The sequence below is a fragment of the Pseudarcicella hirudinis genome (assembly GCF_900115665.1).
Classification (GTDB): domain Bacteria; phylum Bacteroidota; class Bacteroidia; order Cytophagales; family Spirosomataceae; genus Pseudarcicella; species Pseudarcicella hirudinis.
Window position 1 is genome coordinate 1 of the sequence record NZ_FOXH01000010.1, and the last position, 57,671, is coordinate 57,671.

Annotated in this window: 50 protein-coding genes (1 of these 50 running past the window's edge); 35 read left to right on the forward strand and 15 right to left on the reverse strand. The window is 36.3% G+C overall.

Going from position 1 to position 57,671, the window contains the following annotated elements:
* Positions 1 to 259: 259 nt before the first annotated feature.
* Together BM179_RS16230 and BM179_RS16235 are read right to left on the reverse strand one after the other, a co-directional pair.
* Positions 260 to 745 (reverse strand): hypothetical protein, encoded by a 486-nt coding sequence (locus BM179_RS16230; RefSeq protein ID WP_092018214.1) that lies wholly within the window; start codon positions 743 to 745, stop codon positions 260 to 262.
* Between the two features lie 11 nt (positions 746 to 756).
* Positions 757 to 1,326, reverse strand: coding sequence for an RNA polymerase sigma factor (locus BM179_RS16235; protein ID WP_177219427.1), 570 nt, complete (start codon positions 1,324 to 1,326; stop codon positions 757 to 759).
* Between the two features lie 250 nt (positions 1,327 to 1,576).
* On the opposite strand from BM179_RS16235, the gene BM179_RS16240 reads away from it, so the two are divergent.
* The 6 genes from BM179_RS16240 (at position 1,577) to hemJ (ending at position 5,589) form a co-directional block, all read left to right on the forward strand.
* On the forward strand, positions 1,577 to 1,945 hold the full coding sequence (locus tag BM179_RS16240) for a DUF6249 domain-containing protein (protein ID WP_092018216.1): 369 nt from the start codon (positions 1,577 to 1,579) through the stop codon (positions 1,943 to 1,945).
* A gap of 174 nt (positions 1,946 to 2,119) precedes the next feature.
* The gene (locus tag BM179_RS16245) at positions 2,120 to 2,725 is read left to right on the forward strand and encodes a porin family protein (RefSeq protein ID WP_092018217.1); all 606 of its coding nucleotides are present in this window, start codon (positions 2,120 to 2,122) and stop codon (positions 2,723 to 2,725) included.
* A 180-nt stretch (positions 2,726 to 2,905) separates the two neighbouring features.
* Positions 2,906 to 3,361, forward strand: a complete 456-nt coding sequence (locus BM179_RS16250; RefSeq protein WP_092018383.1) for a MaoC family dehydratase — start codon at positions 2,906 to 2,908, stop codon at positions 3,359 to 3,361.
* Between the two features lie 153 nt (positions 3,362 to 3,514).
* Positions 3,515 to 4,120, forward strand: coding sequence for a DNA-3-methyladenine glycosylase I (locus BM179_RS16255; RefSeq protein ID WP_218159239.1), 606 nt, complete (start codon positions 3,515 to 3,517; stop codon positions 4,118 to 4,120).
* An 85-nt stretch (positions 4,121 to 4,205) separates the two neighbouring features.
* Entirely contained in the window at positions 4,206 to 5,006 is an 801-nt protein-coding gene (locus tag BM179_RS16260; protein ID WP_092018218.1) for a polyprenol monophosphomannose synthase, read from the forward strand.
* 40 nt (positions 5,007 to 5,046) lie between these two features.
* Positions 5,047 to 5,589, forward strand: a complete 543-nt coding sequence (gene hemJ / locus BM179_RS16265; protein ID WP_092018219.1) for a protoporphyrinogen oxidase HemJ — start codon at positions 5,047 to 5,049, stop codon at positions 5,587 to 5,589.
* A 54-nt stretch (positions 5,590 to 5,643) separates the two neighbouring features.
* Here the strand turns inward: hemJ and smpB are convergent, their stop codons facing one another.
* The 4 genes from smpB to BM179_RS16285 form a co-directional block, all read right to left on the reverse strand.
* Complete coding sequence (gene smpB, locus BM179_RS16270; RefSeq protein ID WP_092018220.1) at positions 5,644 to 6,105, reverse strand: SsrA-binding protein SmpB; 462 nt, start codon at positions 6,103 to 6,105, stop codon at positions 5,644 to 5,646.
* A gap of 162 nt (positions 6,106 to 6,267) precedes the next feature.
* Positions 6,268 to 6,864, reverse strand: a complete 597-nt coding sequence (locus BM179_RS16275; protein WP_143095250.1) for an OmpH/Skp family outer membrane protein — start codon at positions 6,862 to 6,864, stop codon at positions 6,268 to 6,270.
* A gap of 110 nt (positions 6,865 to 6,974) precedes the next feature.
* Positions 6,975 to 7,385, reverse strand: coding sequence for a hypothetical protein (locus tag BM179_RS16280; RefSeq protein ID WP_092018222.1), 411 nt, complete (start codon positions 7,383 to 7,385; stop codon positions 6,975 to 6,977).
* A gap of 74 nt (positions 7,386 to 7,459) precedes the next feature.
* Positions 7,460 to 9,904: a penicillin acylase family protein gene (locus BM179_RS16285; RefSeq protein ID WP_092018223.1), complete on the reverse strand. Its 2,445-nt coding sequence runs from the start codon at positions 9,902 to 9,904 to the stop codon at positions 7,460 to 7,462.
* A gap of 411 nt (positions 9,905 to 10,315) precedes the next feature.
* On the opposite strand from BM179_RS16285, the gene BM179_RS16295 reads away from it, so the two are divergent.
* Both BM179_RS16295 and BM179_RS16300 read left to right on the forward strand, forming a co-directional pair.
* Positions 10,316 to 11,269: a glycosylasparaginase gene (locus BM179_RS16295; protein WP_092018225.1), complete on the forward strand. Its 954-nt coding sequence runs from the start codon at positions 10,316 to 10,318 to the stop codon at positions 11,267 to 11,269.
* A gap of 181 nt (positions 11,270 to 11,450) precedes the next feature.
* A complete protein-coding gene (locus BM179_RS16300; protein ID WP_092018226.1) occupies positions 11,451 to 13,274 on the forward strand; it encodes a glycosyltransferase in 1,824 nt (607 codons plus the stop codon).
* Between the two features lie 71 nt (positions 13,275 to 13,345).
* On the opposite strand, the gene BM179_RS16305 is transcribed toward BM179_RS16300, so the two are convergent.
* Positions 13,346 to 14,008, reverse strand: a complete 663-nt coding sequence (locus BM179_RS16305; RefSeq protein WP_092018227.1) for a DNA alkylation repair protein — start codon at positions 14,006 to 14,008, stop codon at positions 13,346 to 13,348.
* A 154-nt stretch (positions 14,009 to 14,162) separates the two neighbouring features.
* On the opposite strand from BM179_RS16305, the gene BM179_RS16310 reads away from it, so the two are divergent.
* Positions 14,163 to 16,331, forward strand: coding sequence for a 3-hydroxyacyl-CoA dehydrogenase NAD-binding domain-containing protein (locus BM179_RS16310; RefSeq protein WP_092018228.1), 2,169 nt, complete (start codon positions 14,163 to 14,165; stop codon positions 16,329 to 16,331).
* 53 nt (positions 16,332 to 16,384) lie between these two features.
* On the opposite strand, the gene BM179_RS16315 is transcribed toward BM179_RS16310, so the two are convergent.
* The gene (locus BM179_RS16315) at positions 16,385 to 17,158 is read right to left on the reverse strand and encodes a copper homeostasis protein CutC (RefSeq protein ID WP_092018229.1); all 774 of its coding nucleotides are present in this window, start codon (positions 17,156 to 17,158) and stop codon (positions 16,385 to 16,387) included.
* 353 nt (positions 17,159 to 17,511) lie between these two features.
* Here BM179_RS16315 and BM179_RS16320 point away from each other — a divergent pair, with 353 nt between their 5' ends.
* Entirely contained in the window at positions 17,512 to 17,733 is a 222-nt protein-coding gene (locus tag BM179_RS16320; RefSeq protein WP_092018230.1) for a DUF2795 domain-containing protein, read from the forward strand.
* 82 nt (positions 17,734 to 17,815) lie between these two features.
* Here the strand turns inward: BM179_RS16320 and BM179_RS16325 are convergent, their stop codons facing one another.
* On the reverse strand, positions 17,816 to 19,399 hold the full coding sequence (locus tag BM179_RS16325; RefSeq protein WP_092018231.1) for a glycerol-3-phosphate dehydrogenase/oxidase: 1,584 nt from the start codon (positions 19,397 to 19,399) through the stop codon (positions 17,816 to 17,818).
* A gap of 426 nt (positions 19,400 to 19,825) precedes the next feature.
* Here BM179_RS16325 and BM179_RS16330 point away from each other — a divergent pair, with 426 nt between their 5' ends.
* The 18 genes from BM179_RS16330 to BM179_RS16415 all read left to right on the forward strand — a co-directional run bounded on the left by BM179_RS16330 (position 19,826) and on the right by BM179_RS16415 (position 41,775).
* Entirely contained in the window at positions 19,826 to 20,509 is a 684-nt protein-coding gene (locus BM179_RS16330) for a tetratricopeptide repeat protein (protein ID WP_092018232.1), read from the forward strand.
* 108 nt (positions 20,510 to 20,617) lie between these two features.
* Positions 20,618 to 21,097, forward strand: a complete 480-nt coding sequence (ribH, locus tag BM179_RS16335) for a 6,7-dimethyl-8-ribityllumazine synthase (protein WP_092018233.1) — start codon at positions 20,618 to 20,620, stop codon at positions 21,095 to 21,097.
* A 138-nt stretch (positions 21,098 to 21,235) separates the two neighbouring features.
* Positions 21,236 to 22,594: an aspartate kinase gene (locus BM179_RS16340; RefSeq protein WP_092018385.1), complete on the forward strand. Its 1,359-nt coding sequence runs from the start codon at positions 21,236 to 21,238 to the stop codon at positions 22,592 to 22,594.
* Between the two features lie 56 nt (positions 22,595 to 22,650).
* Complete coding sequence (serS, locus tag BM179_RS16345) at positions 22,651 to 23,919, forward strand: serine--tRNA ligase (protein ID WP_092018234.1); 1,269 nt, start codon at positions 22,651 to 22,653, stop codon at positions 23,917 to 23,919.
* 120 nt (positions 23,920 to 24,039) lie between these two features.
* Positions 24,040 to 25,317, forward strand: coding sequence for a sensor histidine kinase (locus BM179_RS16350; RefSeq protein ID WP_092018235.1), 1,278 nt, complete (start codon positions 24,040 to 24,042; stop codon positions 25,315 to 25,317).
* A 209-nt stretch (positions 25,318 to 25,526) separates the two neighbouring features.
* Complete coding sequence (gmd, locus tag BM179_RS16355) at positions 25,527 to 26,591, forward strand: GDP-mannose 4,6-dehydratase (protein ID WP_092018236.1); 1,065 nt, start codon at positions 25,527 to 25,529, stop codon at positions 26,589 to 26,591.
* Positions 26,581 to 27,882: a nucleotide sugar dehydrogenase gene (locus BM179_RS16360; RefSeq protein WP_229632963.1), complete on the forward strand. Its 1,302-nt coding sequence runs from the start codon at positions 26,581 to 26,583 to the stop codon at positions 27,880 to 27,882. The genes gmd and BM179_RS16360 overlap by 11 nt, the downstream gene beginning before the upstream one ends.
* 97 nt (positions 27,883 to 27,979) lie before the next feature.
* A complete protein-coding gene (locus BM179_RS16365) occupies positions 27,980 to 29,509 on the forward strand; it encodes a capsule assembly Wzi family protein (RefSeq protein ID WP_092018237.1) in 1,530 nt (509 codons plus the stop codon).
* 97 nt (positions 29,510 to 29,606) lie between these two features.
* Complete coding sequence (locus tag BM179_RS16370; RefSeq protein ID WP_092018238.1) at positions 29,607 to 30,863, forward strand: lipopolysaccharide biosynthesis protein; 1,257 nt, start codon at positions 29,607 to 29,609, stop codon at positions 30,861 to 30,863.
* 64 nt (positions 30,864 to 30,927) lie between these two features.
* Positions 30,928 to 32,163, forward strand: coding sequence for a hypothetical protein (locus BM179_RS16375; RefSeq protein ID WP_092018239.1), 1,236 nt, complete (start codon positions 30,928 to 30,930; stop codon positions 32,161 to 32,163).
* Complete coding sequence (locus tag BM179_RS16380; RefSeq protein WP_092018240.1) at positions 32,157 to 33,062, forward strand: glycosyltransferase family 2 protein; 906 nt, start codon at positions 32,157 to 32,159, stop codon at positions 33,060 to 33,062. The genes BM179_RS16375 and BM179_RS16380 overlap by 7 nt, the downstream gene beginning before the upstream one ends.
* A complete protein-coding gene (locus tag BM179_RS16385; protein WP_092018241.1) occupies positions 33,062 to 34,153 on the forward strand; it encodes a glycosyltransferase family 4 protein in 1,092 nt (363 codons plus the stop codon). The genes BM179_RS16380 and BM179_RS16385 overlap by 1 nt, the downstream gene beginning before the upstream one ends.
* Before the next feature lie 78 nt (positions 34,154 to 34,231).
* The gene (locus BM179_RS16390) at positions 34,232 to 35,410 is read left to right on the forward strand and encodes a glycosyltransferase family 4 protein (RefSeq protein ID WP_092018242.1); all 1,179 of its coding nucleotides are present in this window, start codon (positions 34,232 to 34,234) and stop codon (positions 35,408 to 35,410) included.
* Between the two features lie 17 nt (positions 35,411 to 35,427).
* Positions 35,428 to 36,042 carry a sugar transferase gene (locus BM179_RS16395; protein ID WP_092018243.1) on the forward strand — a complete coding sequence of 205 codons (615 nt, stop codon included), beginning with the start codon at positions 35,428 to 35,430 and terminating at the stop codon, positions 36,040 to 36,042.
* Entirely contained in the window at positions 36,039 to 36,650 is a 612-nt protein-coding gene (locus BM179_RS16400) for an acetyltransferase (RefSeq protein WP_092018244.1), read from the forward strand. The genes BM179_RS16395 and BM179_RS16400 overlap by 4 nt, the downstream gene beginning before the upstream one ends.
* Complete coding sequence (locus BM179_RS16405; RefSeq protein WP_092018245.1) at positions 36,640 to 37,758, forward strand: DegT/DnrJ/EryC1/StrS family aminotransferase; 1,119 nt, start codon at positions 36,640 to 36,642, stop codon at positions 37,756 to 37,758. The genes BM179_RS16400 and BM179_RS16405 overlap by 11 nt, the downstream gene beginning before the upstream one ends.
* A 577-nt stretch (positions 37,759 to 38,335) precedes the next feature.
* Complete coding sequence (locus tag BM179_RS16410) at positions 38,336 to 39,325, forward strand: class I SAM-dependent methyltransferase (protein WP_092018246.1); 990 nt, start codon at positions 38,336 to 38,338, stop codon at positions 39,323 to 39,325.
* A gap of 509 nt (positions 39,326 to 39,834) precedes the next feature.
* Complete coding sequence (locus tag BM179_RS16415) at positions 39,835 to 41,775, forward strand: polysaccharide biosynthesis protein (protein WP_092018247.1); 1,941 nt, start codon at positions 39,835 to 39,837, stop codon at positions 41,773 to 41,775.
* Between the two features lie 20 nt (positions 41,776 to 41,795).
* On the opposite strand, the gene BM179_RS16420 is transcribed toward BM179_RS16415, so the two are convergent.
* From BM179_RS16420 to aspS, 4 genes are all read right to left on the reverse strand, one after another.
* Positions 41,796 to 43,298 carry a sulfatase-like hydrolase/transferase gene (locus BM179_RS16420; protein WP_092018248.1) on the reverse strand — a complete coding sequence of 501 codons (1,503 nt, stop codon included), beginning with the start codon at positions 43,296 to 43,298 and terminating at the stop codon, positions 41,796 to 41,798.
* Positions 43,285 to 44,676: a class I SAM-dependent methyltransferase gene (locus tag BM179_RS16425; protein WP_092018249.1), complete on the reverse strand. Its 1,392-nt coding sequence runs from the start codon at positions 44,674 to 44,676 to the stop codon at positions 43,285 to 43,287. The genes BM179_RS16420 and BM179_RS16425 overlap by 14 nt, the downstream gene beginning before the upstream one ends.
* Positions 44,663 to 44,833 carry a hypothetical protein gene (locus BM179_RS25370; RefSeq protein WP_177219429.1) on the reverse strand — a complete coding sequence of 57 codons (171 nt, stop codon included), beginning with the start codon at positions 44,831 to 44,833 and terminating at the stop codon, positions 44,663 to 44,665. Before BM179_RS25370 ends, BM179_RS16425 begins: the two co-directional genes overlap by 14 nt.
* A 480-nt stretch (positions 44,834 to 45,313) precedes the next feature.
* On the reverse strand, positions 45,314 to 47,077 hold the full coding sequence (gene aspS, locus BM179_RS16435; protein WP_092018251.1) for an aspartate--tRNA ligase: 1,764 nt from the start codon (positions 47,075 to 47,077) through the stop codon (positions 45,314 to 45,316).
* A 246-nt stretch (positions 47,078 to 47,323) separates the two neighbouring features.
* Here aspS and crtD point away from each other — a divergent pair, with 246 nt between their 5' ends.
* Complete coding sequence (crtD, locus tag BM179_RS16440) at positions 47,324 to 48,790, forward strand: 1-hydroxycarotenoid 3,4-desaturase CrtD (protein WP_092018252.1); 1,467 nt, start codon at positions 47,324 to 47,326, stop codon at positions 48,788 to 48,790.
* A 136-nt stretch (positions 48,791 to 48,926) separates the two neighbouring features.
* A complete protein-coding gene (locus BM179_RS16445; protein ID WP_092018253.1) occupies positions 48,927 to 49,403 on the forward strand; it encodes a DUF4293 domain-containing protein in 477 nt (158 codons plus the stop codon).
* A gap of 69 nt (positions 49,404 to 49,472) precedes the next feature.
* Here BM179_RS16445 and BM179_RS16450 read toward each other — a convergent pair whose 3' ends face one another.
* On the reverse strand, positions 49,473 to 50,441 hold the full coding sequence (locus BM179_RS16450; protein WP_092018254.1) for a KpsF/GutQ family sugar-phosphate isomerase: 969 nt from the start codon (positions 50,439 to 50,441) through the stop codon (positions 49,473 to 49,475).
* Between the two features lie 363 nt (positions 50,442 to 50,804).
* On the opposite strand from BM179_RS16450, the gene BM179_RS16455 reads away from it, so the two are divergent.
* From BM179_RS16455 to BM179_RS16470, 4 genes are all read left to right on the forward strand, one after another.
* Positions 50,805 to 53,162 (forward strand): RecQ family ATP-dependent DNA helicase, encoded by a 2,358-nt coding sequence (locus tag BM179_RS16455; protein ID WP_092018255.1) that lies wholly within the window; start codon positions 50,805 to 50,807, stop codon positions 53,160 to 53,162.
* A 35-nt stretch (positions 53,163 to 53,197) separates the two neighbouring features.
* Complete coding sequence (purD, locus tag BM179_RS16460) at positions 53,198 to 54,481, forward strand: phosphoribosylamine--glycine ligase (RefSeq protein ID WP_092018256.1); 1,284 nt, start codon at positions 53,198 to 53,200, stop codon at positions 54,479 to 54,481.
* Positions 54,482 to 54,606: 125 nt separating this feature from the next.
* Positions 54,607 to 56,088, forward strand: a complete 1,482-nt coding sequence (locus BM179_RS16465) for a regulatory iron-sulfur-containing complex subunit RicT (protein ID WP_092018257.1) — start codon at positions 54,607 to 54,609, stop codon at positions 56,086 to 56,088.
* 103 nt (positions 56,089 to 56,191) lie between these two features.
* The gene (locus BM179_RS16470) at positions 56,192 to 56,674 is read left to right on the forward strand and encodes a gliding motility lipoprotein GldH (protein WP_092018258.1); all 483 of its coding nucleotides are present in this window, start codon (positions 56,192 to 56,194) and stop codon (positions 56,672 to 56,674) included.
* Positions 56,675 to 56,719: 45 nt separating this feature from the next.
* Here BM179_RS16470 and BM179_RS16475 read toward each other — a convergent pair whose 3' ends face one another.
* Positions 56,720 to 57,268 (reverse strand): GNAT family N-acetyltransferase, encoded by a 549-nt coding sequence (locus BM179_RS16475; RefSeq protein ID WP_092018259.1) that lies wholly within the window; start codon positions 57,266 to 57,268, stop codon positions 56,720 to 56,722.
* Positions 57,269 to 57,360: 92 nt separating this feature from the next.
* Between BM179_RS16475 and BM179_RS16480 the strand changes: the two genes are divergently transcribed.
* A protein-coding gene (locus tag BM179_RS16480; protein WP_092018260.1) for a LysR family transcriptional regulator crosses the window boundary here: on the forward strand, positions 57,361 to 57,671 show its start. It continues 580 nt past the right edge of the window; only the first 311 of its 891 coding nucleotides appear in the window; the start codon lies at positions 57,361 to 57,363; the stop codon falls past the right edge of the window.

The following is a 57,671-nucleotide window of genomic DNA, read 5'->3' on the forward strand; positions in this document are numbered from 1 at the left end:
TTCTGTTTAAAAATTAAAATACCAAAATCTACGATTCACTTTATTGAGTTTTTCATGATAAAATGAGAGATTTTTTGATTTATGGTAAGAAAATAGGGGGATGCTGGCAATTGAAGAATAAAAGGGATTACTGCACAATCGTTTGTGCAGTAATCTTAGGTGGGCTCCCTCCTAGTGTTAAGTGAGTCAGATTGTCCCTTATCAGGCTAATCCAATTATATGCCTGATATCTATAACTCCGCAAGTTTTGGCGTTGATCCTAATGTTTTACAACAAAACGATGTTGAAAATATGGTTTAAGAATCCTTTTGTCAAGATAAGATAACAGAAGCAAGCTGTTGCTGATTAAAAGGACGTTCAGTAAAGCCTTACTTTCGAAAATAGAGAAAGCGGAAGAAAGATTGGGCATCATGACCAATTTACCGGTTTCCTTTACACTCACCAGACTAAATGCAAGAACAATAAAAATAGCCATTCCTCCCAGGAAGTAAAAAGGCAGATAGTTAGGCTTTTTTACCGGAACGGGAGCATTAACCGCTTCCCATTTATCTATTAGGTTATCAGTAAAGTTGAAAGCCGGTTTTTCTAAAGGAGTTTCAAGCAGTAATTCATGCGTTTGAAGCAGCTCTTTAAAAAGTATTTTATAGTCTTCATCCTGAGCAAGAAGTTGTTCATGACGAAGTCTTACTTCCTCAGAAGCGACACCGTCAAGAATATCAAAAATATCTTCGTCTTTCATTTCCATATAATTGAATTTTACCAGAGACTTGTAACTTCCTGTCCCAATGTTTTTCTGAGTTCTTCAGCCAGCCTTTTTCTCGCACGGCAAAGTTTTACCTTGACCGTTTCGGCAGAAATATAAGTGATTTCGGCAATTTCTTCCAGAGATTGTTCTTTCAGATAAAATAACGTAATCATGGTAACATCATCGGGAGAAAGTTTTTCCAGAGCTTTTGCTATGTATTTTTTCTGTTCCTTAATTTTTATTTCATCTGAGGTATCAGCAGGAGAAGATTGCGCTTTCGTTGAAATGTCGATATCTTCAGTTTGTAGCTTATTTTTTCGTTTAAATCCTACCGCTGCATTGAAAATAATCCGGTAGAACCATGTCGTGAATTTTGCTTCTCTGTTAAAATTTTTCAACGCAGCAAATGCCTGAATAAAAGCATCCTGTGCTACCTCCTCAGCATCTTCTCTGCTGCCTAAAATTTTAAAAGCTATCGTAAAAGCATAATCCTTATGCCGGTTGGCAAGCTCACGATAGCCGGATTGATCCCCGGAGAGGATTCTCTCAATAAGTAATATGTCCTTTTGGTTATCGCTCACAATAAATCTTAAATGCTTTTTTAAGATAAGATGTTTCTGTCCGGGAAAAGGTTACAGGAAGTTACAAAAAAATTATAAGCTTACTAAAAGAAAAGGAACTCAAGAGAAAGAAATTAGTTTGTCATCAGGACTCAGGAAATAAATGTTAAAAGAAATTTAAGGAATAGCTGTAACCTTTACTGAGGTAGTAACATCATATGTGCAGAACTGAATAATTAAAACAATATTTTAACCGTAAACAATTAAGGAAATGATTAGTACAGAACAATTAGCCTTATTAATTCCGATAACTTCAGTAGTTGGCTTCTTCACAATGATAATCTTTATAAGAAAGTATCAGAATGATGAAAGTATGGCAATGATTTCAAAAGGAATAGCCCCCTCAAAAAACTCCCGTACTGTAAGTCCGGCTATGTCTTTAAGATTAGGTTTACTGGCCATAGGAGCCGGTTTAGGTCTACTGATTGGAGGAGTTTTAGCCAATTTTACCGGAATGGATGAAGAAACCGCCTATTTTTCCATGATCCTTATTTTCGGAGGAGCTGGTTTGTTGCTATCTTATATAATTCAGTTAAAAATGGATGAAAAAGATTCTAATAAAAAGGGTCAGGATATCTGACCCTTTTTGCTTTGCAAATAGATGATTTCTTAAAATATTTAAGGCTTATTTAACCAGTTGACCTCTCTTTTTAGCCCTTAACATTTTATTAACAAGCATTAACATTTCATTAAGAGACTTTCGGAGGCTTATGCCGTTAGAAGTGTGTAATTAATTAAAACACTATTCCACGTCATGAAAAAACTACTTGCCTCAATTGTTCTTTTGGTTGCTGCTTTTACTGTTAATGCACAATCAGTTTCTTTTAAAGCCGGCTACACACATTCAGATGTTCTGGTTTCTCCGGAGCCCGTAAATATTTTTACACCAAAGGAAACTTTTCATGTCGGAATTGTGATTAATGATATACAGCTCTCTGACAAAATTGGTCTGCAGTCGGAACTTTTGTATTCCATGCAGGGGTTCAAAGTAGCAGGACTTGGAAACGTCGGATTGCAGTATTTATCAGTGCCATTGTTGCTGACATTTCCCGTTGCTGACGGATTAAAATTGTTAGCCGGGCCACAGGTTAGTTATCTGATTAATTCAAAAATTGGTGTTGATGATCTGTTTGCTGTAAGCTATAAAGGGTTGTTTCATGATTTTGATGCCAGTGCAGTTGCCGGGTTGGAATATAAAGTAACAGATAAGGTTTCAATAGGCGGGCGTTATTCTTTAGGACTTTCCAATGTAAATAAAGATTTCGTAATTGGAAACAACCAGAATTTCTCAGATTATTTCCAGATGAAAAATACCGCTTTACAGGTTTATGTATCGTTTGGTTTCGGCTCTTCGAGATAGGTTTTTTTCTGTCAATATTTGCTAAATATATATCTTAGCCTCCACCTACGGGTCCGGAGGCTTATTTTTTATTTTAGCCCGTTTATGTAATTAATCTGAGAAAAAATTGACTTGAATTTGATTCGGAACTACCTTGCCGATGCTTTTATCGCTTTGATAATCAGGTCTGAATTATTTAAAATGAAAATATTTAATAAGCTTTCCGAATTAAAATCAAGTCTGGGAACGGAATTGGGTGTAACAGACTATCTCATTGTTTCTCAGGAAATGATTGATTCTTTTGCCAGAGCCACCTACGATTTGCAATGGATTCATACAGATCCGGAAAAGGCTGCGGCATTTTCTCCTTTTAAAACAACGGTTGCTCATGGTTTTCTGACTTTATCACTGGCTCCGAAATTTATGTCTGAGCTAATGACAGTAAAATCGGTAAAAATGGGTTTAAATTACGGAACCAATAAAGTTCGTTTTACTTCGGCTGTTCCTTCAGGGAGCAAAGTAAGAATGAGAGGCGTTCTTCGGGATCTGGAAGAGGTGGAAAATGGTATGAAAATTACGTTGGATTGTACCTTCGAGATTGAGGGGAAAGAAAAGCCGGCCTGTGTGGCAGAATTTATCTCGGTATTGTATGAGTAGAAAAGGCCATTCAAGCATTTATTAAATAGGATATTTATCTCTTAAAAATTGTTAATTACTTCATGATTCATGCGAAAAGACGTATTTTTGCAGTTAATTAATAAAGTATTTCTTGCCAGCATTTCTATCAGATTTTTATAAAACACTTCATTTATGCCTGCACCCGATCAAATAAATTCAGCCTCACAAGCCAGACCTGAGATTATTCGTTGCGGATGGGCTTCTGCAGAAGATGAGTTATATACAGATTATCACGATAACGAATGGGGTATTCCTGTACATGATGATGATTTGTTATTTGAATTTCTGGTTCTGGAAGGTTTTCAGGCCGGGCTGAGCTGGATTACTATTCTGAGAAAAAGAGAGCATTTCAGAAAAGTATTTGACAACTTTGATCCCCGTAAAGTCGTTAATTATTCGAATGAGAAAATTGAAGAATTGCTTCAGGATCAGGGAATTATAAGAAATAAGCTGAAGGTGAACGGAGCTGTTCAGAATGCGAAGGCATTTTTGAAAATCCAGGAGGATTTTGGCAGTTTTGATAAGTATATCTGGGGATTTGTAGGAGGGCAGCCTGTTGTGAATCAATGGAAATCATTGAAAGAAGTGCCGCCAAAGACTGAAATTTCTGATAAAATGAGTAAAGATCTCAAAAAAAGAGGCTTTACTTTTATCGGATCTACCATTTGTTATGCTTTTATGCAGGCAACAGGTATGGTGAATGATCACATTGTGGATTGCATTTGCCGGAAACAGTAAACAGAATTGAAAAGAAGAGCCTTTTCAAGGTTAAACTGAAAATAGTGTTTTCTATCTCAGGGAAAACTAATTAATATAAATTTTAATGAAAGACCGTATCGTAATCATTCCAACTTACAATGAAATTGAAAACATTGAGGCTATAATCCGAAAAGTGATGAGCCTCAAACCCGTTTTTGATTTGCTCATCGTGGACGATGGCTCACCGGATGGTACGGGTCTGAAAGTAAAGGAATTGCAGCTTGAATTTCCTGAAAGACTATTCCTTCAGGAACGTAAAGGAAAACTGGGACTGGGAACAGCTTATATTCATGGTTTTAAATATGCTCTCAAAAACGGGTATGAGTATATTTTTGAAATGGATGCAGATTTCTCCCATAATCCTGATGATTTGGTCAAACTCTATAATGCCTGTGCTAAAGACGGTGCTGATATGGCAGTTGGTTCTAGGTATATAAAGGGAGTAAATGTAGTAAACTGGCCGATGGGCAGGGTTTTGATGTCTTATTTTGCCGGATATTATGTCCGTTTTGTAACCGGAATGAAAATTATGGATGCGACGGCCGGATTTAAATGCTATACCAGAAGAGTATTGGAAACTATTTCTCTGGATTCTATCAAATTTGTTGGTTATGCATTTCAGGTAGAAATGAAATTTACTGCCTGGAAATTCGGTTTTAAAATAGAAGAAGTACCCATCATTTTTACAGATCGTACAAAGGGCGAATCAAAGATGTCCATAAATATTTTTCAGGAAGCTGTAATTGGTGTGATTCAGTTGAAAGTGAATAGTTTTTTCAGAAATTATATTCCACCCGCTCCAAAAGTACAGAAAAATCCTGAGGCTGAATTAGAAGAAGAATCATTTAAGGCCGTAAATGTGTAATTTGTCGGTTAAACTATATTTTATCGATTTCTGTAGTACAATGACTTACGAACATATTAAAGCCATACATATCATTTTTGTAGTCAGTTGGTTTGCCGGGCTTTTTTACCTTCCACGTTTGTTTGTATATCATACTGAAGCAAATTCAAAACCTGAGCCGGAAAAGAAAGTTATTCAGGAGCAATTCCAAAAAATGGAAAAGATCCTGTTTAATGCAATTATGGTACCTGCTATGTGGCTCACATTGATTTCCGGAAGCACTCTGGTTTATCTTACCTGGTGGGATAGTTTTGCACAACATAGCTGGTTGCACCTGAAACTGAGTTTTGTAGTTTGCCTGGTTATATATCACTTCTTTTGCCGGAAATTAATTGCCGAACTGAGAGAAGATAAATTCAGATTCTCCGGATTTCAGCTAAGGCTTTTCAATGAAGTGGCTACGATTCTTTTATTTGCCATTGTCTTTCTGGTAGTGTTAAAGAACACATTGGATTGGATATGGGGAGTAGCCGGGCTGCTGGCTTTTGCGATAATTATAATGACTGCGGTAAAAGTTGTTAAATCTTTCCGTGAGAAAAAATAAAAGGAAATGGCCTGATATTGAATCAGGCCATTTCCTTTTAATGGGTCAAATGATTTACTCTCTGTTTCTATCCATCTCTCTTTTGATATCTTTCTCTTTGATATCTTCACGTTTATCGTAAAGCTTTTTACCTTTTGCCAGGGCAATATCCAGTTTGGCAAAACCTCTGTCTGAAATGGTAAGACGGGTTGGAATAATAGTCAGACCTACATCTTTCAGTTTATTGACCAGCTTTTTGATTTCTCTTTTTTGAAGCAATAATTTTCTGTCCCGAAGCGGTTCGTGGTTATAATGAGTACCCTCGTTGTAAGGCGAAATATGCATTTGTCTTACATAAAGTCCGTCATTCATCATAATACAATATGCGTCGGTAAGATTTACTTTTCCCTGCCTGATTGACTTGATTTCAGTTCCGGTGAGCACCATTCCGGCCTTGAATGTTTCCAGAAAAGAATATTCAAAGGAGGCTCTGCGGTTTCTGACGTCAATATGTTTTTCAATTTTTTCTTTTGCCATTTTTATATAAAATTGGTAAACAGGCTCTGAACAATGATAAAAGTATCGAAAACAAAAGCCATACAGCATAACTGTATGGCTTGGGAAATAACAAAAACAGTTCAAATTGAAATAAGTACTAAAAAGGATACTCAATTTGTTGCTTATATTTTCTGGCAAATACTATTTTTTAGTTTTGCTTTCTGCATACTCTTTGTTCAAGCCTTCAACAATTTGCTTGGTTACATCAACTGATTCGTCAGCATAAAGAATACCACCACCAACTTTGGTATAACCCAATACAAATTCGTATTTGTTTTCCGAATTGTGTTTTTTGATGTATTCACGAATGTTGTTATATAACTCCTCGTTTTTCTTTGCCTGTTCCTGAGCCAACTGCTGTTGTTTCTGCTGGCTGTATTGCTGGAATTCAGCACCTTTCTTTTTAAGCATCATGTCTGCCGCCTGTAATTCAGCCTGAGACATTGCCTGAGCTCTTTGTTGAATAGCACCTAATTCACTTTGTAAAGCTCTTTCTCTTTGTCCTAAATCTACCTGAAGACGATAACCTTTGTTTTCAAACTCTTTTTGTGCGTCTTTATAAAACTGGTAGTTAGTGAGAAGTGAATCTGTATTTACAAAAACGATTTTTTTCCCTTCAACGCTTGCTGGCGATGATGCAGAAGTTGAAGCTGTTTCTTTTTTCTCAGATTTATCACAAGAGAAACAACCCATTGCCAACGCTACTGCCACACCGCAAATTAATGATAATTTTTTCACGAAATAATTCAGATTTTAGGGTGAATGAATTTACAAATATAGTATTTAGTATATGTAACTAACAAAATGTACGCTTAAGTTTTTGATTTTCTGAGAATAGCGCCTGAAAATCACTTGAAATGTTTTCTCAGTAAATATCCGCTCAGGCTTCCCCATGCTGCTACCAAACCTCCGATAAACGCTGAAAGAATGATTAATACTGTGGTTCTTCCATTAACAGGCAGGATGTTAGCTATTTTTTGAGAAAGAATGCCATTAGTGCTGAGGTGGTAATACAGTGCAAAAATCAGCCAGAGCAAAAAGGCGCTTACCAATCCTTTCATAAAGGCTTCGCCCCCTGATTTTGCCAGAAAAAATGAAGAGATGCCACTGCAAAGAGCAATCGTCCACCAGGGAAGGAAAAACTGCGTTATCAGTGCTGATATGAAAATGGCCCATGTTAAAGAACTGAGAAATAAGTCAGATAATTTATGTTGACTTTCCTGTTGCACAGGAGCAGGGGTATGTGTACGCTGATTCATATTTTTAGCCAATGAGTTTTAAGAATAAAGAATACCGGATTATGAAAGCATTTAGCCAAATCTTTCAATCGGGGTTATTTTACCAGTTTCAAGCTTTTTTTAATTCGTGGAGAAGTTTCTTCTTTTGATCTCAGATAGAGTAATTCATTGAGTTCTCCTTTTCGCCAGGTTTCAACCATATTATCATAGAGAGGACTACCCGGATTTCCTGATTGCCCGCCCGGATAAACGCCATAAGCTTTAAGTGCTTTATCTTTACCCAGTTGTACAACCATTCTCCAGGAAGGACCTGTACGCTCGGTTGTGGCATTTACAATACCGGAACCACCACCAATCTTTACGTCCATTTTACTTAAAGCGTTCATGCCCGGAATGAGGTGTCTTATATCGGTAGATTTGTGATCAGACCAATTCCATTTTTCACTCATTTTTCCATGCTTTTTAACCAGAGAATCTAATGTCGCGGTAAGTGAATTACCCGCAAGATCTTCAAGGGTTTCAACCTTGTTTTTGGTAAGCACATCATCAAACCATTTTGATTTAGGATCTTTTTGCATCAAGGTTAAAGTCCGGTCAAAAGATGGATATTTTAAGACAATATTCTCATCAGAACCAAAATCATCATGCCAGATGGCCTCACGAAGATAATCAGCCCAGGTTTCAAAAATGGTCGGTGCGATTTCATCAGGGGCATTGACTTTATTCCAGCTTTTTAATTTGGTTAATGCTTCTGCCTGCGCTTTTGTAGGGGTCTTAACCAATTCCAGCATTAAAGGAAGCATATCTCTGGCTTTCAGGTTATAATTATCATTTTGAAGCATTCTTAAACTATCGACTGTTGCTTTGGTCATGGAAGTCAGCCGCTCATTAATTCGTCTGCCGCGTTCTGATGGCGCAAATTCCCAGTTGATATAATATGGGTAACTTGGATCAACAGATGATTGGTTGGCTGAACTTACGAAACCCCTCGGAGGATTCTTAACATGCGGATTCTGTAACGCGGGAATGAAACTTTTCCAGTCGGCAGAATTATCTGTTCCGTCCAGAATATATTTTCCCTGTTCCTTCGCTTTAAGCGGAAATTTACCATTTACCCACAGCGCAATATCGCCCTGATTGCTGGCGAACACGAAATTCTGGGCAGGAGCAGAATAATAACCAAGGGCTTTTACATAGTCATCGTAGTTTTTGGCCCGGTTAAGGAGGTAGAATGCGGCAAGTTCCTGAGATTTTTCATGAGCAATCCAACGTAAAGCGTGTCCTACAGGAATATTCTTTTTAAAAGGTTTTTGTCCCTCAAGATACACCACAGGACCATGATGCGTATAGAGAACTGTGTCAATTACATCAGGTTTTCCTTTCACTTTTATCACCTCAATTCTTTTGGAGGTTTTCTTCCATTTTCCATCATGCCAGTATTCATTCATAGATTTATCTCTGAACTTTACCTGATACCAGTCGATAATATCAGCACCTACATTGGTAACTCCCCAGGCTACATCCTGATTAAATCCGATAATGACACTGGGAGAACCTGGCATAGTAGAGCCGTAAACATTGATTCCAGGAGAAACAAGCTGCATTTGGTACCAGATAGATGGCAGACTTAAGGTCAGGTGCGGGTCATTGGCCAGCAATGGTAAACCGGTAGCGGATTTTGAACCGGAAACCGCCCAGTTGTTGGAACCAATCCCTTTGTCTCTCTCAGGTTGCGGATTCATACTACCGATACCTGTAAAATCATGAGGAGCCGGAGGAAGTGGTAATGGCTGGAAGTCTATTTTTGTTCCTTCCGGAATGATCGGACTTTCTTTGGAAGGATAGTTTGGAAACAAGTCCTCGGTAACCTCTTTTCCATATTTTCGGAGAATATTGGTCATTCTTAAATCATCTGTACCTGAAGCGAGTACAAAGGACATATTTTTCAGGAACAAGGCACTTTTAAGAGGAGACCATGCTTCCGGAGCATATCCGAGAAGTTTATATTCTACGGGATATTCTCTTGGAGATAAGGAATTAATGTAAGCATTTACTCCTTCGGAGTAAGCATCCAGAGACAATTTTGCCTGTGGATTTTCATTCATCCCCGAAAGTGATTTTTCTGCTCCGTAAACGGCTCCCATTCTGCGTTGGTAGCGATCAGATTCAAGGGCCTTATCTCCTACAATTTCTGAAATTCTTCCGGCGGCAAAATGGGTCTGAAACTCCATTTGCCAAAGTCTGTCTTTGGCAGTAAGATAACCCTGAGCCAGGTATAAATCATGGTCGTTTTGCGCAAAAACGTGAGGAACGCCGTTTTCATCGTATAAAACTGTTACTTCGCCTTGCAAATTGGGAATTTGTAGTTTATCTTCATTCATGGTCGGAGCGTCCTTATATGAAGCCTCTGCATTAACCCAAAAACCCTCAAATGGACTAAGGAATTTACCAATTGGGGGTACTACTCCCCAGGTACGATTTAAAGCATAACATAGTACGATTGTTACCGATAATGCCAGCAAAGTTTTTAAGAAATTCATCGATTAAATGATTATTAGTTGTTAGGATAACAAGTTAGTTAAAAATTGTTTTTTCTAGAAAAAATTTAATTTTTTTAATATTAAAAGGCATAAAAAATCTTTTTTATTCTTAAAAAAAAGTTACAAAAAAAGATTTTTATGTTTAATTTACATTTTTGGCTCGGTAATCAACTGGCTTAAATAGGATTAAAGGCTTGCTTTTTTGAGGCTTTCGGGGTATTAAAAATTTTAATAATTCTTACAGGATTTGATAAATGAAGATCCGGAATTTCCTTAAAAATGGGCTTTTGAGCCGATTTAGGCATAATTTTTACAAGTATCAGGCATTTTTCCCTGCTCCGGGAAAGGAGAAACAGATTTATAGAAATAGATTTGTAATGAAAATTTAACACTTCACGTAAATAATAAATAATGAAACGTCGTACCTTTTTAAAAACCACTACTATCTCAGCAATTGCCCCAGCTTTAGTAAATGCCGCGCCAAAAAAGAATGCAGAATCTGTTTTTCCGATGATTATTTCAACTTGGAAAAATGAAAAAGCCAATGAAGCTGGTCTTGCCTCTTTTAAGAAGTCGGGAAGAGCATTGGATGCAGTAGAAGCAGCAGCCCGGATTCCGGAAGCAGATCCGAATGATACTTCTGTAGGATACGGAGGGTTTCCGGACAGAGATGGTCATGTTACTTTAGATGCCTGCATCATGGATGAGAAAGGAAATGCAGGATCGGTGACTTTTCTGGAAGGAATTATGCATCCTATTTCAGTGGCCAGAGCAGTAATGGAGAAGACTCCGCACGTAATGCTTTCAGGAGAAGGTGCATTTCAGTTTGCCATAGCTCAAGGTTTCAAAAAAGAGAACTTATTAACAGAAAAAGCAAAAAAAGCATGGGAAGAATGGAAAAAAGAATCGAAGTATGAACCCAAAATTAATATTGAACGCCATGATACAATAGGCATACTGGCGTTGGGAACGAAAGGTGAGATTTCTGGAGCTTGTTCCACCAGTGGTCTGGCTTTTAAAATGCACGGTCGGGTAGGAGATTCACCGGTAATTGGTGCGGCAGTTTTTTGTGATGATGAAGTAGGCGGAGCTTGTGCTACAGGGTTAGGAGAATTTGTTCTTAAAACCTTAGGATCTTTTTTAATTGTAGAATTGATGCGTAATGGGAAAACGCCTCAGCAAGCATGCGAAGAAGCTATTATGAGAATTGTAAAACGCTATAAATACAAGGAATTTCAGATAGGCTACCTTGCTATTAATAAGAAAGGTGAATATGGAGCTTATGCTATTCAAAAAGGATTTAACTACACAATCTCCCAGAACGGATTAACCAAAGTGATTGAATCGGATTCCTACATGAAATAAGGGTTGGCCTGAAAATAAAGAATGAGTCAATTTGTTTTGTGGAGTTTCCGGTACTAAACTCTTAAAATTTATAACATTTTTAACAATGATCCCTTGTCTTACCGGAAGGTATGTCTGTTATTTAATTTTGCTGAAATAACATCATTGCAATGGGACCTATATAACTATTCTATACGACTCGATGGAAATCCAAAACCCAACCAAGAACAATCAAAAGCAGAAAATCCTCATCGAAATTGCCTGGGAAACCTGCAATCAGGTAGGAGGAATTTATACAGTAATTCGTACCAAAGTACCTTCAATGGTTGAGAAATGGGGGAATAATTATTTCCTGATCGGGCCTTATTTCCCTCAGACTGCTTCGGCAGAGTTTGAGCCGATTCATGATCTGGATGATTCGGTTTTAGGCAAAACCATTCAGAAACTGAGATCAATGGGTTTGGGTGTACATTACGGTTACTGGCTCGTTACGGGAAAGCCTCGTATTGTTTTATTTGACTTTTGGTCACTTTATGACAAAGTCAATGAATTGAAGGCTGGTCTTTGGGAACGTCATAAGATCTCAACGCTTAATGTTGAAGAGATTGTAAATCAGACGATTGCTTTTGGGGAAATGATCAGGCTTTTCCTGACTGAATTAGGGAAAGATCAAGGTGGTAAGAATGATTTTGTGGCTCATTTTCATGAATGGATGGCTGCTACAGCTATTCCTGATTTGAAACAGGATGGGGTGAAAATTTCCACTGTTTTCACCACTCATGCCACAATGTTAGGCCGTTATCTGGCTGGAAATGTACCGGATTTCTATGATAAACTGCATACTTTTAACTGGCAGAATGAAGCCAGACACTATGGAATTGAGGCCCAGGTTACCATCGAAAGACTGGCTGCCCAATTGTCGAATGTAATGACAACTGTGAGTGATGTGACTGCCCGGGAATGTGAGTTTTTATTGGGAAAAGTTCCCGATTTGATCTTACCGAACGGATTAAATATCACAAGGTTTTCTGCTATGCACGAGCATCAGAACCTGCATTCGAGATACAAGGAACAGATTAATGAGTTTGTAATGGGACATTTTTTCCAGAGCCAGCCTTTTAACCTGGATAAAACACTGTATTTCTTCACTTCCGGCAGATATGAGTTTTCAAATAAGGGTTATGACCTGACGCTTGAGGCTCTTTCAAGGTTGAATGCCAAAATGAAAGATGCAAAGATTGATAAAACGGTGGTAATGTTTTTTATTACCAAGCAACCTTATCATTCTATCGATCCGGCTGTATTGCATTCAAGAGCGGTAATGGATGAGATTCGTCAGACTTGTAAATCCATAGAAGAGCAGGTGGGAGAGAAGTTATTCCATGCTTCCGCTTCTACTACGGATCTTCAGCTGCCCGATCTGAATAATTTTGTAGATGAATACTGGCGCCTGAGATTAAGAAGAACGATCCAGACCTGGAAAACTAACCAGAGACCTAAGGTTGTTACACACTTGTTGAAACAGGATGATGGGATTATGGATTACGTTAAAAAGGCTAATCTGATGAATAATCCTGACGACAGAGTTAAAATTGTTTACCATCCTGATTTTGTGGTTTCAACAAATCCTTTATTCGGGTTGGATTATGGTCAGTTTGTAAGAGGCTGTAATCTGGGTGTTTTCCCAAGTTATTATGAACCATGGGGTTATACTCCGCTTGAATGTATCGCAAGAGGTGTGCCTACTATTACTTCTGACCTTTCGGGTTTTGGAGATTATATGATGCAGATTATGAGAGATTACGAACAATGGGGAGTAAGTGTGGTGAATCGTAAGACTCAGAATTTCCATCAGGCTGCAGAACAATTATCGGATATGCTCCTGAAATTTGTCAAGCAGACTCAGAGAGAAAGGATTACACAGCGTAACCGTGTTGAAAGTATTTCTGATACATTTGACTGGAGCAACCTGAGAGCGTATTACGATACCTCACATGACCTGGCACTTAAAAGAAGAAAGCCTTAAATCAGAATAATGTAAAAAAGGGATTCTCTGAACATCGGAGGATCCCTTTTAAAATGGCAAAGAGTAAATGATTACTTCGGAATATGCTTCAGTGCTTCTCTTCTGCTTAAGGGTTTCAACGGATGATCCACTACAAAATCTCTTACGGCTTCCGGCTCTTTTTTAGCGTATTGTCTTAATGACCAGCCTATTGCCTTCTGAATGAAAAATTCATTAGAACTCATCAGATCAATACAATAGGAAAACAATAACCTGCTATCAGTTTTGGCACCATATTTTAGCTGAAAAATCAGACAGGTTCTTTGCAACCAGATATTCCCTGATTCCATCCATTTTTCTGTAACGGGTAAAATCTCCTCCGGAAATCTTTTGAAATATTCCCCTATTACATTTGAGGCCAGACCATCTACAGTATCCCACCATGATTTGGAAACAATAAGTTCTTCAAAAAGCAGAATATGCTCCCTTTTCCAGAATTTTTTACTTTTTATCAGAAAATCAATGGTAAAATACTGATACTCTCTTTCTGGAAGGACCCAAAGCCCTTTGCTAATCACTTCAAATTGACTTAAATCCCTGAATTCATTCAGCAAGGGTTTACTGAGTGCAGATCTTATGGGGGATCTTATGCCCAGAAACTCAAAAAGATTTCTCATATATTGTTTCATTCCGACAGCTAAAACAGGATCTGAGTTGTCTGAAAAAGACTTTTTTACTTTTTCAATATAGGTCATTTGCTTCAACAATTATTAAAATGATTTTCCGGGAAAAAGGAATGAAGATAAATTATAAAAATTAAATATTATCTGAAAATATTTCTACAATATAGTATGCTTGCATAATAAAATTGGTTAATTTCGAAGCAAACTTTAGCAGATACTTACAAAGATGGTTAATTATCGGATAGAAAATAACGTTGCTGTTTTAAGCTTGAATGTATCGGATCAGCCTATGAATGTGCTGAATGATGAATCAATTGCGGCATTATCTGAAGCGCTCGAAAAAGCATATGCTGATGAGCAGGCGAAGGGCATCATCATTACCTCTGAAAGACCCGAATTTATTGCCGGGGCTGATTTGAAAATGATTCTGAGAAATAACGGTAAGGATCCTGCTGAATTACTGAAACTTTCAACGGTTTTGAATACCATTTTCCGCATAATGGAAACCAATGGAAAACCTGTCGTTGCGGCCATAAACGGAACAGCTTTGGGAGGCGGTTTTGAAGTATGCCTGGCATGTCATCACAGAATTGCTTTAAATACTCCGAAATCGGTAATAGGATTGCCGGAAGTAACCATAGGTTTGCTGCCGGGCGGAGGTGGAACACAGCGCCTTCCGAGAATAATCGGAATGGAAATCGCTGCCCCTCTTTTGCTCGAAGGAAAAAAAGTTGCTCCGAAGGAAGCATTGAATCTGGGAATTGTTGATGAATTGTCAGATTCTCAGGAGGATTTAATGTCGAAAGCTTTTGCCTGGATTGAATCAAATCCGCAGGCGATACAACCCTGGGACGAAATTGATAAAAAAACAGGTAAAATTAAGGCCAGAGAAAACTTCAAAGTTCCGGGAGGAAATGTTCTGACTCCTAAAGGTATGCAGTTAATGATGGGCGGAACGGCAATGACGCTTGCAAAGACCAAAGGAAATTACCCCGCTCCGATTGAGATACTTTCCTGTGTTTATGAGGGACTTTTAGTAAATATCGATAGAGGCCTGTTAATTGAAGCCCGGCATTTTGTAAAAGTGGCCAATTCATCAGTGGCAAAAAACCTCATTCGCATCATGTTTTTTGGTTTGAATGAAGTTAATAAAGGCCTGAGCCGGCCAAAATCTGTTCCGAAAACTGAAGTCAGAAAATTAGGAATTCTTGGTGCGGGATTGATGGGGGCAGGGATCGCTTTTGTGGCTGCAAGTGCAGGAATCGAGGTAATATTGAAAGATGTTACTACTGAAAATGCAGAAAAAGGGAAAAGCTATTCGAAAAAACTGCTTGCTAAGGCTGTAGAGAGAGGAAAAATGGACGCCGGCAAAGCAGAAGCTGTATTAGGTCTGATAAAAACTACGACTGAGGCCTCGGATCTGAAAGATGCAGATCTTATTATTGAGGCTGTTTTTGAAAACCGGGAATTAAAGGCATTGGTTACAAAAGAAGCGGAACCATTCCTTTCTGAATCCGGTGTTTTTGCATCCAATACTTCAACAATTCCTATCACAGAACTGGGGAAAGCATCAAATGACCCTTCCAGATTTATCGGGATTCACTTCTTTTCTCCGGTTGATAAAATGCAGCTGGTGGAAATTATAAAGTCAGCGGAAACCTCAGATTATACGCTTGCTATGGCGATGGATTTTGTCAGAAAGATTCGAAAGACACCTATTGTCGTAAATGATTCCCGGGGATTTTATACTTCAAGGGTTTTCGGAACATATACCTCAGAAGGACTGGAACTATTAAAAGAAGGCGTAAGTCCGGTGTTAATTGAAAATGTGGCAAAAAGTATTGGATTTCCTGTAGGACCTCTGGCTGTTTCTGATGAAGTAGGGATTGATCTTGCTTATAGAATTTCAGGTTTAGCTGTAAAAGAAGGAGTCCTTCCGGAAACGGATACAACTTATCAGATTAGCAGGTTATTTACAGAAAAGGGTCGTTTAGGGAAAAAATCAGGCTCCGGATTTTATGAATATCCTCAGTTGGGTACAGAAACCGAAATGAAAAAACACCTTTGGACCGGATTGGCAGAATTATTCCCTCTGAAGTCTGAACAACCGGAGATTGATGAAATCGGGAAAAGGCTATTATACCGTCAGGTACTGGAAACCGTGAAATGTATGGAAGAAGGAGTTCTGCAATCCAATCTTGATGCAGATTTAGGATCGATTTTCGCCTGGGGATTTCCTGCCTATCTTGGGGGAACCCTGTCATTTATAGATACGGTCGGGATAAAAAACTTTGTTTCAGAATGTGAAAGATTGGCGGGAATTTATGGAGAGCGTTTCAGGGCAACGGCAAAATTAAAAGCAATGGCAGAATCAGGACTTGGCTTTTATGACTGAAATCTGAGAGAAATATGATTTTTAAAGGGGCAGGATGAGTGCCCCTTTAAAAATTAAGAGTTTACAGGTTGAACGATTTCTACGACTTTTCTGATCTTTTCAACATCTGCATAAGCGATTTCATACTCTGGAACTTCTGAGAGACCTCCCATTGCAATTCCTTCTCTCCGATAAGTCATTACAGAATCTCTGGTTGATTTTCCGGTTAAATGCAAGGCATCAACTCCTGTTTCTAATAAATCCTGTGCATTTCTGGAATTGACGCCGCTTCCGGCCATAATCTGGATTCTTCCGTCAGCTTTTTTTACAATTTCTCTTAACAGTTCTTTGCCTTCAGTAACCTTATTCTGCAAGGCTGAAGTCAGGATTCTTGTACAACCGCAATCAATAATAGCCTCAAGTGCTTCAAAAGGATCAGATGACATATCAAAGGCTCTGTGAACAGTTACTTCCATCGGGTGAGCCAGTGAAGCTAATTCTTTAATTTGTCCGGTATTAATTTGTCCGTCAGGATGTAAAATCCCCAGTACTATACCATCACAGCCAATTTGTTTTGCTATTTCAATATCTGCTTTCATGATACCAATCTCCTGGTCAGTATAGCAGAAATCACCTCCGCGCGGGCGTATCATTACATGTACCTGAATATTAACATTTTCTTTGGCAGATTTCATAAGTCCGGCAGAAGGGGTTGTTCCTCCCTCAAAAGGTGAGGCGCAAAGTTCAATTCTGTTGGCACCGGCTTTTTCAGCAGCAATACATGATTCGAGAGAATATGAACATACTTCTATGGCAATATTGTGTTTTGTGGATAAAGTGATAGACATTTTTGGGGGATTTTATGGAAACAATACTTCTTCAAGAAGGAGAAAATAATGTAAAAATACCTTGAAATTCGTTGTAAATGAATTAATTTCTTGTCGATATGACTATTCTTTAAACTTTTTAATAAAAAAAATCTAATCATATACTATTTTCTTACAAAAATTAGTTAATTACGCATGAGATTTTACGCAATAAATGTTTTGTAATTTCAAAAATCTTGTACTTTTGCAATCCTGTCAATTAAGTGGTTATAGGTTCTCAGAGACTGAGATGTATGTGGGCCTATTAAATGTCTAATAATCAGTTAATTGTTTTTATTGAAAAAATAAATTAGTAACCAAATTAGAGAAAAAATATGTATTGGACACTCGAACTAGCGTCTTATTTGGAAGATGCACCTTGGCCTGCAACAAAAGATGAATTAATTGATTTCGCTATTCGTACAGGTTCGCCTTTGGAAGTAGTTGAAAATTTACAAGAATTGGAAGATGATGGTCAACCATATGAAAGTATCGAAGAAATCTGGCCAGATTATCCGACGAAAGATGATTTCTTTTTTAATGAAGATGAATATTAATTATCAGCAAAGAGCATATTGATAACCTCTTTTCAGACTGATTTGATAAATAAAATGCCATCTCAATCAGAGATGGCATTTTCTATTTCTGTTCAGTAAAATGATTTAATGTTTCTGTAATAAACGGCTCTGCTTCTTTCGCAGCTTTTGCATCTCTAAGCCGCAAACCTAATCGCCTGTCCAGAATATCATCTACAGTACAGGCCATTTCGTTCTGAATATTATAAAGCACCTCGGCTTTTATAAAAGGATGTCCTTCCACGATTAATGTTAGTAATTCTTTCCTGTTTTTGGTCAGTTTTAATACTTCTGCTGCATTAGAACCGTATTTTTTCATCAGATGTTTAGCTGATAATTCAGAAATTCCGTACTCATCTGCAAGCCTTTTCCAGTCGTCAAAATTATATCCTTCAGCCCCATGTAATAACTGATGTTCGGTAGTACAGGGAACAGCTTTTTTAGCCAGTACTTCATGAAAAATCTGATCAACCGTATCTTTAGCCATCAGGCGATAGGTTGTCCATTTTCCTCCCATAATGCTTACCAGTTTTGACCGGTTATCAATTTCTACTTCATGATCTCTTACCAGTGATTTTGTTTCCGTTTCCATTGTCGACTGCAAAGCTGCCTGAAGTAAAGGTCTTAATCCGGCAAAACCACTTGAAATCTGGGAGTGATTTACGGGTGTTTCCAGAAAGCGATTTACATATTCCAACAGATAACGGGCTTCATAGTCTTCCAAAACGGGTGTTTCTGAAAGAACATCTTCTTCATCGGTAGTTCCTACCAAAGTATGATCCTGCCAGGGAATAATAAATACAACTCTTCCGTCATCGGTTTTAGGAACCAGAATGGCGGTATCCCCTTTTAAAATATCCGGAGGTAAAACAATATGAGCTCCCCTGCTCACACGCATGCGGGGTTTGAGTTTGGGATTGGCCATTTGTCTGATATGATCGGCAAAAGGCCCGGTGGCATTTACAAAAACTTTGGCATTAATTTTATATTCTTTTGATCCAAGCAAGTCTTTTATTACCAGTGATTTAATTCTCAGACTTTTCTCGCTTTTTACCATACTGATGGCCTGGGTATGGTTAAGAACAACTGCTCCTTTTTCGGCAGCCGTCTGAATAATGGAAAGACAATACCTTGCATCGTCAAGCTGTCCGTCATAATATAAAACAGCAGAGTTCAGGTGTCCTCCTTTTAATTCCGGAATTAATTCCAGCGCTTTCTTTTTCGATAATCTTTTACTTGAACCGACATTATGTGAGCCGGCAATCCAGTCATACATTTTCAGACCGATTGCGTAATAAATGCTTTCAATCCAGCTGAAACACGGCGTAAGCAACGCTAATGGTCTTGATAGATGAGGGGCATTTTTTAACAGAATAGTCCGCTCACGCAAGGCTTTCCTCACCATTCTGAACTGCTCCCAGTCAAGCGTCTTTACCGCCTGTTCAAGATAGCGAACGCCTCCATGAATAAGTTTGGTTGCTTTGGAAGAAGTTTGTGCAGCAAAATCATGCTTTTCAATCAAAATTACTTTCAGTCCTCTCAAAGTGGCATCTAATGCTATACCGGCACCTGTTGCTCCTCCGCCGATGATACATATGTCAAAATCTGATTCGTTTTGTAAACGTCTGAGGTTTTCCTGACGATTCATAAAATTATATTTAACGGTTCCTGGGGCTGTTTTAAGTAAGCTCCTGTGGTAATAGATTAATTGAAAAGATAATAAGGCCGGCAATATACTGATAATCAAATATTACTCTATAACATAATTTGACTTTTTGAATAATAAAAACTACTTAACAGGTATTTAAAAACACGCTAAATACTTAGAATTACTCAATAATTATATTCTTTTTGAGAATGGACTCAAAAGATTACATAAAAACATTTAAAAATTCAAGAGATTTTCTAATTTTGCAATCCGTTTTATTTACAGGCAAAAATCCGGTGTATAAAGTTGCGGTATTTCCCAAAGCAGATTTCACAAGTTATTAATTTGCAAGTTGTCCGGTAGTCTTTATGACTTTGAAAATTTTTGGCAACAAGTGATTCATAACCGATAATTTATAATTCAAACATGGCAAAGAAAGAAGAAAAATCAAGTATTTTAGAAAGTCCGGAAGCTTTACAAAACGAGCTTAATCAGGATATTCATAAAATACAATCAGTTGTTGAAAAGAACAAGAATGTAGTCTATGGTGTTGTTGGTGTTATTTTAGTCGGCGTTTTCGGATACTTCGGGTATAAGCAATATTCTGCTTCACAGGACGAAGAAGGAGAGAAAAAATTATACAATGCAGTTTACAAATTTGAAGCAGATTCAAACAGAATTGCGGCAAAGGAAATGACTAAAATTGCTGGTGAATTTGGAGGAAATGTAGGAAATATTGCCAGTTTTTATGCAGGTGTTGCTAACCTGAAAGAAGGTAAATATGATGCTGCAATTGAAAACCTTAAAAACTTCAGCAGTTCAGATTTATTGGTTCAGGCACGTGCTTATGCGCTGATTGGTGATGCTTATTCTGAAAAGAAAGCGTATGGTGATGCTATTGACTATTACAAAAAGGCTTCAGAATATAAGGCTAATAAGTTCTTCACACCAACTTATTTGTTGAAATTAGGTGCAGCTTATGAGGCAAATAAACAAGGTAAGGAAGCTTTGGCTGTATATAATGAAATTGTAGAGAAATATGCTGAGTCCTCGGAATATATCAACGCTAAGAAGTATAAAGCGTTGCTGGAAGGCTCTGTCTCTGAATAAAATTACAATCCGGAGGATTGAAAGAAAAGGGATAAGAGCGAAAGCCTTATCCCTTTTTCGTATATATTGAATTTTGCAGAATTATTTTAAGCTAAATTAAAATCAGATATGTCGTCGGCAGATAAAAATTTAAGCGTATTCTCTACTAAAGAAATACCGGATGTCAGCAATAAAAACTTTGCTATTGTCGTAGCGGAATGGAATTCAGAGATAACAGAGGCACTTTTTGAAGGAGCATATAAAACCTTGATTGAATACGGAGCAAAAGCAGAAAATATTACAAGAGTTGATGTTCCCGGCAGTTATGAGTTAAGCTTTGGTGCGCAGAAAATGGCTCAGAAAGCTCAGGTAGATGCCATAATTTGCCTCGGATGTGTTATTCAGGGAGAAACAAAGCATAACGACTACATTAATCATGCTGTTGCTCAGGGTTTAACAAATGTTAGTCTTAAGTATGACAAACCCGTTATTTTTGGAGTACTTACGCCAAACGATCAGCAGCAGGCTATCGACAGAGCAGGGGGAATTCATGGAAATAAGGGAGATGAAGCCGCATTCACTGCCATTAAAATGCTGGGTATAAACTGAAAAATATTCAGTGGTTTTCAGTATAAATAGACCCTTCGGGATTTTATAGAAATTTAGGTTTGCCGGCATAAATCTTTGAAACAGAGAAGACCAGACAAACTGTCAATAATTAATCAATTCAATAATTCAAAAACAAAAATGCAAGTCTGGAAATTTGGTGGGACTTCAGTAGGGAAGCCCGATAGAATGCACTCGATCAGAAATCTTATTACTGAGAATGGTACTCGTAAAATTGTTGTATTGTCAGCTCTTTCCGGTACGACCAATGGTCTTTTATCAATCGCTGAATCATTGAAAGCTAATAATGATGTTGAAGGAAATCAGAAGATAGATGATTTGTATGCTCATTATGAGGTATTTATTAAGGATTTATACAAGACAAAGGATGGCTACGAACAAGGGAAGGCGATTATTGATAAGGAATTTTCATTTATCCGTTCACTGGTAAGTATCAAACCTTTTACACTTAAACAGGAAAAAGAAATTGTTGCAGAAGGTGAATTGCTTTCTACTCAAATGTTTGAGGCTTATCTGAAAGAAGAAGGGATAAATTCAGCCTTGCTTCCTGCACTTGACTTTATGTTGATTGATGCAGACAATGAGCCGGTATTAAGTTTTACTGAGGAAAAACTCAGTACAATGCTGGAGCAATTGTCTGACAAACAGATATTTATTACACAAGGATTTATTTGCAGAAACCCTCGCGGAGAAATTGATAACCTCAAACGTGGCGGATCTGATTATACAGCTTCCTTAATTGGTGGTGCAATTGTAGCCGAAGAAGTGCAGATTTGGACTGATATTGACGGGATGCATAATAACGATCCGAGGATTGTTAAAAAAACATTCCCGATCCGGGAACTGACTTTTGAGGAAGCAGCGGAATTAGCTTATTTTGGTGCTAAAATCCTTCATCCAAGTACTATTACGCCAGCGAAGCTGAAAGGAGTTCCTGTTCGTCTGAAAAATACCATGGAGCCGGAAGCTTACGGAACTTTGATTGCTGATAAAACATCTGATCGTGAAATCAAGGCAATTGCTGCGAAAGATAACCTGACAGCAATCTATATTCATTCAACCAGAATGCTGAATGCCTATGGTTTTCTTAGAAGAGTATTTGAAGTATTTGAAAAATACAAAACACCGGTTGATATGATTACCACCTCGGAGGTTTCCGTATCGGTAACTATCGATAATGATGAGCATCTGGATGAAATTATGGCCGAATTGCGCCAATTTGCTGATTTGGAAGAATGTGATAAAGACCAGACAATTGTTTGTATTGTAGGGAATTTTTCAGCAGACAAAGAAGGAATTGCGCTGAAAGTTTTAGATGCCATGAAGAATATTCCGATCAGAATGATCTGTTATGGAGCTTCAGAGCATAATATCAGCCTTTTGATTCATGGAAAAAATAAAGCCGCAGCTTTAAATGCCTTAAATGAGCGTTGTTTCCTGTATGAGGATGCAATGAAAGACATTTTTTCTGCGCAATAATAATCAGAACCTCAGGAGTAAATAAACCGAATACCTACAAGTATTGACAGAATGATATGTTACAGATTAGCCAGATAAAAGAAAATAAAGCCGCAACCATTGAAGGCTTGAAAAGGAAATTCTTCAAAAATGCAGAAGAATCAGTAGAACAAGTGTTGACACTGGACGAAAAACGCCGTGAAACACAGGTTGAACTAGATGCTACCCTGGCTAAATCTAACTCCATTGCCAAAGAAATCGGGGCAATGATGAAAGCCGGAAAAAAAGAAGAAGCTGAGCAGGCTAAGGCTGAGACGGGTGTCCTAAAAGCACGCTCTAAAGAATTGGAAGAGGCTTTAAAGGCAATTGAGACTGAGTTGCAGAATGAACTTGTTTTATTGCCCAATCTTCCTCATGTAAGTGTTCCTGCCGGAAAAACGCCTGAGGAAAATGAAGTTATTCTTGAAAATGGTGCAATTCCTGAACTGGGAGAAGAGGCATTACCTCACTGGGATTTGATAAAGAAATATGATATTATCGATTTTGAACTAGGGAATAAAATCACAGGAGCCGGTTTCCCGGTTTATAAAGGCAAAGGAGCAAGGATTCAGCGGGCATTGATTAATTTTTTCCTGGATGAAGCAATTGCAGCAGGCTATTTTGAAATTCAGCCTCCGATTTTGATTAATCGTGATTCAGGATTCGGGACCGGACAGTTACCTGATAAAGATGGCCAGATGTATCATGCAACCGGTGACGACTTATTCTTAATTCCTACGGCTGAAGTGCCGATTACTAATATTTATCGTGATGTAATTTTGCAGGAATCTGATTTACCGGTTAAAAATGTAGGATATACACCATGTTTTAGAAGAGAAGCGGGTTCATGGGGAGCACATGTACGGGGACTGAATCGTTTGCATCAGTTTGATAAAGTTGAAATTGTACAGATTAATAAACCGGAGCATTCATATACAGCACTTGAAGAGATGTCACTGCATGTTCAGGGTTTATTGCAAAAACTTGAATTGCCTTACAGAGTTTTAAGACTTTGCGGAGGAGATATGAGTTTTACCGCTGCTTTGACTTACGACATGGAAGTGTGGTCTGCTGCTCAGAAACGTTGGCTGGAGGTAAGTTCTGTGTCTAATTTTGAGACATATCAGGCTAATCGTTTGAAATTGAGGATGAAATCAGAAGGTAAAAATGTGGTTTTACATACATTGAACGGTTCTGCTTTAGCATTGCCAAGAATTCTGGCAGCTATTTTAGAGAATAATCAGACTGCTGAAGGAATTAAAATCCCGAAGGTACTTGTGCCTTATTGTGGATTTGATACGATTTAAGAATAATCTTACGATCATTTATCAGGTTTGGGACATGCTTTTTGAGTGTGTCCCATTTCTTTTGTTAATGATTTGTTAAAGTTTGCAACAGTTTACAGGCAGAGGCGTTACTTTTGAACCATGAACTCAAAAACTCTCAGAATCTTTGTAGGACTTTCGGTAGTATTAATGACAGGAGTCATTCTGATTCAGTACTACTGGTTCAGACAGGCATATAATTTACAGGACCGCGACTTCAATCAGCGTGTTACTTCTGCGTTGCGTGCAGCAAGTGAAAGAATGCTGGCATTTAATAAAAATCCTAATAATCAGCTTATTCAGCCTGTAGAAAGGGTAACTTCTAATTATTATACCGTTCAGATTAATGATACCATAAATGCTTCCGTATTGGAGGAATTCTTAAAGCAGGAGTTTGCTCACAGCGATGTACGTTTGAATTTTGAATACGGTATTTATGACTGTGTGAAAGATCGAATTAAATATGCAGCCTTTGTCTGTCATTCTGAAAATTGCAATCAGAATGATTCATCCGCACATTACCGTTTTCCGGAACTGGATATTCATAACTATTATTTTGGCGTTTATTTTCCGGATAAAAAGTACTATCTGCTGGGTGATTTGGATAATTGGTTTGTTTCTTCTGCTATTTTGCTGGTAGTAATGATGTTTTTCGTATATGCCCTCATGGTAATTTTCCGACAAAAAAGACTGTCAGAAATACAAAATGATTTCATCAATAATATGACACATGAGTTTAAAACACCTATTTCGACGATATCAATTTCCAGTGAAGTATTAATGAAACCGGATATAATTGATAAGCCGGAAAGGTTACTCAGTTATGCTACAATTATTCGGAAAGAAGCTGCTAGGTTAAAGAAGAATGTAGATACCGTTCTGCAGACAGCGAATATTGCACAGAAAATAGATAAACTTAATTTCGAAGAAGCAGATATTCATGAAATTCTTGAAGAATTGCAAATCAGTTGTGATCCGGTATTGAAAGAGAAACATGCAACTCTTAAGCTGAATCTTCAGGCAACCAATTCCAGAATCAAAGTGGACAAGCTGCATTTTACCAATATTCTCCACAATCTGATTGATAACGGACTGAAATACAGCCAGCGTCAGCCGGTTCTGGAAATAACTACACAAAATGTTAAGAATGAACTGATTGTGAAGATTAAAGATAACGGGATCGGTATTTCAGAGAAAGATCAAAAATATATATTTAATAAATTTTTCCGGGTACATACCGGAGATATTCATAATGTAAAAGGCTTTGGTTTAGGGCTCTACTATGTGAAAGAAATGGTTGAAGGGCATAAAGGAAGCATAGAATTAAAAAGTCGTCCGGGAGAAGGAAGTGAATTTATTATGCACTTTGAATTATTCTAAGAACAGAAGTTTCATAAAAAAAGAGACCAAAATTGCATTTAAGGCTCAAATGTTTAAAAACCGTTTAATAAAATATGGATTTATTATCCAAACTTTTGTGTAATTTTGTTGCTTTTAGCAGCAAAATGCAGATTACATAGTAAGTTTTGTTGCTTAATATCGCCCTGATTTATTGAGACTCTTAATTGCAATTTTGATATATTCTTTTGATGAAAAAAGCTTTAATTACTGGTATTACTGGTCAAGACGGTGCTTACCTCGCCGAGTTATTACTTTCTAAAGGTTATGAAGTTCACGGTATCAAACGCAGAAGTTCACTGATAAATACACAAAGAATTGATCATTTATATGAAGATATTCATGAGCATAATGCCAGATTTATCCTTCATTATGGAGATTTAAGTGATTCAACAAATATTATAAGAATTATTCAGGAAGTGCAGCCTGATGAAATTTATAATCTGGGGGCCATGTCACATGTAAAAGTGTCATTTGATGAACCTGAATATACTGCACAGGTTGATGGTATCGGTACACTTCGGATTTTAGAAGCTGTACGCTTATTAGGACTTACTGACAAAACCAGAATTTATCAGGCATCCACTTCAGAATTATATGGCCTGGTTCAGGCTGTTCCTCAATCAGAAACTACTCCTTTTTATCCGAGATCTCCTTATGCAGTAGCAAAATTATACGGTTATTGGATTACTGTAAATTATCGTGAAGCTTATGGAATGTATGCTGTTAACGGAATATTATTTAACCACGAATCTCCTTTAAGAGGTGAAACTTTTGTAACTCGCAAGATTACAAGAGGGGTTGCTCAAATCGCTTTGGGACAACAGGAAAAGTTGTATCTGGGAAATTTAGATGCTCAGCGTGACTGGGGACATGCTAAAGATTATGTTGAAGCAATGTGGTTAATTCTTCAGCAGGATACTCCTGAAGATTATGTCATCGCAACAGGTGTTACAACCAGAGTAAGAGATTTTGTAAGAATGTCGTTTGAAGAGGTGGGTATCGAAATTGAATTTACAGGAGAAGGTGTGGATGAAGTTGGAAGAATAAAAGCATGCAATAATCCTGCTTATCAGGTTGAAATCGGTAAAGAAGTTGTTACAATTGATCCGAGATATTTCCGTCCGACCGAAGTAGAATTATTGATTGGAGATCCGACTAAATCAAAGACAAAGTTAGGATGGGAGCCAAAATATGATTTGCAGGCACTGGTAAAAGATATGATGCAGGCAGATGTGAAATTGTTTGCCAGGTAATTTTCATTCAGAGCGTAATTTTCAGGATTTGGAATTGTCAGATGTAAAAATAGCAATTGTAGGATTGGGTTATGTGGGTTTGCCATTGTCTGTTGAATTTGGCAAAAAATACCCTGTAACAGGCTTTGACATTAATCAGAATCGGGTACTGCAATTACGTAAAGGCCTGGATATTACCCATGAAATAGATGAAGAGTCTGTCAGAAAGGCTGTTTCGCTTACTTTTGCTGATAAAATAGAAGATATAAGGGATTGCAATATTTACATTATTACAGTCCCGACTCCGATTGATAATAATAAGCAGCCAGATTTGAAGCCTTTATTGCATGCTACAAACCTGGTTGCCGGCTTACTTAAAAAAGGAGATATTGTTATTTACGAATCAACGGTTTACCCGGGATGTACGGAAGAAGATTGCGTACCTGAATTGGAAAAATTAAGCGGATTGGTATTTAACAAAGATTTTTTCTGTGGTTATTCTCCTGAAAGGATAAATCCGGGAGATAAAATTAATACGGTTACAAAAATTAAAAAAGTTACATCAGGATCAACACCGGAAGTAGCTGTTTTTATTGACAGATTATATAGTTCGATCATTGAAGCGGGAACATTCAGAGCCCCTTCAATAAAAGTAGCAGAAGCTTCAAAAATCATTGAAAATGCGCAAAGAGATGTCAATATTTCTTTCGTAAATGAACTGGCAATGATATTTGACAGAATGGGAATAGATACGAATGAAGTGCTGACTGCAGCCGGAACAAAATGGAATTTTTTGAATTTCAAGCCCGGACTGGTTGGAGGAAATTGTATAAGCGTAGATCCTTACTATTTGTTGCATAAATCGAAATCTTTAGGTTATACGCCCGACATTATTTCATCTTGCAGAAATGTAAATGATAATATGCCGGTTTTTGTGGCCAATAAATTCGTAAAACTGCTTATCCGGAAAGGAGTTCCTGTTAATAATGCTAAAGTGCTTTTATTAGGCTTTAGTTTTAAAGAAAATGTCTCGGATTTCCGGAATACAGGTGTTTTGAATGTTTACCGGGAATTGACAGATTTTGGTTTAAACGTTTCAGTATATGATCCGCTGATTAATGGAGAAGAGGTTTTTCTGGAATATGGGATAAAGTTGATAGAAACACCTGAGGAAGATTATGCAGGGATTATGCTGTCGGTAGCGCATGAGGCGTTCCGGAATTTTGGAATAGAAGAGTATCGCAATAGAGGGACACTGATTTTTGATGTAAAGTCCTTTTGGGATAAGGAGTTGGTAGATGAGAGGCTCTAGCTTTGTTAGAGAAAAGTTAATAAGATAAGTTCTGACTAAATATTAATATAGTTGCCTGAATCATTAAAATAAACCTTCCGTATCGGAAAGGGAAAATATGCGTCTATTTTTACTCATAGCTCTGATAATCTCAAGCTCTTGCTCTGTTTTATTCGGGCAAACGAATATTGGGAAAGATACCAGTATAACCAGAAAGAGGTTAAATTATTTTACAGAGCTAGGCAGTTATTTATCTTCAGAAAAAAGCACACCATTCTGGTTAAGAACAAACCAATACGGCATTGTTCCGGGCCAATCTCAAAATGTAACCCTAAGAGGCGGAATCAGGCTTGATTACAAGGGATACGAATATAAAGAACAACGATACGAAAAAACCAGATTTGACTGGGGATACGGTCTTGAAGTTGTTGCTAATTCACAATACATTTTAACAAATGATTCTTCGAGAAAAGATTATATTCTTATTCCGGAGGCTTATGTGAAAGTCAAATACGGAGTGTTTGAACTATATGCAGGAAGAAGGCGGGAGATCGTTGGCCTCGTTGATTCTACGCTTAGTTCGGGTTCATATATTTGGTCGGGAAATGCATTGCCAATACCCAAAGTACAGATTTCTATTCCGGAATATATGCCTTTAGGCTTTACAGGAGGGGTTGTTTCATTGAAAGGTAATTTCTCGCATGGATGGTTTGAAAACTCCCGGAGAGATGTAAAGGATTTTTACCTTCATCAGAAAAGCCTTTATTTCAGAATAGGGAAACCTAATTGGAAATTTAAATTTTACGGAGGATTTAATGATCAGGTTCAATGGGCGGGAACACTAAAATATGATGATCCGACGGGTTATGTATCAAAAGGAGGGAAGTTGCCGTCGAGCTTGAAAGATTATTGGTCAGTTATTCTTGGTAAAAGTATGGCCTATGAAGGGGACACGATAAATTATAGTAAGAATGATGCCTGGAACAGACTGGGAAATCATTTGGGAAGTGTTGATGTTGGGCTGGAGATAGATCTGTCTAATGCATCACTTTTCTTATACAGACAAAGTTTCTATGAGGCAGGAGCCTTGTTTTATCTGAATAATATTACTGATGGGTTACATGGGATAAGTCTGAAAATTAAACAACCTTCGGAGTATGGTTTTGCATTGCAGAAAATTACATTTGAGTATCTGAACACATACAGTCAGGGAGGAGAAGGGCTTTCAACGAATACTTATCAAAGAGGACGAGAGAATTATTTTAATCATTCACAATACACAGATGGATGGTCTTATTTCGGGAATACGATAGGAACCCCATTTATCGTTCCAAAGTCATTACTTGAAAGTAAGCAGCCCGGTCAGTCGTTTTTTGCCAACAACAGAACACAGATGTATTTTTTAGGGTTTTCAGGAACAGTGAATCAGGGTGTGGAAATTTCCGGTAAGTTTTCTTACAGCTCTAATTTTGGAACTTATGATTTTCCTTTCCTTAAAAGGATAGATCAATTTTCCGGAATATTAAGTTCGAAGATTCCCGTTAAATTCCTGGAAGGAAGCTCATTGAATGTTTCAGTTTCTTATGATAGCGGAGAGCTTTACAAAAACAGTCTGGGGGGCTATATTGGAATACGGAAAGTTTGGTAATTAAAACGGATGGATTTTGTTCTGAAACGCTTTTAGTTAAAGGGATGAATAATAGCCTAAAGTGATAAATTACTATTAATTAGTAAACTTAGAAAAGTTGGAAAGTAAATCGAAGTATTTTTTAGAGAAAAATTTCATTATATACCTTATAGGTAAGATCGCATCAGTAGGTTTTAGTTTTGCATCTATACCGCTGTTTATCAAATATTTTGGTATCGCGGATTTTGGAAGATTTTCATTATTATATACTACTTTTTTAATGTTTCTTTCTGGAACTACTGGTTGGATTAATCAAGGAGTACTTCGATTTCATTCAATGGAAAGAGATAGGGAAGCATTTTCTTCGGAGATATTATTTTTAACTGTCAAATCAGCGATATTTTCCAATATTTTACTTGCTGGCGTATTCTGGTATAATAATGCAAATTTGAGTACTATAATACTGGCTGTTTTAGCCTTTTTTTTTGCATGTTTATTTGGCGTTTATACGACAGAACTGCAAGCTCGGTTTAAATCAAGAATTGTAATATTATCTGATATATTAAGGTTATCCTGCTATTTTTTCATTCCATTATTAATACATTTTATAAAACCGGATGTATTACCTGAAATAGCTATTTTTACCGGAATTTTGGTAAGTTTTTTTGTTTCATTCTTAATGATAAATGACTGGAAACTTCCGGTATTGAACAGGTCATTGAACAGGGCCCCTAAATGGTCAAGGAAAATATGGGAATATGGTTCTCCAATGAGTATTTGGATGTTTTTAGCACCAACATTAAATACAAGTGATAGATACTTAATTAGTTTTTTTCTTGGATCAGCAGTACTTGGTCAATATTCTGCTCTATATGATGTGATTTTTAAGCTTTTCCCTCAACTTACAGGCCCTTTTTATAATATAATACATCCAATGTTAATTAGCAGCCATAATAAGGGAGATGTCCAGGAATTTAACAAAATAATGAAACGCTCCTCTGTATATTTAATGGTGATGTTTATTGGACTTTTTCTTATAATATACCTTTTTAAATCCTTTATAATCAATAACTATCTGGGCTTTTCAAAAGAAGATACAGCTAAGTTAGAAGAAACGGTAGTTCCTTTACTTTTAGGTAGTTTTTTTTGGCAGATATCCTTTTTAATGCAAAAAAGACTTGAAATTGCTAACAAAACGAGATTCATGGCTTTGGCAATGTTTATATCAGTATCGATAGGATTACTAGTCAGTATATATTTTGTACCAAAATTTGGATACTTGGCTTCGGCATATAGTACGTTATTCAGTGGCTTGATTTACATAGGGATTATTACTCGTTTTAAATTCAGGGAATGGATTCAATGGGTCAATTAACAAACTAAATGAACCGTATAGATAGAATAAGGGTATGATTAGTAATTAATTCTATTTAAATATCATGTTTTTAATAAGAACATCTTTTAAGTTTTCGCTTCTGCATACAATTAATGTTGTATGTATTTGCATTCTTGCCTTAGGTATTCTTGCTTTCCCGAATTCATTCAGAGAATATAAATATCCTTTTTTTTTACCTGCGGTCTTATCCGTATTGCTTAATTTAAGAAATATTCCTAAGGAATTTTTAGTGATATATTTGGCTGGAACTATAGTTACAATAGTTTACATTATTGTTGGTTATCCAAATGCAACAGCATTTGAGGTATCCTTAATTCAATCAATAGTAATATATATCGTTTTTCCATTTTTTTGGATCTTTTGGCTTGACTATATATTCGAGAGATATAAGACCAGGGTTATCGTCAATTTTATAATACTAGCGGCAATACTTGGATCATTGACTGTTTTATTATGTTTGTGGCTTTTTTTAAATGGGTTTAAGGATATTGTGGCATTGTTTATTGATGATCCCAATGTAAATATAAATGAAGATGGTGTAGTGTTAATAAAATTCCATGTTTACGGATCTTTTATATTTATTTTTTCTGGATTTTGGGCAATAGTTTTTGACAGGTTCAATTACAAATATTTAATAATACTCATTTTTTTTGTAGTTATTACCTTTATCGCTGGTAGAGCTGCGCTTTCGATGTCATTAGCTATAGGATTAATAGGTACTATTCTATCAACTGTTAAAAGTATAAAACTGAAACACATTGTTTCTGTAATAATATATTTAGTAATCATTGACTTAATATTTTTAATAATTGAGAATGTATTTGAGATATCTTTGATAAATGCAATTACTTACGCATATGATCATATCATTTCCGGTGGAGGAGGAGATGAAAGACCCATGCAATTTAAAGCATTAATGAAAGGGGTATATGATAATTATTTTTTAGGTTCCGGGCACGGAGTTGGAGTAGATTTATCAAGGAATGATGACTATGTATGGCGTTATGAAATATTACCGATTGCAACTCTTTTCAGAGTAGGGATAATAGGATTATTAATCTATTCTTACCCATTTTTAATTTCAACCGTACGTTATATTAGGTTATATAGAATGAAGATGCTGAATTCCTATGACATCTTTTTTTATTTTGGAATGTTTTCAATTTGTATATCATCATTTAGTAACCCATATCTTGAATCAATTGAGTTCCAATGGGCATATTTTATAAGCTATGTCTATTTTTATAATCGCAGTAAAAATTTAAAAGTATCATGTTAGATATCATTATCGTAAATTGGAACTCCGGAGAGTTATTATCCAAGTGTATTGTTTCAATATTTAATTCAGATTTAAATGATATTAGTCTAAATATTATTATTGTAGATAATGCTTCAACTGATGATTCGCTATTGAGGATACCAAAAGATAAAAAAATAAAAATAGTTTATAATGAGAAGAATAGAGGTTTTGGTGCTGCCTGTAATCAGGGAGTAAAAGCTGGTAATGGCAAATATATTCTGTTCTTAAACCCAGATGCTGAAGTAAGAAAAGATACAATCGCCAATTCTTTAGATTTTTTACAAAAAAATCTAAAAGTCACAGTTCTGGGATGCAGACAGGTGGATGAATTCGGAAATACCTTACGGACTTGTGCTAATTTCATTTCCCGGTCTAATTACTTCAACAAATTAGTAGGATTGTCAAAAGTTCTGCCTCAGATTTTCCCTGATTATCATATGACAGGATGGGATCATAATAGCTCAAGGGAAGTTGATCACGTAATGGGGTCATACTATTTAATAACGAGGGAGAAACTGGTGAAGCTCAATTCTTTTGATGAACAATTTTTCGTTTATTTTGAAGATCTGGATTTGTCTTATAGAGTCAAAAAACAAGGCGGGATTGTCTATTTTAATGCTGATATAGAAATCTATCATGAAACTGGCGGAACCTCGAAAAAAGTTAAGGCTGAGCGTCTATTTTATACACTGGATTCATTATTATGCTATGGGAAGAAGCATTTTAGTAAGTTTGATTATTTTATATTGAAATGCATAGTTTTTGGAGTAGAACCATTTTTCAGATGTTTTTTACACATTATTAATTTCAATTTCAGGGATATTAAAATGACTTTTTCCGGCTATAAAATGCTTTATTTAAAACGTGTTTTTAATTAATGAGAATTCTTTTTTTGCCTAAATATTCAATATCAGGGCCAAGTAGTAGATATAGGATATACCAATACCTTCAGCTCTTCGGATCAGAGGATATAGAATTCACAGTTTTACCTTTATTGGATGATGAATATATAAGTAATCTCTATAATGGGAATAATAATATTAACTTGAAGCTAGCTTATGCTTACCTTAAGAGGTTTCTCAAAATACTACTTAAGAGAAGAGATTATGATTTAATTTTTCTTGAGAAAGAATTCTTTCCATTCATGCCTGATTTTATTATTCTATTTAAACTTTTAGGTATAAAGTATATAGTAGACTATGATGATGCAATTTTTCATAATTATGATAAGAGTAGAAGTAAGTTAGTCAGATTCTTTTTTCAGAATAAGATTTCAAATGTGATAAAGAATGCTGAATACGTTATTTGTGGAAGCCCGTATTTGACAAATTTTGCTATGAAATATAGCAAAAATGTTATTGAAATACCTACATCGATTAATTTTCAAAGATACCAGCAACGTAGATTGGTAAATAGTAATAAAGAGAAATTTGTAATTGGATGGATTGGTTCTAAAACAACATCCAAACATTTATTAGAAATAAAAGATGCTTTACTGGATTTCTTCTTGGAAATTGAATGTGAGATACATTTGATCGGTTTTGATGAAAACCTTATCAATGAATTTGATAAAAGAATCCCGGTTAAATTAATTAAGTGGAATAGTGAGACGGAAATTGAAGAGATGTGTAAGTTTAGTGTTGGCGTTATGCCACTTCCGGAACAATCTTTTGAACAAGGAAAATGTGGATTCAAGCTTGTTCAATATATGGCTTGTGGTCTGGCGACAATTTCTACACCACTTGAGGCAAATGTCAAAATTGATAATGGGAATGGAAATTTGTTTGCTGCAAAAAAAGAAGAGTGGGTAGATGCATTTAAGGAGATGTATTTAAACCGGGAAAAGTATTTAGAAGTGGGTAAGAAAAATATTAGAACGATTAAACATCTCTATTCAGTAGAATCAAACGTAGAGAAATATGTAGATACTTTTAAAAAATGTTTAGTTTCTAAACGAAGTGACATTTAGTGAATAATACAAATAAATATAGTATTGTCTAAAAGATAAGTTATTGTTTCATTTAGTTATTATATAATAAATAAAGGAATGCCTCCAGTAAAACCAAAGTTGTTTTTTTTGACAACTGTCCAGGAATCGATAGAAGGGTTTTTAAAAGATCAGATTAGGTTTTTAGGGATGAATGGGTTTGATACAATGATGGGTTGTGCAATCACTAATGAATCCGATATTAATAAATTAGAACAGGAAGCCAATTCAAAGTTCTATTCTCTGCCATTAACAAGAAAGATTACCCCTTTTAAAGATATTTGTGCTATATGGAAGACATACCGCTTGTTTAGAAAATTGAAACCTGATGTGGTAATGACATATACGCCAAAGGCAAACATGATTGGGGCAATAGCTGGTTTTTTAGCCGGAGTACCATTAAGATTAACATTTGTAGTTGGATTGCCATTAATGAATAAAAGAGGAGTATTAAGAACCTTATTAAGTAATATAGAAAGGTTAAATTATTTTTTTTCTACAAATGTCTTCCCAAATTCTTTCGGATTAAAAGATTTTATAATTGAGAACATATCTAAATCTTCTAAAATCAGAGTCGTCGGAAATGGTGCAACCAATGGTGTTAATATCGATTTTTTCTCTAAAAATAATGCACTTTCAATGCAATCCCAATCATTGAGGGAAAGCATAAAGATTAATAACAATGACTTTGTCTGGATTTTCGTTGGTCGTGTTGTAGGAGATAAAGGAATTAATGAACTTGTTTCTGCGTTTGTTACTTTTCAGCAAAAGTACGTTAAAAATAAATTACTTATAGTTGGTACTTTTGAAGAAGAGCTTGACCCTCTTTTACCGGAAACGAAAGAGGCTATTCTTAATCATCAGGCAATCTTGCATGTAGGTTTTCAAAAAGATGTAAGGATTTACTATGATTTATCTGACGTTCTTGTTTTTCCAAGTTACAGAGAGGGACTTCCAGGGGTTGTTTTGGAAGCAGGATGTATGGGGTTACCCTTGATATTAAGTGATATTAATGGATGTAATGAAATTGTCATAAATGAAGAATGTGGTCTTCTTGTACCGGTTAGGGATATTGATGCAATATATAATGCAATGGAGCGAATGTATAATTCAGAGGAGTTAAGAAATACATTTTCTTCCAAAAGTCAAAAAAATATACGTGAGAAGTATAGTGAAAATGTCGTGTGGAATTATATGAAACTTGAGTTGGAATCCTTATTGAATAAAAGAAGCCAGTAATAAAATAATATCTGTTCATGCTTTACAAATTACTTGTTAAAAGGTTAATTGATATACTAATATCTTCATTAGTTCTAATATTGGTTTCTCCTGTTTTGCTGCTGGTTTTTGTCTTGCTTTTTATTGTCAATGAAGGAAAAGCCCTTTTCATTCAAACACGTCCTGGGAGAAAAGAAAAGAACTTTAATATAATAAAGTTCAAGACGATGAACGATAAGAGAAATGCAGATGGTACATTGTTACCTGACGGAGAAAGGCTTACTCCTATTGGAAAGATAGTCAGGAAAACCTCGATTGATGAGCTTCCCCAATTAATTAATGTTTTGAAAGGGGAGATGTCTTTAGTTGGTCCCAGGCCTTTATTAGTCGAATATTTAAAACTTTATAACCAGGAACAGAGAAGACGTCATGAAGTAAGACCTGGGATTACCGGTTGGGCTCAGGTAAATGGTCGGAATACAATAGACTGGCAACAAAAGTTTGAGTTTGATATATGGTATGTTGATAATATAAGTTTGGGTTTAGATATTAAAATTCTCTACTCTACATTTTTAAAAGTATTCAAATCTGAAGGTATAAGTCAGAATGGAAAAGCTACAGTTGAGCCTTTTAGAGGAAATATAGAACTATGATATTATACGGTGCAAGCGGTCATGCAAAGGTTATTTGCAGTTGTTTAGAATCAGAAAAAGTCGAAATAGAAGGTGTTTTTGATGACAATCCGTTAATTAAAGACTTAGATGGTTATGAAGTTTTCGGGCAATATTCTGCTGAAAAATTTATTAATTCAAAACTGATAATCAGTATTGGATATAATGACATTAGAAAGAAAATTTCCAAACAAGTTAAACATGCTTTCGGGATAAGTATTCATACTTCTTCTATCTGTGATAAGACGGTTTCTATTGGTGAAGGGTCTGTATTACTGCATCGTTCTGTTGTACAGAGAGGGACTCAATTGGGGCGACATGTAATTCTTAACACAAACTCTTCTGTCGATCATGATTGTAAAATAGAAGACTTTGTACATATTTCTCCAAATGCCTGTATTTGTGGAGGTGTATCGATTGGAGAAGGCACTCACATTGGAGCTGGAGCAATAGTAATTCAAGGTATTAGCATTGGAAGGTGGGCTACCATTGGAGCAGGTGCTGTTATTGTTAAGAATGTACCTGATTATGCAGTTGTTGTTGGTAATCCTGGTAAAATTATAAAATATAATAAATTAAGTGAGCACTAAAATCTGGCTATCATCTCCACACATGGGTGGAAATGAAATAAAATACGTTAATGAGGCTTTTGAGACGAACTGGATCGCCCCTCTTGGACCTAATGTAGATAATTTTGAGAATGATCTTTGCTCCTACACCGGAATGAAATATGCAGCTGCATTGGTTTCCGGTACCAGTGCTATTCATCTTGCATTAATTCAACTAGGTGTTCAGGCCGGAGATGAAGTAATATGTTCTTCGTTTACTTTTTCTGCTTCAGCTAATCCGATCCTTTATCAAGGAGCTGTTCCTGTTTTTGTCGATAGTGAGGAATTAACATGGAATATGTCACCGCAGTTATTGGAAAAAGCTATTAAAGACCGGATATCAAAAGGAGGGAATCTGAAGGCCATAATTCTTGTTCATTTGTACGGTATGCCGGCACAGATGGATGAGTTGATGGCCATTGCAAATCATTATAATATTCCGGTGATTGAGGATGCTGCCGAAGGATTGGGCTCTACTTATAAAGGAAAAGCTTTAGGAACATTGGGGACAGTAGGTGTGCTTTCATTCAATGGTAACAAAATCATTACGACTTCCGGAGGAGGTGCATTACTTTCTGATGATGAAAGCTTTATAAAACATACACGCTTCCTGGCTACTCAGGCAAGAGATAATGCTCCTCATTATCAGCACTCTCATGTTGGATATAATTATAGAATGAGTAATATATCTGCTGGTATTGGACGCGGACAAATGGAGGTTATTCAGGAAAGAGTCGAACAACGCCGGAAAAATTATAATTTTTATTATGAGAACCTTTCTGATGTTTCAAAAGTCAGCTTCCTGACAGAAGCGGAAGGGTATTATTCTAACCGTTGGTTATCATGTATTGTTCTTGAAAATTATGAACAGAGAGAGATACTCAGACTGGCATTGGAAAAAGAGAATATTGAATCCAGGCCTCTTTGGAAGCCGTTGCATTTACAACCAATATTCGATAAATACCCATCTTACTTGAATGAGGTATCTGAAAAGCTATTTAATTGCGGTCTTTGTTTACCCTCCGGGTCAAATCTGACTATTAAAGATTTACAAAGGGTATTAAAAGTTATAAAGCATGTATTGTCATAATATTTGTGGATAAAAATCCTTCTTAAAAGGAAGATAAGAGGGGATTTGTATAGCTTGAATCTGATTGAAGTTAAAAGGGTAAGATTCAAGTGTAATGGAAAATCAACAAGAGATAGGTTCATCCTCAAAAAGCTTATTAAGGAGTAATAAACTGTTTTTTTTTGATACTAATTATTCAGAGGAAGCAGCACACTACCGAATAATAAATCGTATCATCCTTTATATAGGATTATTCATAAATTTGATTTTACTTTACTCATTGACATGAGTATTTTCTGTAAAAAAAGGGATGTTACCTGAAGTTATTGTAATTACAGAACAATTCTTACTGAAGGTATATAATTTCTATGAAAATCAGTTAAAACGAAACCAATTTAGAGTCCGTTAAAGTTTTAGTCTCTAAGTAATAATAAGTGCAGCATAAGATTTCCCAGATGTTGTGGAATCGTATTCTGTTCTTATTCCGGTTACTGCTTAATACTTAATAAATCAGCAAGTAAAGTATTATATCTATGGAAGTATTATCTGATTAGCATCACAACAGGATAGTTATAGATATTATTAAAAAAGATTAGCAATGGAATGCAGAATTTGTTGTAGCAAAATTACGGATAAGGGATTACGAGTAAAAGAAATGATGTTTGGAACAGGGAATGAGTATTTATATTACAAATGTAATAGCTGTGGTTGTTTGCAAATAGAACATCCTGAAAATAATGCCAGTAATTTATACCCAAATAGATACTATAGTTTTAATACTTATAACGTTTCAAATATACTTGAAAAAGTAAAACGCCTGATTGTAAGATATTCTGTTTCAAAATCGCTTGGGCATTCGTCCTTTTTCAATTTTCTATTGGCAAAAAAACATCGGGATGGTGGGGCAGGTGCACTAAAAGGGAAAGTTTCAAAATCATCTAAAATTTTGGATGTTGGTTGCGGAGATGGAAGTTTAGTAGATGCTTTGGCTTGGTGCGGATATAAAGACTTAGTTGGAATTGACCCATATCTTAAACAAGATTTAATTAAAAACAACTATCAACTGTTAAAAAGAAGAATAGAAGATTTTAAAGGGAGCAATTTGTTTGATGTCATTATGTTACATCATAGTTTTGAACATGTAGAATACCCTTTTGAAATGCTTAGCCATATTAAAAGACTTCTAAAAAGAGATGGATTGTGCATAATAAGAATACCTGTGGCTGACAGCTATTCTTGTGATTTTTATAAACAAAATTGGGTGCAAATGGATGCGCCAAGACATATTTTTTTGCATACAAATGATAGTATGGCGTTTTTAAGCAAAAAATATAACTTTAATATAGAATCTATTGTCGATGATTCAACAGAATTTCAATTTATTGGAAGTGAACAGTATAAAAAAGGAATTACTTTAAGCTCTGATAAATCATATTTTGTATCTTATCATAAAAAGATTTTTGCAAACAAAGAGATGTTATTTTCTAAAAATGAGATTAAAAAATTTAAACATCAGGCTATTACTCTAAACAATGAAGGGAAAGGAGATCAACGAATTTACTATCTCAAAAATATCGAATTGAATTAGGTTTATCATAAAAGAATGCTTTAACAGACTCGGTTCACTTCTTTAGTAAGTGAAAAAATGTTGATTACATTTGTAAAAGGATACTATTGTTCTAATGATCTAAGTTCGAATCGTGAAGTAAGTTTAATTGTGTATAATGTTCACAAAGATTAGAAATTTTTGTATTGAACATCTGAATTGTTGGAAATGAAATAATGTGTTTATAGTTTATAAATACTTATAAGCATCCTGTTTTGCGACAATCATAATGAAGAGAAAATGAACAATTGTTTGGTTAAATACCCCTTCCTTTAAGATTTTCCAATATATATTTTATTATACAATAGTGAAGACTTTAGCGTAAATTTTAATATTAAAAATATCTGCCGGAAGCATTGGTTTCTTTTAATAAAAGACATTAAGGGTATCACAAATATTTAAATTCGATCAAAGGAGTTAATTAATCATAGCGATCAGATTATACAGCGTTCCACCTTCAAATCTTTTCGTCCTCGTAAAATATCTAAGATATGGCTACTCAAAATTTACTAAGCAGATATTCAAACAGATTTGTTTCGCGATGGCTTATTTTGGCTGTAGATATTGCTATTGTTCTTTTTTCATTTGCTATTGCTACGCTTTTAAGACTAAATTTTAATATACAACTTATTGATGCTGTAATACTTAAAAAACATTTCTTCTTTTTGCTTTACATTCGCTTAGGTTGTTTCTTCTATTTCAGATCCTACACAGGCATTATACGTCACTCTAGTATCGAAGATGCTATTTTGATTTTTAAAGCCATTACATTAAGCAGTTTTTTAGCTGGATTTGCCTCATATACCATCAGATACGTAATGGAGATTGAAACGAGCTACTTTGTTCCTTTTTCTATCCTTCTTATTGATTATTTTATTTGCTTGTTTCTGATGATTTCAAGTAGGTTTTTGGTTAAAGCAGTTTACGAATCACTTGTTTCAAGTTTTAAAATAACTACTGATGTTTTGATCTACGGAGCAGGTTATTCTGGCCTGATAACCAAAAATCTATTGCAGAATGATAATTTTAAAAGTTATAACATAATTGGTTTTATTGATGATAATCCTTCTCTTATTGATAAAACAATCGAGGGAATAAGAGTTTACTCACAACAGGATGCTATTAATAAGTTACTCAATAGAAGACCTGATTATGAAAATGTAGAGGTTATTGTTGCTATCAAGAAAATCAGTTCTTTTGCCAAACGTCGTATTAGTGATGTTTTTCTGGAAAAGGGCATTGTTGTTAAAGCTTTACCACCGGTTGAGAAATGGGTTGGTGGAGAATTCTCTGTAAATCAGATCCATAATATCAGAATTGAAGATTTGCTGGAAAGAGATTCTATAAAGACTGATGATAAGCTTATTGCGAAGGATATAGCCGGGAAAGTCATTATGGTAACTGGAGGAGCAGGCTCTATAGGTAGTGAAATTGTACGCCAGTTATTGAAATATTACCCTTCTAAGATTATTATTCTTGATCAGGCTGAGTCTGCTTTATATGATCTGGAATTTGAGATCAAGAAAAATATCCCTAATAATACTGCTGTTCAGATAGTTATAGCAAATGTTTCAGATAGAAGCAGAATGAAGAGGGTTTTTAGAAGTACAAAACCTCACATGGTTTTTCATGCTGCAGCTTATAAACATGTACCTTTAATGGAAAACAACCCCTATGAAGCTACCAAGGTTAATGTAATAGGGACTAAAATTGTCGCAGATTTATCAGTTGAATTTGGGGTTGCCAAGTTTGTGATGGTTTCCACTGACAAAGCAGTGAATCCTACTAATGTTATGGGTGCAACAAAGCGCATGGCAGAAATGTACACCCAAAGTTTGAACAATATTGGAGGAATAGGTACTAAATTTATAGCTACACGATTTGGAAATGTACTTGGATCCAATGGTTCGGTTATCCCGATTTTTAAGAAACAGATTGAAAATGGAGGACCGTTGACTGTTACTCATCCGGATATTACCCGATATTTTATGACAATTCCTGAAGCTTGCCAGCTCGTCATGGAAGCCGGGACAATGGGGCAAGGGGGCGAGGTTTTCGTTTTTGATATGGGAGAGTCTGTTAAAATTGTAGATCTGGCCAAGAAAATGATAACGCTTTCAGGTTTGCGTTTAGATAAGGATATTAGAATTGAGTTTTCCGGATTAAGGCCAGGAGAGAAATTATATGAAGAATTATTAAATAATAATGAAAATACCCTTTCTACGCATCATCCGAAAATAATGAGAGCGAAAGTTATTACTCCCAGCCATGCTGTAATGGAAATAGCTACAGATGAATTGGAGAGACTTTTATATGAAGGGAATAATAAAGATTTAGTCTCTCAGATCAAAAGTATTGTCCCTGAATATCTTAGTAATAATTCTATTTATGAAGAGCTGGATTTTCCAAAAGTGGATAGTATCATTAAATAATGTTATTTACTATTGCTACCCTACCTGACTTCCAGACCTGATTTATCCTCAAGATTAGAAAATTTAGTTCCTAATGACTTATTGAGTACCTGTCGTATTACATTTACAGGTGTAATCGAATCATAGAGATGGTTATATTTTCCATCCGGGTAATAAATAGCACAAAAATTCATATATCTTTCTTTTACAGCTTCATAATTAGAAATTGGATTACTCAACATTCTTGACCCATGATCACTTAATAGGATAACAATCGAATTCCTTTTAGTGAGCTTTGAGCAAAGTTCAAGAGCTTTTATATTAGTGAACCTGACATGGTTTATATAATTAATGCTGTTAGTACTATCTATTCTAGATGAGCCTAAAGTATTATTTGTAGTGTCATCATCAACAAGAGGCAAGATGCCGGTTAAAGATGGGCTTTCTGCATATATAGTTTTATCAACCTTATATTTATCATTCAGATAAAAAGGCGAGTGAGTAAGCAAAAGATGGGCATAAACAAATTTAGGAGTAGTAGAATTTTCATTTTTAACCAAAAAATTAACACCTTTCAGAATATTTAATTCTCTTGTAACGCCTTCTCCCTTCTCTCCTTTATTTATAATATCATATATAATACACTTTGAAAGCAGAAAAAATGCGAAACTACTTTTATTAATGAAAAACTTCAAAACGTATTTCGAATGATAATTTTTAAAGTGAAAAGCTGAAAGATTGTGAATAGAATATCCATAATCTTCATATAGTGAAACTACTTTATTATTATAGATATATTCCAGAAATTCCCTGGGAACATTTTTTTGAGTAGGTTTCAGGTAGTCTAGATTAAGCATTGAAGAAACAGTCTGAACTGTAAAAGGGTAATTGCTTCTGGAATTTTTCACAAAATAGAAACCCAGCTTCTTTAGAGAATCCGTAAATGCCGTATTATCGTACTTATAATATTTATCAAGGGATTTATTATTTGCATAACCATCAAGGAGAATTAAATATACATCCGGATGATTCTTTGAAGTATTTTTTGCAGAGTGAGAGAATGCGGTATCTCTCTGTCCAAAGTAATTATTACCTTCCAAAAGCGATATGATATCAATGCTTATGTAAATCAGAAATAATACGTTTAGAAACAGATTTGGTAATCTGCTCGTAACTGTCTTAAGTTTAAAAAATAAACTAATAAGAATTAGAAATAGGAAGGAAAGAACGTGTCTATGTCGAAGATTGTAGAAAAAATAATTTTTAATAAAGTAAAAAATGTCCTGGTAAAACAAAATGCTTACCAAGATAAAAGTTAGAATGTATCTTGAATTAAATTTATCTTTAAAAAACCTTGACAGAAGTCTGTCTAACAGATACGTAACAATGAGGAGTACAACCAAACTACCTGCTGGCTCATACCATCTGAATGCCTCGTCTCCGAACTCTATCGTGTTATGAAGAATGAAATAAATAATTACCAATACCGGATGCAGAATATATTTATCCCTTAAGCTGGTTTTTAGTCTTTCAATTAAACTCATTTTTTAATTTCATAAAAAACAGGATCCGTTCTGTTGGACGCAGAATAATCTCCTCCTTTATTTCAAAATACTTACTGAAAAGGATACGGAATGTTTCCGGGGTATATTCATCAAAGATATCTTCGCGATGTTTAAGCAGCATTTTTACCTTTTCGTCTGACTTAGGAACGAATTCAATAATCAATTCATCACAATGTCTGCTGAAAAATCCGGCCAGAAAATCCAGAGGAATATTGTTTCCAATGCAAAGATGATGAATTACAGCAAGCGCCATAATCATGTCAACCTTTCCGATTCTTTCCAGCAGGGAGTTTCTCTCTGTATTATTCCAGCCAATTGATGGTTCAGGATTTGTAAAATCGACTATCAGAGGTAAAATGTTCTGAAGAGATCTCCTCTTCAATAATAGATAGTTCTGTTCAACGCAGGCAGGATCTATGTCAAATGACAAGACTTCCCCGAATTTATTAGCAGCAAAAATACTGAAGGTTCCGTCATTGGCTCCTAAATCCAGTAAAGTCCTGTGTTTTTCGGACTGATTGATAAATCTTTCGACAACTTCATTCTTGGAATTAAAATACTGATCAGCAACCCACTTATCGTAATACTTGTCCCAAACAGTATCAGCGGCTTTCCACTTAAGATCTTCAATAGTTGATATCAAATGGTCTGTTATCCGGTGAATAGGACTCTTTATCTGAGTTTTCTTTTCCGAAGGAGTATTCCTGTCATTTTGAGATCGTTTTTGCGACTTGGCATGAAGGAAAAGATGAATATACAGGCTGAAATTAAACTTACTTTTCAGTGGAAGTATCCTGGTGGCCAATTCCAAAGGAATGCCATCGAGGTTGGAAATCAGCAGCTTGTTTAAAGATACATCAGTATAACTCATTAAAGCCAACGGTGCCAAAAAATGTCTGCAAAACTGTCCGTATGCTTTCCAGGCACTTTCACCATCGTAAATCTCAAATGATAATGTATCAATGAACATTGGTTTTGCCCCAACGAACTGAACGTTATAAGCACTGGCATCCTTCAAAACCATACCTTTTTCGAGTGCATGTTTTTGAATTTTTAAGGTCAGCAGTGCTGCATCTTTGAGCATACTGAAACTCCAGCCATACGGATATGTAATGAACTTTATCTGCTCAGGCAGAATGATTTTATATAAAGGATCAGAATCTTCGGCAATGTGACCAATCTCGCGATGAGGAACAAGTAATTGCTTTTCTACCAGCGATTGGTATAAACCTGAAGAGAGAAGAAAATCGTAATGTTTTTTGTAAACCTTATTGATTTGTCGATAGCTTTTTCCTTCGTTTTTAAAAATAAATCCACTATTGTCTCTGAAAGAACCGGGATGATTAATTTGCAACATTTTCTTTTTCAGCTTGTTCTTCTTTTTTTGAGAAAATGTGTGTCAACTTAAATTTTAACTGTTTGAAAAACATCAGACCGCCAAGAACGCTTGCAATAATGGCTTGAAAAAGCATACTTCCGCTGCTTGGATCAATGTACAGGAAAAATGGCATCATAAGAATGTAAGGATTAAACCAGGTTTGTGGTAAATGAATAATTGAAAAATTACTCAATCAGAATAATCAAAATAATAGCAAAGTTTTGAAAAAACGATGTTTGAAAGAGGAGGTTTCGATTGTAAAATCTGGTTAGAAAACATTAATGAAATACCTTCATAACATTCTCGTAACACTACAAATTAAGACGAAATATATGGATTGTCGTATGTCAGATGAGGAAAAAAGATATTAAACGGTCAAAAAAAGAATAATTATTAACAAAAGATAATCATTCTTGTTGACTTATGTTAAATATTATATTGGAGTTTACCGCAATATTTTAAGCTTAAACAAAAACTTTCAGACTCTACTTTTAAGTGAGCAGGCTCAGCTTTCGGATTGAGTTTCAGCCTGCATTTACCGGAAATTATAACTGCATAAAAAAGTCGTGCTTTGATTTTACAAAACACGACTTCTTGAAACAGGATATTTTAAAAATCAGACAGTAGTCTTAATTTTAAGTTCATTTAACTGAGCATCTGCAATTGCTGAAGGTGAGTCAATCATCACATCGCGACCGGAATTATTTTTTGGAAATGCAATGAAATCTCTGATCGAATCTGAACCACCAAATAGTGAGCAAAGTCTGTCAAAACCAAAAGCAAGTCCACCATGAGGAGGAGCACCATATTCAAACGCATCCATCAGGAAGCCGAATTGATGTTTAGCTTCTTCATCCGAAAAACCCAGTACTTCAAACATTTTAGCTTGTAAGTCCTTTTGGAAAATACGAATAGATCCTCCGCCGACTTCAACACCATTAATAACCAAATCATATGCATTTGCTCTGATTTTGCCGAAATCTCCGGATTCAAGATATCCTAAATCTTCCGGTTTCGGACTGGTGAAAGGATGGTGCATTGCAAACCAGCGATTCTCTTCCTCACCGTATTCAAGCAGAGGGAAATCAACAACCCATAAACAAGAATAATTGTCAGAATTGCGAAGGCCTAATCTCGAACCCATTTCCAGACGCAATTCATTTAACTGTTTTCTTACTTTGTCTCCTTCTCCGCTTAAAATCAATAATAAATCTCCGGGTTCTGCATCAAATGCAGCAACCCATTTTTTCAAATCTTCTTCGGTATAGAATTTATCTACGGAAGATTTGATGCTTCCATCCGTATTGTATCTTACCGTAACAAGGCCTTTTGCTCCGACCTGCGGACGTTTTACAAAATCCGTTAACTCGTCAACCTGCTTGCGGGTATATTCTGCACATCCTTTTGCTGCGATACCTACAACTAAACCTGCGCTATCGAAAACCTGAAAGTCTTTTCCTGAAGTTAAATCTGATTCTTCACCTTTCAATTCCACAAACTTCATTTCGAAGCGTGTATCAGGTTTATCAGAACCATAATATTTCATGGCATTAGCATAGGTCATTCTCGGAACAGATTCCAGATCTATACCTTTCACCTGTTTAAACAAATGACGGGCTAATCCTTCAAACATCTGAAGAATATCTTCCTGCTCAATAAAAGACATTTCACAGTCAATCTGTGTAAATTCCGGTTGACGGTCGGCACGAAGATCTTCATCTCTGAAACATTTCACAATCTGATAATAACGGTCAAATCCGGAAACCATCAATAATTGCTTAAATGTCTGTGGAGATTGAGGTAAAGCATAAAATTCTCCAGGATTCATTCTGGAAGGTACTACGAAATCTCTTGCACCTTCAGGAGTTGATTTAATCAAAACAGGCGTTTCAACTTCTATAAAGCTTTGATCGTCAAGATATTGTCTTGTGAATCTTGCTACCTGATGACGTAACTGAAGATTAGCTCTTACCGGATTACGGCGTAAGTCAAGATATCTGTATTTCATACGGATATCATCACCACCGTCTGTCTCATCCTCAATGAGGAAAGGAGGCAATTTAGCAGGGTTTAAAATCGAAAGAGATTCGATTTTAACTTCTACATCACCAGTAGCTATTTTATCATTTTTCGAAAGGCGTTCAACTACTGGTCCTGTCGCGGAAATAACAAATTCGCGACCTAAAGAGCGGGCAATATCAAGGGCTTCTTTCGAAGTTTTTCCTTCTTCGAGCATCAATTGCGTAATGCCATAGCGGTCACGAAGGTCAATCCAAATCATACCGCCTTTATCGCGGATACGTTGTACCCATCCGCAAAGCGTAACTGTTTGATTTACATTGGCGAGACGCAGCTCACCGTTGTTATGTGTTCTTAGCATAAAATTGTTTACTTCGCACCATAGTTTAATCCGATTTATTTATTTCAGCGTATATTCTATGGTACATAATTGATTTTTTACAAAAATACGGAATTTACAGCTTTAGAAAACTATTTGCTTTATTTAATGATTTTAACTTGTTTGTTATAACATATTTACAATCGTTTGGTTTATTTGGTTTACATGCTTAATATTTGATAAAATGCCGGAAATGCCTGAGAATGATAATATGAAATTGATTGAAAGATGAATAAAAAAATAGCGGTTATCGGAGCTGGAATTGGTGGAATAGCCTCCGCAATACGTTTGGCAAATAAAGGATTTGAAGTCACGGTCTTTGAGTCTAATCCTTATCCCGGAGGAAAACTGACAAGTTTTACCCGGAATGGTTATCGGTTTGATGCCGGTCCTTCATTATTTACTTTACCTGGTTTAGTGGAAGAATTGTTTGTTTTATCGGGTAAAAATCCCGGAGATTATTTCCAATATATCAGATTGCCGGATATTTGTCATTATTTCTGGGAAGACGGAACTACCCTGGTTGCTAAAGCTGAGCCGGAAGAATTTGCGGATGAAATTGAACTGAAAACAGGAGAATCAAAGCAAGAAATCCTTAATTTTCTGGAAGAAAGTGCCTTTAAGTATCAATTGCTTGATGGTCTTTTTTTACAGAATTCATTACATAAACTGAGTACATGGATTTCAGGGAAAGCTATCAGGGGATATCTGAATCTGCCAAAATTAGGTATTTTTAATACTATGAATCAGGCAAATGAAAAGACATTCCGGAACCCGAAAGTGGTGCAGCTTTTTAACAGATATGCTACCTATAACGGCTCTGATCCATATAAAACGCCTGCTACTTTAAATATCATACCTCATCTGGAGTACAATGTCGGTGCTTTTTTCCCTAAAAAAGGAATGATTGATATTACTGATTCTTTAATGAAATTAGCTGAGGAGTTAGGGATAAAGTTTCTCTTCAATACGAAAGTCAATGAAATTTTAGTCAGGAACCGGAAAGTCATAGGATTGATGACACAATCAGGCAAAGAAGAAATATTTGATGCAATTATTTCAAATATGGATGTTACCCAAACATACAGAAAATTATTACCCGGTCAGAAGCATCCTGAAAAATTGCTTAATCAGCCTAAAAGTAGTTCAGGCGTTATTTTTTATTGGGGTATCAGCAATCAATTTCCGGAATTGGGTCTTCATAATATTCTTTTCAGCGATAATTACCGGGAGGAATTTGAGAAGATGTTTGAGCATAAATCGATTTCAGATGATCCGACCGTGTATATTAACATCAGTTCCAAGTTAAAACCGGACGATGCACCGGCTGGCTGTGAAAATTGGTTTGTTCTGATCAATGCTCCGGCAAATGAAGGGCAGGATTGGGATAATATTATCAACAAGACAAGAAATGATGTAATCAGTAAAATTTCGAGAATCCTGAAAGTTGATTTTGAGAAATTTATTGAAAATGAATCAATTCTGGATCCCAGAACGATTGAGCTTCGGACTTCTTCAAGTCAGGGTGCTTTGTATGGAAATTCTTCCAATAATAAGTTTGCCGCTTTTTTAAGGCATGCCAATTTCTCCTCAAATCTGAAAAATCTTTACTTTGTAGGAGGAAGTGTGCATCCGGGAGGAGGTATTCCGCTATGTCTTTCGTCGGCAAAAATTACAGCAAATCTTATTAAGTAAACAGCTCCTCAGAGAATAAAGTATGGAATTTCAGCAAGGAGTTTACAGGAAATTCGCTGTTAAGCCGAAAGTTGCGTATTTTTGACAAAAAATTTGATTTTCACCAATTACATGGTCCAGAGCCGTGTTTAGAACAATGTTACAACGAATTCAGACATTATTTTTAACCCTGGTTGTCGTCTCAATGGGAGTAGTAGTCTCAATGCCTATCTGGCATAAAGTGAGTATTTCCGGAGGGGAAAGTGTACGCCTGACAGCGCTTGCACTTGAATATAACCAGGCAGCTGCCCCGGTTAAGGCAACAGACAATATTTATATTACAATATTGGCATTAGCCTCAGCGGCGATTGCTGTTTTTTCTATTACACAATTTAAGAAAAGAGTATTTCAGATGCTTTTAGGGACGTTAAACTCTTTGGTAATTGCAGTAATGATGGGATTATGTTTTTATTTGATTTTCAGGCAGGGAGTACCGATGTTTGAGCCTGAAAATCAAGGAAATTATGAAACAGGTTTCTTTGCAGCCGTGGCAGGATTATTGTCTAATATGATCGCGAACCGCTTTATCAGAAGAGATGAAATGTTGGTGAAATCTGCTGACAGAATGAGATAATGTAAGCTGGAATGTGAAGAAATAAGTATGGTCTTTCTTCACATTCCTTCTTTGCATGCTTATTAAAAATCAGACAATACCTTCTTTTAACAGATCGTGGAGGTGAACAAATCCTTTTGGTTTCATTTGTTCAACAACAATCAATTGTGTTATGTTTTTTGATTGCATAAGCTGGAGCGCCTCCGTAGCATAAGCATCGGCATTGATGGTTTTGGGGGATGGCGTCATAATATCTCTGGCTGAAAGACCAATCAGTGTGTCATGCTCATTCAGCATTCTTCTGACATCTCCGTCTGTGATAATTCCTGTTAAGTCCTGATTGGTATCAACTACCGCAGTTGCCCCAAGTCGTTTGGAACTGATTTCAAGAATAGCTTCTTTTATACTTGAGTTTTCCTGAATAATCGGTAATTCGTGTAATGGGTAGAGGTCGGATACTTTAAGGTAGAGTTTTTTCCCTAAAGCACCACCCGGATGATATTTCGCAAAGTCCTGACTGCTGAAGCCTCTGCATTCAAGGAGGCAAACTGCCAGTGCATCACCAAGGGCTAAAGCAACGGTTGTACTGGTTGTAGGAGCCAGATCAAGAGAATCTGCTTCTTTATCTATACAAGCATTCAGAATAAAGTCAGAATGTTTGCATAAATATGAATTTGTATTAGAAACCATTGCAATGAGCTTAGCACCAGTTCGTTTGATAAGAGGAACCAGTACTTTTATTTCAGGAGTATCCCCTGATTTGGAGATACAAATCACAGAATCTCCATCCTGAATCATTCCCAAATCGCCGTGTATAGCGTCAGCTGCGTGCATAAAGAGTGCAGGAGTTCCGGTTGAGTTCAGAGTTGCAACAATTTTTTGAGCAATTATTGCTGATTTGCCAACGCCGGTTATCACCACACGCCCTCTTGCGTTAAGTAAGTGATTTACACAGGCTTCAAAATTATTATCTATCTTTTCTGAAATTTTTAAGATAGCTTCAGCCTCTTCGTGCAAAACTTTTTTTGCAGTTGATTGAATATTTTTTACTAATTTCAATTTTAGAAAATGGTTTGATTGATGCTTTGTGATTATTTTTAATGCAAAGATAGTGAAGTTAGGAAAGGTTAAGTACTAACGGGTCGCTCATGACTATCCTTAGTCCTTAAAAACAGTTAAATTTTCTTATTTTTAGTAAGAAACACTTAATATTTGACAATATTTCATGTGAAATACTATTTGTTTTATTAATTTAATTTCCAGGGTTTTTACGGCAATACTATCCTGAAGCCTGAAGAACCAGACGGGATTTAATTCTTATTTTCAGATTTCTCAGGATTTGATGTTTTTAAAACATCTGATTTTAACCACTTAAATAAAGTTCAAACATAATCTAAAACAAATAAATTGTTTAGTAAAGCAATGAGCGTTAGCCAAGAGACAAACAACTTATTAAAAGATAAGCTCAAAGAAACTTTCGGGTTTAGCCAATTCCGTGGCGAACAGGAGGAAATCATTCAGAATACTCTTGACGGAAAGAATACCTTTGTTATTATGCCTACAGGGGCAGGAAAGTCTTTGTGTTATCAGATGCCAGCCATTGCAATGGATGGCACAGCTATCGTTATATCGCCTTTGATAGCCCTGATGAAAAATCAGGTAGATCAAATGAATGCCTTCGGGATAAATGCCCAGTTCCTTAATTCTTCTCTGAATAAAACAGAGATGAATAAAGTTAAAACCGAGGTATTGAATGGAGAGGTTAAACTACTTTACATTGCTCCTGAATCTTTGACCAAAGAAGATAACCTTGAGTTTCTTAAACAGGCAAAATTATCCTTTGTTGCTATTGATGAAGCTCATTGTATTTCTGAATGGGGACATGATTTCAGACCTGAATACAGAAGAATCAAGAGTATTGTAGAAAGTCTTGATTCTAATCTTCCGATTATTGCCCTTACAGCAACAGCCACCCCTAAAGTTCAGCAGGATATTCAGAAAAACCTGAATATGGAAGACTCTACCATATTCAAATCCTCTTTTAACCGTAAAAATCTTTACTACGAAATCCGTGCGAAAAAAGATATTGACAAGCAGATTATCCGCTATATCAAGTCAAATCATGGAAAAGCGGGTATTATTTACTGCCTGAGCCGGAAAAAAGTAGAAGAAGTTGCCGAATTGCTGAATGTGAATGGTATCAAAGCTTTACCATATCACGCAGGTCTGGACGGTTCCGTAAGAATGGCTAACCAGGAAGCATTTTTGAATGAAGAGGTGGAAGTAATGGTTGCTACCATTGCTTTCGGTATGGGAATTGATAAACCGGATGTTCGTTTCGTAATACACTATGATACACCAAAATCACTTGAAGGATATTATCAGGAAACTGGTCGTGCCGGACGTGATGGCCTGGAAGGTAACTGTATTATGTTTTACGCACATGAAGATATTATTAAACTGGATAAATTCAATAAGGATAAGACTGTTACAGAAAGAGACAATGCTAAAATGCTCTTGAATGAAATGGTTTCTTATTCAAATCTGGGAAGTTGCAGAAGAAGACAACTGCTACATTACTTTGGAGAATATTTTCCTCAGGATTGCGGATTTTGTGATAACTGTCTGAAACCTACTCCGAAATATAAAGCTGAGGAGGAAGTTGCCCTGGCAATCAGAGCAGTAGATTTAACGGGAGAGCGTTTTGATGCACAACACCTTGCAGAAGTATTAATGGGTGTTAAAAATCAGTATATCACCAGCTACGAACATCATAAACTGGACATTTTCGGAAAAGGTAAAAATTTCTTCAAATTACAGGAGGATGAAGATGAGGACGAAGATGATGATGACGAACAGGATGAAGAGTTTTCAGATGAGGAGGATGAAGATGGAAATCCGATTTCAAAAGCTCCGAAACCGAAACCTGCTCCTAAAGCTAAAAAGAAAAAAGAACCTGAATTAAACCCTGTAGATCAATGGGTTTCTTTGATCCGTCAGATTACAATCTTAGGGTTCCTTGAAAAAGATATTGAAAATTACGGAATCGTAAAAGTTTCTGAAAAAGGCCGTTCATTCCTTAAAGACTCGTTCCCGATTACATTGTCAAAAGATCATGACTATGAGCATGAGTCAATTGAGGATGATAAAGACGATGAGAAAGCAGCTTCCGGAGGCGGAAAAGCTTATGATGAGGCATTATTCGAATTACTGAAGAATTTAAGGAAAAAGATTGCGAAGGAGAAAAATCTGCCTCCTTATGTCATTTTCCAGGATCCTTCTTTGGAAGAAATGGCAACAACTTATCCTATTACACGTGAGGATATGGCCCAGATCAACGGTGTTGGTATGGGGAAAGTTGTTAAATTCGGAAGGCCTTTTATTGATCTGATCTCAAGATATGTTGAGGAAAATGAGATAGAAACTGCCACAGAGGTTGTCGTAAAATCAACGGTTAATAAGTCGAAAATCAAGATTCATATTATTCAGCAGGTTGACCGGAAAGTTGATCTGGATGTCATTGCCGAGCAAAAGGAGCTTACAATGGCTGAAATAATTGAAGAAATTGAGCATATCTGTTATTCCGGTACAAAGCTTAACCTCGACTATTATATCAATCAGGTAATTGAACCGGATAAACAGGAGGAGATTTTTGACTATTTCATGTCTGCGGAAACGGATAATATTGCAATTGCTCTTCGCGATTGTGACATTGAAGATATTTCAGAAGAGGAATTACGATTAATGAGAATTAAATTCCTGAGCGAAGTAGCGAATTAAAAAGTTGTTGATATTCAATCGTTGAACGAACATAGATGAATGTATTAATTTTAGGATCTGGGGGGCGTGAGCACGCATTTGCATGGAAAATCACTCAGAGTCCTCTTTGTGAAAAGTTATTTGTTGCACCCGGTAATGCCGGAACTTCTCAGATTGCCACTAATCTTAAAATCGGATATAATGATTTTGAGGCAATAGCAGCGGCTGTTTTAGAAAATAGTATTGATCTGGTTATTGTAGGACCGGAAGAACCATTAGTAAAAGGTATCAGAAACTATTTTGAGAACCGTGAGGATCTGAAACATGTACTGATGGTTGGTCCGGATGAACATGGCGCCATGCTGGAAGGAAGTAAAGACTTCTCTAAAAACTTCATGGTAAAATACGGCGTTCCGACTGCAGCTTCAAAAACCTTTACCAAGGATACCATTGAAGAGGGATTAACCTATCTGGAAAGCCATACTTTACCAATAGTTTTGAAAGCAGATGGGCTGGCGGCAGGAAAAGGCGTGATAATTGCTGTTACACTGGAAGAGGCTCAGACAACATTGAAAGAGATGCTGGTAGATGCCAAGTTTGGTGATGCAAGTAGTAAAGTTGTTATAGAACAGTTTTTAACAGGAATAGAATTATCAGTTTTCGTTTTAACCGATGGTGAAAATTATAAAATTCTGCCTGAAGCTAAAGATTATAAAAGAATAGGAGAGGGAGATAAGGGTTTGAATACCGGAGGTATGGGGGCTGTCTCACCAGTTCCTTTTGCTACTGAGAAATTTCTGAAGAAAGTAGAAGAAGATATTGTAAAACCTACTCTTTTCGGTTTGAAATCAGAAGGAATTAAGTACAATGGATTTATTTTTATAGGCTTAATGAATCATGAAGGAGAACCACTGGTAATTGAATATAATGCCAGAATGGGAGATCCTGAAACAGAAGTAGTTTTGCCAAGAATTGAGTCAGACTTTTTGTCTTTGATGTTTGCTACAGCAAATGGTACCCTTGCAAATGAGGAATTTGTGGTTAGTAAACAACATGCGGTGACAACTGTTATTGTAGCAGGAGGTTATCCGGGTGATTATAATAAAGGCGACGTTATTACTGGCTATGATTCCGTAGTTGATGCCAATATATTTCATGCAGGAACAACTCAGGACGGAAAAATGGTCGTAACAAACGGCGGCAGAGTAATGGCACTGACAGGTGTATCAAATACCCTGGAAAGAGCTATTCAAAAATCTCAGAAAGCAGCGCAGGATATCAAATTCGAAGGGAAATACTATCGGAAAGATATCGGGCTGGATGTTCTGAGATATCAATAGTCGAATTGTGAGAAAAAGAAATTGAAAGTTTAATCAAGGTATTTATTTCCTGAAGGACAGATTGGAGTTTTACCTGAAGCTTAGCTTTTCAGTTACCAGCCCTCATAATTCATAACTTTAAAATTATGGGCTGTAAATCATGTACCACAGGAAGCTGTGGGTCTAGTAATAAAGGTGATAAAGTTGGTGGTTGTCAAAACAACGGTGCCTGTGGAACCGGAGGTTGTAACAAAATGAATGTGTTTGACTGGTTGTCAAACATGGATATCCCGACTTTTCAGAAATTCAATGTTGTAGAAGTAAAATTTAAAGGAGGAAGGAAAGAGTATTTCCGTAATATCAACCAGCTTGAACTTCATGCCGGAGATCCTGTTATTGTTGATGTTCCAAACGGGCACCATTTAGGGTTTGTATCACTTCAGGGAGAGTTGGTAAGGCTTCAATTGCTTAAAAAAGGAATAAAGGATAACGAAGAAATCCGTACTATTTACCGGAGAGCAAACGACAAGGATATTGAGAAATATGAGCAGGCAATTGCAAGAGATCTGCCAACCATGTATAGAACACGGGAATTGATCTCTGAAATTAAACTGAATATGAAGCTCTCAGATGTAGAATTTCAGGCAGATAATACCAAAGCTATTTTCTACTACTCTTCTGATGAAAGGGTTGATTTCAGAGAACTGATTAAAGTACTCGCTACCGAATTTAAAGTTCGGGTGGAAATGAAACAGATTTCCCTTCGCCAGGAAGCTGGTCGTATTGGCGGGATCGGAGTATGTGGAAGAGAGTTGTGCTGTTCAACCTGGCTTACCGATTTTAAGAATGTTAATACTTCAGCAGCACGCTACCAGAATCTTTCGCTAAATCCGGTTAAGTTATCAGGACAGTGCGGGCGTTTAAAATGCTGCCTGAATTATGAATTGGAAACCTATATGGATGCGCTGAAAGGTATTCCAACTATAGAAGGCCGTTTAAGAACCCAGAAAGGTGAAGCGATCCTGCAAAAGACCGATATTTTCAAGAAAATTATGTGGTTTGGATATGCCGGAGAAGAATCTAACTGGTTTCCTGTAGCTGTTGCAAGGGTTAATGAAGTTATGGAATTAAACAAAAAAGGTGTTTTTCCTGAATCTTTTGAAGTGTTGGAAGCTTTTGAAGCAAGAATTGAGAAGCAAACCCCTGCTACTTTAAACTCCGATCTGGACAGAATGGATAAAAAGTACAGTAATGGTAAAAAGCCCAATACGAATAACCATAATAAAAAAGAGAAACGTAAGCCTGAAAAGGCCGAAGCAGCGTCAAATCAGAATGTTAAGGCAAATCGTGAGAAACCCCAGCCACAGGCTGTAAAGGAAAAACCGGTTCATCAGCCTAAACAACATGCTCAGAAACAAAATAATCCGGCTGCTAAACATTCCGGAAAACCACAGCAGGCAGCTCAGGGTGTAGCAGAACAACCGCAGACTGGCCAGGCGCCTCAAAATGCTCAGCCAAAAACCGAAAGGCCGGAAAACAGCCAGAAAAATAAGAAGAATTTCAAAAAGAATAATAACCGCAATCGTTCGCCGCAGGAAGGTGGAACTGCGAGTGAACCAAAACCTTAATTCTTTACGGAAAATACCTTTTAGTCTTTGATAAGATTTTACCTTCCTGATCGTTTAGCCTTTCAGGAAGGTTTTTGTTAAATACAGGTTTAGTTTAGAAACGATGAATAAAAGAGTATTTTTTTATTTCCTTTTCCTTGGTTTTGCCGCTTTACAAAGCTGTGATGACAAGACGCTGATGAAGGAAAACTACAATATCAAAGACGGGAAATGGTTTGTAAAAGATGCCCCGGTCTTTTCTTTTGAGGTTTTGGATACCTTATCTTCATACAACGTTTTCTATAATGTAAGAAATAATTCCAGCTATCCGTATTACAATTTGTATCTTACCCATTATCTGTACGATGCTAAAAATAAAGTAATTCATCAAAAACTTGATGAGCTGATTCTTTCAGATGCGACCACCGGAAAGCCAACAGGAGATGGCCTGGGAGACATCAATGATCATAAGGTGCTGGCATTTAAAGATTTCAAATTCCCGCATAAAGGGCAATATAAAATTCAGGTAAGACAATATATGCGGCAAAATCCTTTACCCGACGTAGTAAGTGTTGGAATTACTATAGAAAAAACGCTTGCTAAATGATATTAAAAACTATAAAAACTGGCTTATCGGCCAGTTTTTATAGTTTTAACATGGGACACTCTCATTTTGTACATCAATATTCAGTTCTTTCTTCATAAGAAGGTCAACCTGAACATCATCACCTAACAAAAAGTTATGGCTTCCGAAAAATTCAAACCCCCATTTTTTATAAAAATTGATTGCTTTTGGATTGTGCTCCCAAACTCCTAACCAGATTATTTCATATCCGTTCTTTTCCGCAAAACTGAGACATTCTTTCATCAGAGCTTTTCCTAAGTGAAGATGATGAAATTCTTTCAAAAGATAAATCCGTTCAATTTCAATAGATTTACGATCTGCAAATGCTTCATTATTATGCCTTAATTTGGCATAACCAATGCTTTGATTATTTACTCTTGCCAATAGAAAAAGCGTTCCGGGAGTATTGACTTCAGCCCTTACCTTTTCAGTATTGAAAGTTTCTGTCAGATATTTTTCCATATCTGCTTTGGTATTATGTTCTGTGAAAGTCTCAGAGAAAGTCTGACTGCCAATCAGACAGATTTCTTCAGTATCTGATAATGTTGCTTTATGAAATATGACTTCAGTATTCATTGTTCTTCGGGTTTAATAATGCAAGAAAGTCAATATTATTAATAAGAAAAAATACTTAATTTGTATAAAATTATACCATAAAAGCATTAAAAATGGAATTGCGACAATTGAAGTATTTCCTTGGAGTAGCAGAAGATCTGCATTTTTCTAAAGCTGCAGAAAAGCTTTTTGTAGCACAGCCCGCCTTGAGCCGTCAGATTCAGCAATTGGAAGATGAGTGGGGCGTTTTGCTTTTTGAACGTGACAAACGCAATGTAAAACTGACACCAGCGGGGGAATTTCTGAAAGAGGAGGTAAAGAAATTATTGAATCAGGTTGAAAACATAAAAAAAAGAACCCGGCAGATTCAGCACGGAGAAGAAGGTGAGATCCGGATCGGGCATCCCGGCTCAGCTGTGTATTC

What these genes read in the sequence shown, in the direction of transcription:
- BM179_RS16260 (WP_092018218.1), top strand. Translation starts at nt 4,206, where the DNA reads ATGAAAGACCGTATCGTAATCATTCCAACTTACAATGAAATTGAAAAC.
- aspS (WP_092018251.1), bottom strand. Translation starts at nt 47,077, where the DNA reads ATGCTAAGAACACATAACAACGGTGAGCTGCGTCTCGCCAATGTAAAT.
- BM179_RS16445 (WP_092018253.1), top strand. Translation starts at nt 48,927, where the DNA reads ATGTTACAACGAATTCAGACATTATTTTTAACCCTGGTTGTCGTCTCA.
- BM179_RS16280 (WP_092018222.1), bottom strand. Translation starts at nt 7,385, where the DNA reads ATGAATCAGCGTACACATACCCCTGCTCCTGTGCAACAGGAAAGTCAA.
- BM179_RS16255 (WP_218159239.1), top strand. Translation starts at nt 3,515, where the DNA reads ATGCCTGCACCCGATCAAATAAATTCAGCCTCACAAGCCAGACCTGAG.
- BM179_RS16350 (WP_092018235.1), top strand. Translation starts at nt 24,040, where the DNA reads ATGAACTCAAAAACTCTCAGAATCTTTGTAGGACTTTCGGTAGTATTA.
- BM179_RS16410 (WP_092018246.1), top strand. Translation starts at nt 38,336, where the DNA reads ATGGAATGCAGAATTTGTTGTAGCAAAATTACGGATAAGGGATTACGA.
- BM179_RS16425 (WP_092018249.1), bottom strand. Translation starts at nt 44,676, where the DNA reads ATGTTGCAAATTAATCATCCCGGTTCTTTCAGAGACAATAGTGGATTT.
- smpB (WP_092018220.1), bottom strand. Translation starts at nt 6,105, where the DNA reads ATGGCAAAAGAAAAAATTGAAAAACATATTGACGTCAGAAACCGCAGA.
- gmd (WP_092018236.1), top strand. Translation starts at nt 25,527, where the DNA reads ATGAAAAAAGCTTTAATTACTGGTATTACTGGTCAAGACGGTGCTTAC.
- BM179_RS16470 (WP_092018258.1), top strand. Translation starts at nt 56,192, where the DNA reads ATGAATAAAAGAGTATTTTTTTATTTCCTTTTCCTTGGTTTTGCCGCT.
- BM179_RS16420 (WP_092018248.1), bottom strand. Translation starts at nt 43,298, where the DNA reads ATGAGTTTAATTGAAAGACTAAAAACCAGCTTAAGGGATAAATATATT.
- BM179_RS16365 (WP_092018237.1), top strand. Translation starts at nt 27,980, where the DNA reads ATGCGTCTATTTTTACTCATAGCTCTGATAATCTCAAGCTCTTGCTCT.
- hemJ (WP_092018219.1), top strand. Translation starts at nt 5,047, where the DNA reads ATGACTTACGAACATATTAAAGCCATACATATCATTTTTGTAGTCAGT.
- crtD (WP_092018252.1), top strand. Translation starts at nt 47,324, where the DNA reads ATGAATAAAAAAATAGCGGTTATCGGAGCTGGAATTGGTGGAATAGCC.
- BM179_RS16285 (WP_092018223.1), bottom strand. Translation starts at nt 9,904, where the DNA reads ATGAATTTCTTAAAAACTTTGCTGGCATTATCGGTAACAATCGTACTA.
- BM179_RS16415 (WP_092018247.1), top strand. Translation starts at nt 39,835, where the DNA reads ATGGCTACTCAAAATTTACTAAGCAGATATTCAAACAGATTTGTTTCG.
- BM179_RS16455 (WP_092018255.1), top strand. Translation starts at nt 50,805, where the DNA reads ATGAGCGTTAGCCAAGAGACAAACAACTTATTAAAAGATAAGCTCAAA.
- BM179_RS16320 (WP_092018230.1), top strand. Translation starts at nt 17,512, where the DNA reads ATGTATTGGACACTCGAACTAGCGTCTTATTTGGAAGATGCACCTTGG.
- BM179_RS16330 (WP_092018232.1), top strand. Translation starts at nt 19,826, where the DNA reads ATGGCAAAGAAAGAAGAAAAATCAAGTATTTTAGAAAGTCCGGAAGCT.
- BM179_RS16375 (WP_092018239.1), top strand. Translation starts at nt 30,928, where the DNA reads ATGTTTTTAATAAGAACATCTTTTAAGTTTTCGCTTCTGCATACAATT.
- BM179_RS16380 (WP_092018240.1), top strand. Translation starts at nt 32,157, where the DNA reads ATGTTAGATATCATTATCGTAAATTGGAACTCCGGAGAGTTATTATCC.
- BM179_RS16400 (WP_092018244.1), top strand. Translation starts at nt 36,039, where the DNA reads ATGATATTATACGGTGCAAGCGGTCATGCAAAGGTTATTTGCAGTTGT.
- BM179_RS16300 (WP_092018226.1), top strand. Translation starts at nt 11,451, where the DNA reads ATGGAAATCCAAAACCCAACCAAGAACAATCAAAAGCAGAAAATCCTC.
- BM179_RS16475 (WP_092018259.1), bottom strand. Translation starts at nt 57,268, where the DNA reads ATGAATACTGAAGTCATATTTCATAAAGCAACATTATCAGATACTGAA.
- BM179_RS16250 (WP_092018383.1), top strand. Translation starts at nt 2,906, where the DNA reads ATGAAAATATTTAATAAGCTTTCCGAATTAAAATCAAGTCTGGGAACG.
- BM179_RS16315 (WP_092018229.1), bottom strand. Translation starts at nt 17,158, where the DNA reads ATGTCTATCACTTTATCCACAAAACACAATATTGCCATAGAAGTATGT.
- serS (WP_092018234.1), top strand. Translation starts at nt 22,651, where the DNA reads ATGTTACAGATTAGCCAGATAAAAGAAAATAAAGCCGCAACCATTGAA.
- BM179_RS16395 (WP_092018243.1), top strand. Translation starts at nt 35,428, where the DNA reads ATGCTTTACAAATTACTTGTTAAAAGGTTAATTGATATACTAATATCT.
- ribH (WP_092018233.1), top strand. Translation starts at nt 20,618, where the DNA reads ATGTCGTCGGCAGATAAAAATTTAAGCGTATTCTCTACTAAAGAAATA.
- BM179_RS16230 (WP_092018214.1), bottom strand. Translation starts at nt 745, where the DNA reads ATGGAAATGAAAGACGAAGATATTTTTGATATTCTTGACGGTGTCGCT.
- BM179_RS16245 (WP_092018217.1), top strand. Translation starts at nt 2,120, where the DNA reads ATGAAAAAACTACTTGCCTCAATTGTTCTTTTGGTTGCTGCTTTTACT.
- BM179_RS16465 (WP_092018257.1), top strand. Translation starts at nt 54,607, where the DNA reads ATGGGCTGTAAATCATGTACCACAGGAAGCTGTGGGTCTAGTAATAAA.
- BM179_RS16295 (WP_092018225.1), top strand. Translation starts at nt 10,316, where the DNA reads ATGAAACGTCGTACCTTTTTAAAAACCACTACTATCTCAGCAATTGCC.
- BM179_RS16390 (WP_092018242.1), top strand. Translation starts at nt 34,232, where the DNA reads ATGCCTCCAGTAAAACCAAAGTTGTTTTTTTTGACAACTGTCCAGGAA.
- BM179_RS16340 (WP_092018385.1), top strand. Translation starts at nt 21,236, where the DNA reads ATGCAAGTCTGGAAATTTGGTGGGACTTCAGTAGGGAAGCCCGATAGA.
- BM179_RS16240 (WP_092018216.1), top strand. Translation starts at nt 1,577, where the DNA reads ATGATTAGTACAGAACAATTAGCCTTATTAATTCCGATAACTTCAGTA.
- BM179_RS16310 (WP_092018228.1), top strand. Translation starts at nt 14,163, where the DNA reads ATGGTTAATTATCGGATAGAAAATAACGTTGCTGTTTTAAGCTTGAAT.
- purD (WP_092018256.1), top strand. Translation starts at nt 53,198, where the DNA reads ATGAATGTATTAATTTTAGGATCTGGGGGGCGTGAGCACGCATTTGCA.
- BM179_RS16325 (WP_092018231.1), bottom strand. Translation starts at nt 19,399, where the DNA reads ATGAATCGTCAGGAAAACCTCAGACGTTTACAAAACGAATCAGATTTT.
- BM179_RS16305 (WP_092018227.1), bottom strand. Translation starts at nt 14,008, where the DNA reads ATGACCTATATTGAAAAAGTAAAAAAGTCTTTTTCAGACAACTCAGAT.
- BM179_RS25370 (WP_177219429.1), bottom strand. Translation starts at nt 44,833, where the DNA reads ATGATGCCATTTTTCCTGTACATTGATCCAAGCAGCGGAAGTATGCTT.
- BM179_RS16385 (WP_092018241.1), top strand. Translation starts at nt 33,062, where the DNA reads ATGAGAATTCTTTTTTTGCCTAAATATTCAATATCAGGGCCAAGTAGT.